At 55.0% G+C, this 57671-nt stretch carries 54 protein-coding genes and 1 tRNA gene (2 of these 55 only partly in view); 33 read left to right on the top strand and 22 right to left on the bottom strand.

The features are described 5' to 3' along the window. Positions 1-1600, bottom strand: the 5' portion of a protein-coding gene (locus TURPA_RS11490) for a hypothetical protein (RefSeq protein ID WP_014803472.1). The gene continues 437 nt to the left of window position 1, outside the view; only the first 1600 of its 2037 coding nucleotides appear in the window; it begins with the start codon at positions 1598-1600; its stop codon lies beyond the left edge, outside the window. 98 nt (positions 1601-1698) lie between these two features. On the opposite strand from TURPA_RS11490, the gene metF reads away from it, so the two are divergent. Both metF and TURPA_RS11480 read left to right on the top strand, forming a co-directional pair. After that, entirely contained in the window at positions 1699-2592 is an 894-nt protein-coding gene (gene metF / locus TURPA_RS11485; RefSeq protein WP_014803471.1) for a methylenetetrahydrofolate reductase [NAD(P)H], read from the top strand. 184 nt (positions 2593-2776) lie between these two features. Further along, a tRNA-Asn gene (locus tag TURPA_RS11480) sits at positions 2777-2849 on the top strand. Here the strand turns inward: TURPA_RS11480 and TURPA_RS24335 are convergent. Further along, positions 2811-3551, bottom strand: a complete 741-nt coding sequence (locus TURPA_RS24335; protein WP_425358589.1) for a transposase — start codon at positions 3549-3551, stop codon at positions 2811-2813. The genes TURPA_RS11480 and TURPA_RS24335 overlap by 39 nt on opposite strands. Before the next feature lie 505 nt (positions 3552-4056). Here TURPA_RS24335 and TURPA_RS11470 point away from each other — a divergent pair. The 5 genes from TURPA_RS11470 to TURPA_RS11450 all read left to right on the top strand — a co-directional run bounded on the left by TURPA_RS11470 (position 4057) and on the right by TURPA_RS11450 (position 8317). Continuing rightward, positions 4057-5490 (top strand): DNA phosphorothioation-associated putative methyltransferase, encoded by a 1434-nt coding sequence (locus tag TURPA_RS11470; protein WP_014803470.1) that lies wholly within the window; start codon positions 4057-4059, stop codon positions 5488-5490. Between the two features lie 54 nt (positions 5491-5544). Next, the gene (locus tag TURPA_RS11465; RefSeq protein WP_014803469.1) at positions 5545-5823 is read left to right on the top strand and encodes a DUF4258 domain-containing protein; all 279 of its coding nucleotides are present in this window, start codon (positions 5545-5547) and stop codon (positions 5821-5823) included. Then, positions 5820-6050 (top strand): type II toxin-antitoxin system MqsA family antitoxin, encoded by a 231-nt coding sequence (locus tag TURPA_RS11460; RefSeq protein WP_014803468.1) that lies wholly within the window; start codon positions 5820-5822, stop codon positions 6048-6050. Before TURPA_RS11465 ends, TURPA_RS11460 begins: the two co-directional genes overlap by 4 nt. 338 nt (positions 6051-6388) lie before the next feature. Continuing rightward, positions 6389-7015: an NYN domain-containing protein gene (locus tag TURPA_RS11455; RefSeq protein ID WP_014803467.1), complete on the top strand. Its 627-nt coding sequence runs from the start codon at positions 6389-6391 to the stop codon at positions 7013-7015. Positions 7016-7192: 177 nt separating this feature from the next. Further along, a complete protein-coding gene (locus tag TURPA_RS11450; protein WP_014803466.1) occupies positions 7193-8317 on the top strand; it encodes an HNH endonuclease domain-containing protein in 1125 nt (374 codons plus the stop codon). On the opposite strand, the gene TURPA_RS11445 is transcribed toward TURPA_RS11450, so the two are convergent. Together TURPA_RS11445 and TURPA_RS23430 are read right to left on the bottom strand one after the other, a co-directional pair. Further along, positions 8314-8679, bottom strand: coding sequence for an HIT family protein (locus TURPA_RS11445; protein ID WP_014803465.1), 366 nt, complete (start codon positions 8677-8679; stop codon positions 8314-8316). The genes TURPA_RS11450 and TURPA_RS11445 overlap by 4 nt on opposite strands. Further along, positions 8630-8911, bottom strand: a complete 282-nt coding sequence (locus tag TURPA_RS23430) for a helix-turn-helix transcriptional regulator (protein ID WP_041948477.1) — start codon at positions 8909-8911, stop codon at positions 8630-8632. The genes TURPA_RS11445 and TURPA_RS23430 overlap by 50 nt, the downstream gene beginning before the upstream one ends. An 85-nt stretch (positions 8912-8996) precedes the next feature. Between TURPA_RS23430 and TURPA_RS11435 the strand changes: the two genes are divergently transcribed. The 8 genes from TURPA_RS11435 to TURPA_RS11400 all read left to right on the top strand — a co-directional run bounded on the left by TURPA_RS11435 (position 8997) and on the right by TURPA_RS11400 (position 20634). Next, entirely contained in the window at positions 8997-10064 is a 1068-nt protein-coding gene (locus TURPA_RS11435; RefSeq protein WP_014803463.1) for a DUF4007 family protein, read from the top strand. Continuing rightward, on the top strand, positions 10051-13467 hold the full coding sequence (locus TURPA_RS11430) for a hypothetical protein (RefSeq protein ID WP_014803462.1): 3417 nt from the start codon (positions 10051-10053) through the stop codon (positions 13465-13467). The genes TURPA_RS11435 and TURPA_RS11430 overlap by 14 nt, the downstream gene beginning before the upstream one ends. Positions 13468-13519: 52 nt before the next feature. Beyond that, positions 13520-14305: a phosphoadenosine phosphosulfate reductase family protein gene (locus tag TURPA_RS11425; protein ID WP_217157554.1), complete on the top strand. Its 786-nt coding sequence runs from the start codon at positions 13520-13522 to the stop codon at positions 14303-14305. Further along, a complete protein-coding gene (locus TURPA_RS11420) occupies positions 14298-15476 on the top strand; it encodes a cysteine desulfurase family protein (protein WP_014803460.1) in 1179 nt (392 codons plus the stop codon). The genes TURPA_RS11425 and TURPA_RS11420 overlap by 8 nt, the downstream gene beginning before the upstream one ends. A gap of 33 nt (positions 15477-15509) precedes the next feature. Then, the gene (locus TURPA_RS11415) at positions 15510-17129 is read left to right on the top strand and encodes an ATP-binding protein (RefSeq protein WP_014803459.1); all 1620 of its coding nucleotides are present in this window, start codon (positions 15510-15512) and stop codon (positions 17127-17129) included. Between the two features lie 62 nt (positions 17130-17191). Beyond that, positions 17192-18175, top strand: a complete 984-nt coding sequence (locus TURPA_RS11410) for a phosphate/phosphite/phosphonate ABC transporter substrate-binding protein (protein ID WP_014803458.1) — start codon at positions 17192-17194, stop codon at positions 18173-18175. Then, entirely contained in the window at positions 18172-20211 is a 2040-nt protein-coding gene (locus TURPA_RS21835; RefSeq protein WP_014803457.1) for a SpoIIE family protein phosphatase, read from the top strand. Before TURPA_RS11410 ends, TURPA_RS21835 begins: the two co-directional genes overlap by 4 nt. Before the next feature lie 78 nt (positions 20212-20289). After that, complete coding sequence (locus TURPA_RS11400) at positions 20290-20634, top strand: PilZ domain-containing protein (RefSeq protein WP_014803456.1); 345 nt, start codon at positions 20290-20292, stop codon at positions 20632-20634. A 3-nt stretch (positions 20635-20637) separates the two neighbouring features. On the opposite strand, the gene TURPA_RS11395 is transcribed toward TURPA_RS11400, so the two are convergent. The 9 genes from TURPA_RS11395 to TURPA_RS11355 all read right to left on the bottom strand — a co-directional run bounded on the left by TURPA_RS11395 (position 20638) and on the right by TURPA_RS11355 (position 28008). After that, positions 20638-21159 (bottom strand): RNA polymerase sigma factor, encoded by a 522-nt coding sequence (locus tag TURPA_RS11395; RefSeq protein WP_014803455.1) that lies wholly within the window; start codon positions 21157-21159, stop codon positions 20638-20640. A gap of 2 nt (positions 21160-21161) precedes the next feature. Further along, positions 21162-22460, bottom strand: a complete 1299-nt coding sequence (locus TURPA_RS11390) for a multicopper oxidase family protein (protein WP_014803454.1) — start codon at positions 22458-22460, stop codon at positions 21162-21164. After that, positions 22457-23494, bottom strand: a complete 1038-nt coding sequence (locus TURPA_RS11385) for a TolC family protein (RefSeq protein WP_083847783.1) — start codon at positions 23492-23494, stop codon at positions 22457-22459. Before TURPA_RS11385 ends, TURPA_RS11390 begins: the two co-directional genes overlap by 4 nt. Next, the gene (locus tag TURPA_RS11380) at positions 23406-23915 is read right to left on the bottom strand and encodes a hypothetical protein (RefSeq protein WP_041948475.1); all 510 of its coding nucleotides are present in this window, start codon (positions 23913-23915) and stop codon (positions 23406-23408) included. Before TURPA_RS11380 ends, TURPA_RS11385 begins: the two co-directional genes overlap by 89 nt. Then, complete coding sequence (locus TURPA_RS11375; protein ID WP_169314385.1) at positions 23902-24225, bottom strand: heavy metal-binding domain-containing protein; 324 nt, start codon at positions 24223-24225, stop codon at positions 23902-23904. Before TURPA_RS11375 ends, TURPA_RS11380 begins: the two co-directional genes overlap by 14 nt. A gap of 123 nt (positions 24226-24348) precedes the next feature. After that, entirely contained in the window at positions 24349-24714 is a 366-nt protein-coding gene (locus tag TURPA_RS11370) for a hypothetical protein (protein ID WP_014803452.1), read from the bottom strand. 50 nt (positions 24715-24764) lie between these two features. Further along, a complete protein-coding gene (locus TURPA_RS11365) occupies positions 24765-25553 on the bottom strand; it encodes a DUF642 domain-containing protein (protein WP_014803451.1) in 789 nt (262 codons plus the stop codon). Positions 25554-25594: 41 nt separating this feature from the next. After that, positions 25595-26683, bottom strand: a complete 1089-nt coding sequence (waaF, locus tag TURPA_RS11360) for a lipopolysaccharide heptosyltransferase II (RefSeq protein WP_014803450.1) — start codon at positions 26681-26683, stop codon at positions 25595-25597. Positions 26684-26685: 2 nt separating this feature from the next. Then, the gene (locus TURPA_RS11355) at positions 26686-28008 is read right to left on the bottom strand and encodes a hypothetical protein (protein WP_014803449.1); all 1323 of its coding nucleotides are present in this window, start codon (positions 28006-28008) and stop codon (positions 26686-26688) included. Positions 28009-28096: 88 nt separating this feature from the next. On the opposite strand from TURPA_RS11355, the gene TURPA_RS11350 reads away from it, so the two are divergent. Further along, positions 28097-28447, top strand: coding sequence for a hypothetical protein (locus TURPA_RS11350; RefSeq protein ID WP_014803448.1), 351 nt, complete (start codon positions 28097-28099; stop codon positions 28445-28447). 106 nt (positions 28448-28553) lie between these two features. On the opposite strand, the gene TURPA_RS11345 is transcribed toward TURPA_RS11350, so the two are convergent. After that, on the bottom strand, positions 28554-29399 hold the full coding sequence (locus TURPA_RS11345; protein ID WP_014803447.1) for an ArsR/SmtB family transcription factor: 846 nt from the start codon (positions 29397-29399) through the stop codon (positions 28554-28556). A gap of 33 nt (positions 29400-29432) precedes the next feature. Then, entirely contained in the window at positions 29433-30131 is a 699-nt protein-coding gene (locus tag TURPA_RS11340) for a hypothetical protein (protein ID WP_014803446.1), read from the bottom strand. 125 nt (positions 30132-30256) lie between these two features. Between TURPA_RS11340 and TURPA_RS11335 the strand changes: the two genes are divergently transcribed. Both TURPA_RS11335 and dxs read left to right on the top strand, forming a co-directional pair. Continuing rightward, the gene (locus TURPA_RS11335) at positions 30257-30502 is read left to right on the top strand and encodes a Trm112 family protein (protein ID WP_014803445.1); all 246 of its coding nucleotides are present in this window, start codon (positions 30257-30259) and stop codon (positions 30500-30502) included. A gap of 22 nt (positions 30503-30524) precedes the next feature. Further along, the gene (gene dxs / locus TURPA_RS11330) at positions 30525-32453 is read left to right on the top strand and encodes a 1-deoxy-D-xylulose-5-phosphate synthase (RefSeq protein ID WP_014803444.1); all 1929 of its coding nucleotides are present in this window, start codon (positions 30525-30527) and stop codon (positions 32451-32453) included. Here the strand turns inward: dxs and TURPA_RS11325 are convergent. Both TURPA_RS11325 and ilvC read right to left on the bottom strand, forming a co-directional pair. Next, positions 32442-33878, bottom strand: coding sequence for an HD-GYP domain-containing protein (locus TURPA_RS11325; protein WP_014803443.1), 1437 nt, complete (start codon positions 33876-33878; stop codon positions 32442-32444). The two genes, dxs and TURPA_RS11325, sit on opposite strands and share 12 nt — an antisense overlap. Positions 33879-33976: 98 nt before the next feature. Continuing rightward, positions 33977-35041: a ketol-acid reductoisomerase gene (gene ilvC / locus TURPA_RS11320; protein WP_014803442.1), complete on the bottom strand. Its 1065-nt coding sequence runs from the start codon at positions 35039-35041 to the stop codon at positions 33977-33979. Positions 35042-35124: 83 nt separating this feature from the next. Here ilvC and TURPA_RS11315 point away from each other — a divergent pair, with 83 nt between their 5' ends. From TURPA_RS11315 to TURPA_RS11290, 5 genes are all read left to right on the top strand, one after another. Beyond that, positions 35125-35868, top strand: a complete 744-nt coding sequence (locus TURPA_RS11315) for a hypothetical protein (RefSeq protein ID WP_014803441.1) — start codon at positions 35125-35127, stop codon at positions 35866-35868. A gap of 8 nt (positions 35869-35876) precedes the next feature. Then, a complete protein-coding gene (locus TURPA_RS11305; protein WP_169314417.1) occupies positions 35877-38480 on the top strand; it encodes an N-acetylmuramoyl-L-alanine amidase in 2604 nt (867 codons plus the stop codon). A 37-nt stretch (positions 38481-38517) separates the two neighbouring features. Then, positions 38518-39132, top strand: a complete 615-nt coding sequence (locus TURPA_RS11300) for a hypothetical protein (protein ID WP_014803439.1) — start codon at positions 38518-38520, stop codon at positions 39130-39132. A 107-nt stretch (positions 39133-39239) separates the two neighbouring features. Continuing rightward, the gene (locus tag TURPA_RS11295; RefSeq protein WP_014803438.1) at positions 39240-40508 is read left to right on the top strand and encodes an exo-beta-N-acetylmuramidase NamZ family protein; all 1269 of its coding nucleotides are present in this window, start codon (positions 39240-39242) and stop codon (positions 40506-40508) included. Next, entirely contained in the window at positions 40505-41620 is a 1116-nt protein-coding gene (locus TURPA_RS11290) for a 5-(carboxyamino)imidazole ribonucleotide synthase (protein WP_014803437.1), read from the top strand. Before TURPA_RS11295 ends, TURPA_RS11290 begins: the two co-directional genes overlap by 4 nt. Positions 41621-41656: 36 nt before the next feature. Here the strand turns inward: TURPA_RS11290 and TURPA_RS11285 are convergent, their stop codons facing one another. After that, the gene (locus TURPA_RS11285; protein WP_014803436.1) at positions 41657-42025 is read right to left on the bottom strand and encodes a retroviral-like aspartic protease family protein; all 369 of its coding nucleotides are present in this window, start codon (positions 42023-42025) and stop codon (positions 41657-41659) included. Positions 42026-42108: 83 nt separating this feature from the next. On the opposite strand from TURPA_RS11285, the gene purE reads away from it, so the two are divergent. After that, positions 42109-42591 carry a 5-(carboxyamino)imidazole ribonucleotide mutase gene (purE, locus tag TURPA_RS11280; protein ID WP_014803435.1) on the top strand — a complete coding sequence of 161 codons (483 nt, stop codon included), beginning with the start codon at positions 42109-42111 and terminating at the stop codon, positions 42589-42591. Between the two features lie 71 nt (positions 42592-42662). Here purE and TURPA_RS21830 read toward each other — a convergent pair whose 3' ends face one another. Together TURPA_RS21830 and TURPA_RS11270 are read right to left on the bottom strand one after the other, a co-directional pair. Beyond that, a complete protein-coding gene (locus TURPA_RS21830) occupies positions 42663-43298 on the bottom strand; it encodes a lytic transglycosylase domain-containing protein (protein ID WP_014803434.1) in 636 nt (211 codons plus the stop codon). A gap of 152 nt (positions 43299-43450) precedes the next feature. Then, positions 43451-44245: a pirin family protein gene (locus TURPA_RS11270; protein WP_014803433.1), complete on the bottom strand. Its 795-nt coding sequence runs from the start codon at positions 44243-44245 to the stop codon at positions 43451-43453. 181 nt (positions 44246-44426) lie between these two features. On the opposite strand from TURPA_RS11270, the gene TURPA_RS11265 reads away from it, so the two are divergent. Genes TURPA_RS11265 through TURPA_RS11255 form a run of 3 tightly spaced genes read left to right on the top strand, consistent with a single transcriptional unit; the run spans position 44427 to position 46411 of the window. Next, on the top strand, positions 44427-44831 hold the full coding sequence (locus TURPA_RS11265) for a hypothetical protein (RefSeq protein ID WP_014803432.1): 405 nt from the start codon (positions 44427-44429) through the stop codon (positions 44829-44831). A gap of 9 nt (positions 44832-44840) precedes the next feature. Next, entirely contained in the window at positions 44841-45197 is a 357-nt protein-coding gene (locus tag TURPA_RS11260) for a YciI family protein (protein WP_014803431.1), read from the top strand. Then, entirely contained in the window at positions 45194-46411 is a 1218-nt protein-coding gene (locus TURPA_RS11255; protein ID WP_014803430.1) for an RNA polymerase sigma factor, read from the top strand. The genes TURPA_RS11260 and TURPA_RS11255 overlap by 4 nt, the downstream gene beginning before the upstream one ends. On the opposite strand, the gene TURPA_RS21825 is transcribed toward TURPA_RS11255, so the two are convergent. Further along, complete coding sequence (locus TURPA_RS21825; RefSeq protein WP_014803429.1) at positions 46398-47024, bottom strand: TetR/AcrR family transcriptional regulator; 627 nt, start codon at positions 47022-47024, stop codon at positions 46398-46400. The two genes, TURPA_RS11255 and TURPA_RS21825, sit on opposite strands and share 14 nt — an antisense overlap. Positions 47025-47132: 108 nt before the next feature. Here TURPA_RS21825 and TURPA_RS11245 point away from each other — a divergent pair, with 108 nt between their 5' ends. From TURPA_RS11245 to pheT, 6 genes are all read left to right on the top strand, one after another. Beyond that, positions 47133-48158, top strand: coding sequence for an MBL fold metallo-hydrolase (locus TURPA_RS11245; protein WP_014803428.1), 1026 nt, complete (start codon positions 47133-47135; stop codon positions 48156-48158). Continuing rightward, positions 48159-48980, top strand: coding sequence for an SDR family NAD(P)-dependent oxidoreductase (locus tag TURPA_RS11240; RefSeq protein ID WP_014803427.1), 822 nt, complete (start codon positions 48159-48161; stop codon positions 48978-48980). After that, complete coding sequence (locus TURPA_RS11235; RefSeq protein ID WP_014803426.1) at positions 48973-49542, top strand: SRPBCC domain-containing protein; 570 nt, start codon at positions 48973-48975, stop codon at positions 49540-49542. The genes TURPA_RS11240 and TURPA_RS11235 overlap by 8 nt, the downstream gene beginning before the upstream one ends. Then, positions 49539-53798 (top strand): efflux RND transporter permease subunit, encoded by a 4260-nt coding sequence (locus TURPA_RS11230; protein ID WP_014803425.1) that lies wholly within the window; start codon positions 49539-49541, stop codon positions 53796-53798. The genes TURPA_RS11235 and TURPA_RS11230 overlap by 4 nt, the downstream gene beginning before the upstream one ends. A gap of 69 nt (positions 53799-53867) precedes the next feature. Then, entirely contained in the window at positions 53868-54917 is a 1050-nt protein-coding gene (gene pheS, locus TURPA_RS11225) for a phenylalanine--tRNA ligase subunit alpha (RefSeq protein WP_014803424.1), read from the top strand. Between the two features lie 42 nt (positions 54918-54959). Further along, positions 54960-57392, top strand: a complete 2433-nt coding sequence (pheT, locus tag TURPA_RS11220) for a phenylalanine--tRNA ligase subunit beta (protein WP_014803423.1) — start codon at positions 54960-54962, stop codon at positions 57390-57392. Between the two features lie 104 nt (positions 57393-57496). Here pheT and rffA read toward each other — a convergent pair whose 3' ends face one another. Beyond that, on the bottom strand, positions 57497-57671 hold the 3' portion of the coding sequence (gene rffA / locus TURPA_RS11215) for a dTDP-4-amino-4,6-dideoxygalactose transaminase (protein WP_014803422.1). It continues 947 nt past the right edge of the window; the window shows 175 of its 1122 coding nt (coding positions 948-1122); its start codon lies beyond the right edge, outside the window; the stop codon is at positions 57497-57499.

Below are 57671 nucleotides of genomic sequence, written 5' to 3'. Positions count from 1 at the left end.
CATACGCCGCGCCACCCAGAATGGCAATGGTGATGACCACTGCCCAGTCGCCGCTGGTGCCACCCTTGCGATGCATACGCGCATAAAGTTCGGTGATGGCACCGAAGGCTGCGAGAAAGACAAACACAATCATGAGCATGATTCCGCTTGCCTTGAGAAAATTTGCCAGCGTACTCACGACCAGCGGCGGAGTGTTTTTTGCTTTGGATTTTTTTCCGAGCGCCACGGCGTAATCGCTGCGGCAATACGGACACTGTAGAAGGTCGCTGTGTTCAACCTTGAGAGTACCTCCGCAGTTGTTGCAAAATTGGTTTTGCTCGAGCGCCGCCAGCGCATCAGCCGAAAGGTACTGTCGGTTGTCATGATCGATCGCAACCGGGTGCGTGGGCAGAGCGGCAAAGATACGGTTGAGTCGCGTAACCGCAAGTCCTGAAGCCTGGCTCAGTTCATCGAAACTCATCTTGCCGACCGAGATAACCTTTTCGATCCACACGTGCGCATCGGCACCGAAGAAACGCGTGACCTGTTTGCCTGAATACATCAGCGGAAAAAGTGCTGCGAGCGGCAGCATCAGCAAGGCCTCGGGGTCCTGCCCCATGAAGAGCAGTAGCACCAAAAAGCTCACGAGGCCGCCGTAAGGCAGGTAATAATCGCTGATTTCGCCGCGCCAGATGCCGCGCACGACACGCAGTGCCAGCAAGAACAAGATGGCTGCTACAGCAATGTCGCCCGCCAGCTCGCCGTAGAAGTGTTCGATGTACTCTGCGCGCGGTTCAATTTCTTTGCGTGCGGCAAAGTAGCTTAGCCAACCCGGAATGCGCGAGAGCCAGAAGGTGAGTGGTATAAACATGTAGAGCGAAATAAAACCCAGAACGATGCGTGCCGGCATGAACCGGAGCAAGAGCATCAGAACAATAAGAAATCCTACAAATGGCAGTAACCTGCTCTGCTGCGCGAAATAGCGCATGTAACCGACGATGCCCTCATCGTAGCGCAGCGCGCTATTGCTGATGAGCAAAACCGGTGATGGCGTGGTGTCGTGATCTTTACCGTACGCCAGCGCCTGAATGCCATCGGCGCGTTTCTGCGCGAATTGCTCGCGGTTGTAGCGTTCGATCAGCGCGAACTCTGCGCCCCGCGGCAAGCCAGTAAGCTGAGCAGTGACTTCTTCGATATGCAGAGGGTAATCCCAGAAGCGCAGCTCTGGCAGAGTTGCCTCGGGAAATCCGCGGATGTCACGGATTGTATAGCTGACCTTGAGGCGGTAGTTGCCCGCCGCGAGAGCTGGCAGGCGCAGCATGACCTTGTCGTAGCCGTACCGGTAGAGATCAGTTTTCATTGGCTGGCCATCGACGCTCGCGCGAAAATCGGTGAGGTCCTGCGACCAGGGAAAGCGCCCCGCCAGGAAGCTGCGGTAGTAGGTGCGCGCAGGGTACTGCCAGGCCTCGGTGAGATCGAGTGCGTGCTCTTCGGTCATGCGCAGGTCACTGCCTTTCAGCTCGCCGGTGAAGTGAACCCTGGCCGCGCCGATCTTCTTCTCCGTGGCCCCAACAGAAGCAGCGCAAGCCATACTTGCAATCATCAGCCATAAATACCGCATGAAACCACCTGCAAAACGGCCGGGCGTCGCCAACGCATTTTTGCGCTGCAGATACCGATTCTCCTTTACGGCGCAGCAGAACCTGCATTGCAGGTGGGGTGCATATTGCGGATGTATTAAAGCAAAACCAGCCCGCGCTGAGTTTCGAGTTTTTTCCCCCGAAGACGCCAGAGGGTGCTGAGACCCTGTTTCAGACGATCAGCGACCTCACACCACTCGAGCCGGCTTATGTGAGTGTCACGTACGGTGCCGGTGGCTCAACCCGCCAGCTCACGCACGATCTTGTCGTGCGCCTCAGCCGTGAGCTCGGTCTCACGATCGTGTCTCACCTCACGTGCGTAGGTGCCAGTAAAGATGAAATCCGCCTGATTCTTGAACGCTATGCAGAGAGCGGCATTCATAACATCATGGCGCTGCGGGGCGACCCTTCAAAAGAAGCGCACGGCAGATGGCAGCAACACCCCGACGGCTTCGCGTACGCGGCCGAACTCGTCGCGTTCATCAAGAAGCATTTTCCCCAGATGGGTGTCGGCGTTGCCGGTTTTCCCGAAGGCCACCCCGAGACGCCCAATCGCCTCAAAGAAATCAGCTACCTGAAGGCGAAGATCGATTCTGGTGCGGATTATATCTGTACTCAACTTTTTTTCGACAACCATGACTTCTACGACTACCGCGAACGCTGCGCGCTGGCCGGCATTAACGTGCCGATTATCGCGGGCATTATGCCGATCACCTCGCGCAAGGGCATGCAGCGCATGGCCGAGCTGTCGCTCGGCTCGCGTTTTCCCGCGAAACTCTTGCGCGCGCTCGCCCGCGCCGAAGACGACGAATACGCCGAGAATGTCGGCATACACTGGGCAAGCGAACAGGTGCGCGACCTGATCGACCACGGCACCGCCGGCATTCACTTCTACACCCTGAACAAATCAAAGGCAACGCTCAAAATCTACCAATCGCTCGGCATCAAGAAATCGACCGCGCTGAAGACCTGAAAATAAAGCCCGATCCGTTACACCCTCCGCCGCGCCTTGATCGCCCCGGACACACTGCCATTTGGTTTTGAAAACAGTTGACGCATTGTCAAAAATGCCGATTTCTCCGACCGTTAACTATTCCCGAATAGCACTGGAAGCAGAGCTATTCGGGCCATCTGGCTGCCGAAGGGTGGCCTATCATTCCCGAATAGCTCAGTCGGTAGAGCAGGTGACTGTTAATCACCGTGTCGCAGGTTCGAATCCTGCTTCGGGAGCACTTTACTAACCCTTCCTCGCATTGCCCAGTTGTCATCCATCTGATAGACCGGGGCGGGATTCGGGTTACTCTCTTCCGGTAACAAATCCCCCAGGTCAAAATGCCTAAGGTTGGCATTGAAGGCATATTCCTGTAAGTACAGGTTAGAGTGCTTCGGGTTTATCCAGACATAGGAACTGAATGACCGCTTCAGGATTCCGTTCTTACCCTCCGCGACGTTGCAGTGAACCCCGTTCTTACTCCACCGATTCCTGGCCCACTTATACCTCTTGTCAGAACTCTTGCGGGAGTGATTCACCATCCGGTGATTCATGCTGGGGAAGCCGCGGTATCCCATGTCAGTAAACAAGGGACCGTGGTGGGGATTGTATTTACCCAGAATCGGATAGATGGTCTCCGCTTTCTGGTTGGGGATAGAGTCATAGAATACCGGACCTTGCTTTGTCCCGATTGTATGGACAAGAGTCCCGATCTGATCCCCGCCTAAAGATTCACTCCGGTAAATTGAAGCAGTCTGTCCGCTGCGGCGATAACGCTTTCGGCCTTTATTTGCAGTACCTTTGCAGGAGTACAACACTACTGTATCCGCCTGGGGTACTGGCTTATCAGCAATCAGGGGAGTCAGATCAGTCTCTCTGTCTTTAGGAAACCGGAAGCCCTGAAACCGGAGCTTCTGGGTTTCATAAAACTTACGCTGCATTCGGGGGAGAGTATCCGCAGCAAACAATTGCAATCTACGCTTTAACCGGATCGCGGCGGGGATACTTACTCCTACTCTTTTACTGATTTCCGTAGAGGTCAATACTTTCGGGTACTGTAACTGGTTCTCTTTCAACAGATAACCAAACATCCATCGCGGTAACTTCAAATGATGCAAAGGCGTACCGGCCAACCGGGATGCCTGCTTATGACAACGGGGGCACCGGAGCACGGTTTCCCTTTTACCGTCCACGGCAGTCAGTCTTTCATTACAGCAGAACTTAGGGTAGAAGTCATCCAGTAACTGATCAGTAAGCCTGGTATAGTATTCAGTATCTACCTGGACTGCCATCCCCGCCCGAAGGGCATGGGTACTGGTTTGCGAGGATTGGTGAAAAAAAATTTCGGGAGCACTTTACTAACCCTGATTTTCTCGCCAAATCACCCCCCGACAACGATCAGTCTTATTCGCTTGGCAGCAGCTGCGCCACCCAGAGCAGAGAACAATGCAGATCTTGCGGCACCGCACCGCCTTGTTGCGCCGCCGATTTTCCGGGCCGGTGCAGCTTTTGCTCGATGACGGGCTGCTGACGACACAGACGAGCTTCTTCGACTATGGCTGTGGTTACGGTGAAGACGTCAAATTTCTGAAAAAGATGCAGTTCGAGGCGGCCGGTTGGGACCCGCATTTTGCCCCTGAAAAACCAAAGAAGGGGGCACAAATTGTCAATCTCGGCTACATTCTGAATGTTATCGAGAATGCTGCGGAGCGCAAAGAAACGCTCAAGGCTGCTTTCGATCTATCGGAGAATCTGCTCGTCGTCGCGGTCATGATTCGTGCGGCAGGCCCGCTCGTCGCGACGGAGGTTGCATTCGGTGATGGCATTCTGACATCTTGGCATACTTTTCAGAAATATTTTTCACCGCGCGAATTTCGCGAATACCTCGAGTCAACGCTCGGCGTCGAAGCCCGCTTGGTGTCGCCTGGTATAGCCTATGTCTTCAAAAATGCTGAACTACAGCAGCAATTCTTACAGAACCGCTTTGCGAACTCAAAGGCCGGGATTGCAGAATCACTGCGGCAGCAGATTGTGCAAGAGACGATTTCGCGCTGGGTGTCTCTCTACCACGAGCTCGGCCGCGCGCCTGACAAGACCGAGTTTGCTGATTTAGGAACTATCAAACGCATCTTTGGTTCAGCCGAAGCCGCGGCTGAGGCGCTCAGAGCGGAGCTAAACCCCGAGACTGTCAAACAGGCCGCAGAACGGCATAAATCCGCCCTACTCATTGCTTTGAGTCGCGAGCTGATACGCACCGACACGCGCCTCAAGCCTTCAGACCTTAAGGATGAAACGGCGCAGCAGGTCAGGCTCTATTATGGCAAGTGGGATGCCGCGAAGACTGCAGCACTAGTGCGGCTCAAAGAGCTGGGCGACCTGGCACAGGTGAGCCGATACATCAATGAGTCGAGCGTCGGGAAAGTGCTGCCCGACGATATCTATATACACCGCGATTCGCTTGAGTACGCGCCCGAGATGCTGCAGCTATTGGTTGAGCTAGCGAAGACGATTCTGCCGCCTGATGTCGAATGGAACATCGCCAAAATCGCCCGAAACTCATACCACGTGACTTTCATGGAATACGCCAATTTCTATGAAGACGCGCATCCACGGCTGCTGGGTGCGATGAAAGTGCTATTGCACAAGAACAAGTTGGATTATCGGGACTACCGAACGCGTGAGAACCCGCCGATTCTGCACCGCAAGGAACTGTTCATTCACAGCGGGCACCCGCTGTTTGAGACTTTTAGCCAGCTATCGCGTGCGGAGGAAGAAGCGGGTTTGTTGGGGCGCAATGATATCGGGACGGTGGAGGGGTGGCTGAAGTTGTTAGCTGCCAGAGGCATGCGGGTGGATGGGCATTCGCTAATGCCCATCTAAGCGTGGCATACAAAATCCATTGTCACCCCAGCAGGGAGTTGAAACCGGATTTCGATGGCGGTCACTTTCGAATTTTCCGGTCACGCCTTACAACGTATGTTTGAGCGTGAAATTGCCATTGAGGCTGTCAAAGCCGCAGTTGCAAGTGGCGAAGTCATCGCCGAATACCCTGATGACAGGCCACTTGCGAGCAGGCTTATACTGTGGCGTTCTGGCCTGGAGGTCTTGCACGTCGTCGCGGCATTCGATAGCGCACTTCAATGCGAGATCATAATTTCTGTTTACAGGCCAGACCCGGCGCTATGGAATGATGACATGAGGACACGCCGATGAAGGGTTGCCAGATCTGCAAAACCGGTGTGCTGCACCCAAGCCATGCCAACGTGAACTTGAACCGGGGTGAGACTGTCGTCATTATCAAGCAGGTTCCTGCGAATGTGTGTGATAATTGTGGGGAGTACTACCTCGATGAACCAGCAACCAAACGCGTTTTGGAAATTGCAGAAGCAGCGGTGAAAAGCGGCGCTGAGGTTGAGATTAAGCGGTATCAGGCGGCATAGACGGCTCGACCTCACCCCCCGGCCCCCTCTCCCGCAGGGAGAGGGGGAGTTAGAGTAGTTCTTCAAAAACCCTTGCCCCTTCGACGCGCTGCGCTTGCTCAGGGCAGGCAATTTGCCGGTACATCTGTTGAGACACTCAAGAGCACTACGGCGTCTTACGAGTTCTATTGGTTTCTGGCGCTTCAGGCGCCGGGGAAACCAAACAAACCACAGGCGATGCAAAAATACTGGACAGCCGCCCTAAAAATGCCGATACTGTCTCTGTCAACGCTAGAAGGTTCGCCGACTAGCTCCCTCCTCGGTTACGGCCGGGAGGTTTTGGCATCATACTTCCCATCATGCGTGTTTCTTTTCTGGTAGATGGTTTCAACGTATACCATTCTCTTGCCGACGTAGAATCTGAATTTAAGCAAAAAGTCAAATGGCTGAATCTACGTCGACTCTGTGAGTCTTATTTACCATCTCTTGGCCGGGGTGCCACACCTGCAGAGTTCTATTATTTCTCTGCTCACGCCACGCATATGACGACCCGCGACGCGAATGTTGTGAACCGGCATCAAGTCTATATCCGTGCTCTTCAATCAACCGGTGTAAAAATTCAACTTGGTATGTTTAAGGCGAAGCGGGTAAAATGCCACCACTGCCATCGCGAATTTACGAAATACGAAGAGAAAGAGACGGATGTTTCCATTGCGGTTAAGATTTTTGAACTTTTCCAGCAGAATCTTTGTGACCAGATCGTTCTGCTGACCGGCGATACCGATTTGATACCTGCGGTTGTAACAGCTCGGCGGCTATACCAGAAACCAATATCCATAATTTTTCCGTACAAGCGAATTAACGCAGCTTTTAGTTCGGTCACAGACCAGCAGTTTAAAATCAAAAAAGATACTTATGAAAAATATCAATTTGATGACCCGTTAACCGTGCCTGCGGGTGAAATTCGCAAGCCTGGGACTTGGTAGGCTGCATTTACGGCAAGACAAGTCGCAGCCAGTCCCGATTGATTTTCAGCTCTCGCGAATGGTGGCGCTGGTGGGGCACCTCACCCCCCGGCCCCCTCTCCTGAAGGAGAGGGGGAGTTAGAGTGGTTCTTCAAAAACCCTTGCCGGCTAAAGCCAGCAAGACTTTTTGCTTTTGCCGTGTTGCTGGAACAAGATCTACCTGAAGCAGACAACTTGCCGGTGCAACATCTGGTTGCGACACTCAAGAGTACTACTGCCTCTTACAAGTTCTATTGGTTTCTGGCAATACTGGATGCCATTCGCCATGAGGTACCGTCGCCGATACCGTTCGATCATCTGCTCTCGCGCATGGTGGCGCTCGCCTGGTATCCGAGTAATTATTTTCGCCTGTCGTTTGGCAAGGCAGACCAGCTGGCCCATTGTGTTGCGGTTTTAAAGAAAGAATCGGGCTTGCCGACGAACGAAAAGATGGAGAAGATTGCGGCCACGGCATTACGTGTTTTGGCAGATGGCTCTGGCTCAGCTGCATACTATGATCTCAGGGCGCGGGCGAAGTATGTGCCCTATAGATTTTTAGGCCCGTGGTTTTCGCGCGAGACGAGCGGTCTTAACGATTCAGAATTCAATAAGAAAGTCGCGGCACTGGCAGCGCAGAATTTTCAGCGCCATGAAAGTCTGCCGCTTTATAGATTCTCGGCATCAGGTCGCGAAATCGAAATCCAGCCGAGGTGGCGGGGATACCTGCGGCGTCATCTTTCTATATTCCAGAGCTTCGTCGATTGGCATCTGGTGCAATATGTCCAGAAATTGAATCCCAATGTCCCCGGTATTCCCAACAAGCTATTCGCTCCCGAGAAGCGCAACCTATCCTTGGCTAAGTCTTTTTGGTCTGTCGTCGGGGCTACGCAGTGTATTTACACTGGGCAAGAAATACGAATCGAAGATGCCGACTTAGACCATTTTCTGCCATGGAGTTTCGTTGCGCACGATTTGCTGTGGAATATCATCCCAGTTGCTGCGACCGCCAACCGGGCAAAAAGCGACTCGTTGCCCGATCTGCAAAAGTACCTGTTACCATTTGCTGTCAGGCAATACGCAGCTATGCGCAAGGTTGCGAGGCTGAAGGGTGAGAAAACAACAAAGATGCTCGAAGACTACCAAATCCTTGTCACCGGTCAGGCAGGTGTTGATATTTTGGAAACTGATGAACAGACCTTCACAGGTATCTTAGAGCGGACGATAAAACCCCAATACGAGATCGCGGCCAATATGGGCTTTCAGCCGAGCTGGGTTTACCGCTAGTACGCCTGCTTTCCCGGTATCACTCCCCTCACCCCACCTCGCGGATTTGGCGTGTCGCCCGGATACCGGGGTATTAGGTGGATGTGCACATGGGCGATGGTTTGCCCCGCAGGTTCGCCGCAGTTGACCCCGATGTTGAAGTAGGTGGTTTTGAACGTTGCCCGCAAATATTCCCGCATGTCATCGACCAGCTTCCACATCGCTCGCTTTTCGGTTGCTTCTAAATCAAAGTAGTCGGCAACAATGCGGCGGGGTACGATCAGCGTATGTCCCGGTGACACGGGAAACGCATCGTAGATCGCATAGGCTAACTCATTTTCGAGCAGTTTTTGTTTTTCCGGAAATGGCGATTCTGTCAGCATGCGTAAACACCGGGTCGTCGAAGAATTCGTGCAGCTTGAGAGCAAAGCCGAGGCATATCTTTTCGAGCGTATCCAGACGCACGGAGGGGGCTGTTTTGCCCTCAAGCAACTGTATGTGCTTGTAGTCTACTCCCGAACGCTCTGCCAGCTCGGCCTGCGTCAATCCGTGTGTTCCCCGCAATGCCTTGATGCGCGCTCTGACCTTCTGGTTGATGGGTGAGTTTCTCGACACCGTACATATAAGGTCGACTCCGTATTGCAGCGAGAACACCGCACATATACGGTGATATTATTCTTGACGTTTTCTGTGGCAGTCGATGCACCGTATAATTACGGTGCTAGTCGCAGCAACCACAGCGATGCGGTCAGGCGGTGCATGGTCGAGCGGCGCGAATTCATACACCGCCACCTTCGCCCGCCATGAGACATTCCACCCCCGCTACGGCTGGCTGAAGAAGGGTGTAGACCTCGTCGACCACGACCCCGTCGCGTTTGCCAGTGACGATGTACACATGAACCTCGGCGTCGGTAAAAACATGGCGCACGCGATCAGGTATTGGTGCGAAGCATTTGGGTTGATCGTCCCCCTCCCATCCTCCCCCGCAAGCGGGGGAGGTGCCGAAGGCGGAGGGGGACACACAAAGCGGGCTCTGCACCAACTCACCCACGCCGCGCGCGATCTGATTGCCGGCGCGCAGGCGCTCGACCCTTACATCGAGAGCACCGCGACGCTGTGGTGGTTGCACTACCAGCTTTTGAAGACCGAGAAGGCAACAACCTGGAACTTCGCGATCGACCATTTTGGTCGCACCACGTTCACCGCCGACGAGCTCGAGCACGACCTCAGGGCCTACGTGCGCAGCCATTACAGCGACCATAAAATCGCCGACTCATCGCTCGCCAAAGACGTGCACCTTTTTTTGAGGATGTATGCGTTTGATGAATCTTCAACGTTTAGCGAAGACAGCATCGACTCACCTTTCATTGAACTCGGCCTGCTACAAAAACGTGGCAAAGAATACACGTTCGTGATCGGCGCAAAACCAACTTTGCCCGATGCCATTATCGCGGCGGCTTGCCTTGACTACGCCGGTGTCACGCTGAGCCCGTCGAAGCGCGACGCACACACCGGCTCTAAATCCATCTCATTCACCCAGCTCATGCAAGGTGACTTGTCGCCCGTGAAGGCATTTCGCCTCACTGAAAACAGCCTCTATGAAGCGCTTGAGCGAACCCTCACCCCCGGCCCCTCTCCCGCGGGGAGAGGGGAGAAAGACCTTTATCTTTCTGACACCGCTGGCGTGAAGCAGCTCGCGTTTAAGAGTGACCCGTTGAAGTTAGCGCACAAACTTTTGAAAGGGGTTTACCGCCATGCGCTATCTTGACGGCATCGCCACCCGGCGCCGGTATGCGCGGTCGATCAACCTCGAGCGCGACCTGGCCGACAGGGCCTCGCTCGATGGCTATGTACTGACCCCGCGCGGGCGTGAAACGCTTGCCCTGTTTCAAGAACGTTTTGCTGCACAAAATGGCGTCAGGGCATTTACCATTACCGCTGTTTATGGCGCCGGCAAATCGGCTTTCATGCACTTCTTGTTGTCCTTGCTATCACCGCAGAAGTCGGCTATGTACGCTGCGGCTGCACAGCTGCTCAAGAACCAGAAAGCTGACAATTCTTTACGCCGCTTTTTTGACGAGCTGTCTGCGCTCAAGAAACCATTCTTGCGCGCAGTCGCTGTTTCGCGCAGCGAAAGCATCGGCATGACGCTGGCACGGGCGATACAAGATGCCACATTAAAAGAGTTCGGTCAGGCCGAAAAATATGCGCATCTATGCGCGCTCGAGTTCATACGGCAGACGCAATCGGGTAAGGGTGGCAAGAACAGTCGGCTCATCGAGGCGATTACGGTGCTCGCCGCCGATCGACCAGTAATCATCGCAATCGACGAGCTCGGGAAAAATCTCGAGCAGGTAGCCGTCGGGGAAAACGACGTCTATCTGTTGCAGCTCATCGCCGAGCTGCCGCAGCAGAAATATCCCGTTTTCTTCTTTGGCCTGTTGCATTCGGCATTCACCGATTATGGCGGTCGCTTGGGCGCGCGCGAAAAAGCTGAGTGGCAGAAAATACAAGGTCGTTTTGAAGATATTCCATTTCTCGATTCGAGCGAAAGCACGCTCGCGCTGATCGCCGCTGCGATCGAACAGAAACCGGCTATTGAGAAGGTCGCAGTCCGAGTCGGTAAACTATGGCAGGCCGAGCTGCCGGTACCGAACGATTTGTGGCCGCAGCTCTTTCCATTGCATCCGCTCGCTGCGCGCGCTCTGCCACAGCTCTGCGCCCGTTTTGGCCAGAATGAACGCTCTCTCTTTAACTACCTGACGAGCCACGAACCGCACGCCTTTTCAGCATTTCTGAAAGAACACACTCTCGACGAAAAGCAGCCAAAGTTATTGCGGATAGCAGACCTGTACGATTATTTTATCGAAGCGGCTAGCCTCGCCTCGGGCGAGAGGCAGTCGCGCCTCATTGAGCTGCGAGACCGCATTCATGCGAATGCGCACCTCGACAGCCACCTGACCGATATTTTGAAGACAATAGCGGTGCTGAATGCGCTGTCGATGGGCAGCATCAAGGCCTCGCAAAAAGCCATCGTGCAGGCGATGGCCGATACGCCGGGTGCGAATAGCAAAGAGACCGAGCGCTTGCTGAATGAACTCATCACCCGCCGAATTATCACCTACCGCAGGCAGGCCGACGAATACCGTCTTTGGGCGGGCAGCGAAGCCGACGTCGAGGCTCTGATTCAGCTCGAACTCACAAAGGTTCCGAAGAACCTTGCCGAGACACTCAACATCGACTTTCGCCTGCGCACCGTCGTCGCCTCGCGCCACAGCTATGAAACTGGCACTCTGCGTTTTTTTCCCGCCTTGTTTATCGACAACGGCCGCATATTGAATACGCCCCTACCTAAGGGTGATGGCTACGTGTTCTATGACATATCCGAGGGTAAATCGGCGCTTAAAAAAACCGGTACAATCGCGGGCGAAGCGAGTCTGTTCGCCGAAGCCCCAGACTCGACCGCCTCTGTGCCGGCGAATCTACCCACAATAAAAATAAAATCTTGGAAAACGCATGCTCTGCGGCAATTGGCGCGCGAGGTGCTAGCCCTGCGCTCGCTCATGTCGGGCAAAAGTGCTCTCACACTCGATAACGTCGCCAAACGCGAGGTCAGCGAGCGCTATTATCTGATGGCAGAACGCCTGCGCGAAATGATCCAGCGTGAATTCACTGCCATGGGCAAAGGTACAGAAATCATCTGCAATCCTGCTGTCGCAGACACGGGGGGCACCCTCAACCAGATCGCGTCAAGACTCTGCGACCGTGTCTATAGATCAAAATTCATACTCAAGAATGAGCTCATCAACCGCCAGTCGATCTCGACGCAGATCGCCAAAGCACGAGGCGACATTGTTGCACGGCTATTAAAATACCGCGATGCCGCGGGCGAACATTTCATCGGCAACGGGCCAGAAGTTTCTATCTACCGCGTGCTGACTGAGAAACAATACCAAAAGGGTCTTGAGCCTGCGCGTAAAGTCATAGAGGCTTTCGCGCATAAGGCAAAACAAGCGCGGCCTCTTGCGCTGCTTTTCAGCGAGCTGACCGAACCACCCTACGGCATTCGGGCGGGTGTGATACCGCTCTTGCTCGTGCAATACCTGCTTGAACACGAAGAGTCGGTGAGCCTCTATCAAGAAGGCAGTTTCATACCCGAAATAACTCCTGAAATTCTCGATATTCTCGTGCGCCGCCCCGAGCGCTTCGCGCTAAAAAAGTTCGTGGTCTCAGGGCTTGAGGCCAAGTATTTTGAAGAGTTGGTCAAAGCTTATGGCGGCACTGGGCCAAAGCGCCACTCAGTTCTCGCTGTCATCAAACCACTCATTCGCTTCGCCAGGGGCCTGCCTCGCTACACCCAAAACACGCGCCACGTCAGCGAAAAAGCGCAGCGGCTGCGCTTCGCTTTGCTCAATGCGAAAGAACCCGATGCGTTAATATTTAAAGAAATCCCTCATGCGTTGGGCATCACTCTCGATGGCAAGAAGACCGAGGTTGATAAGGTTCGTTCCATCACCAAGGCGCTATCACACGCGCTGAACGAACTGCAAAATGCTTACTTGAAGCTGCTAGAAGAATGCCGTTCAGCCTTTATTGTGTCTTTGCGTATGCCCGATAAAACGCCGCCGCGCCAATACCTCTCAGCGATGGCAGGTCTGCTGTCAGGACAAGTACTTGATCCGGTGCTCAAACGCTTTATGAATGCCGTCGCCGAAAAAGACAAGAGCGACGATACCTGGCTTGAAGGCATTATCATGGTCGTAGCCGACAAACCCGCCGAAAGTTGGCGCGATGAAGATAGACATACCTTTGAAGCAAACCTCGCGACGCTGGCGCAAAAATTTCTCAACCTGCACCAGCTCGCAGCCAAGGTACAGGCAGCCGGCAATGGCAAGTTTGATGCGCGGCTCGTCAGCATAACTACCCCTGACGGCGGCGAAGCCCGTGAAGTTGTCTGGGTCGATGCAGGCGAGCAGAAGCTCACAGAAGCTTTTAAAACAGAACTTACCAGCTCTTCGCTTTGGGCAGAGGCCTCAATAAAAGTCAAACAAGCCGTGCTGGCAGACCTGCTGCGGTCGCTGATTCAGGGCAATGGCAGCAATCTGGATATTGCCGCTTCACCTCAAAATAAGCATATTAACATCGTGCGAAACAAGAACAAACATGGCTAGCAAAACCACCACTGTTCAAAAATCTATGTCAGGCATTGTGCCTGAGAGAAAAGTGCGACACATTCTGGGCATCTCTGGCGGCAAAGACTCAGCCGCCCTCGCCGTCTACATGCGTGACAGGGTACCTGATATCGAATATTTCTTCTGCGACACCGGCGAAGAGCTGACTGAAACGTATGATTTTATCGACCGCCTCGAGGCCCGGCTTGGTATTAAGGTGCAACGCCTCGCCGCAACTCAGGGTTTTAAACACTTTCTCGAAAAATACAACGATTTTCTGCCTTCGCCGCAATCGCGCTGGTGCACGGTGCAGATGAAAATTAAGCCACTCGAAGAATTCATCGGCGATGACGAGGCGATCAGTTACGTCGCCATACGCGCCGACGAAGACCGTAGCGGTTACGTTGCCACCAAAGACACGATTAAGGTTGTATTTCCCTTTAAAGACGCCGGTATCACCAAACCCGACGTCGAACGCATTCTCGAAGAGTCGGGCATCGGCATGCCCAAATATTACAGCTGGCGATCACGCTCGGGCTGCTATTTTTGTTTCTTTCAGCGCAAGATTGAATGGGTGAGGCTGGCAGAAAATCACCCGGGACTTTTCGAAAAGGCCAAGAGTTTCGAAAAAGTTTTACCCGATGGTCGTCGCTATACCTGGAGCCAGGATGAATCACTCGATGAACTTATTGCCCGCAAAGACCAGATCATTGCAGAGCACGAAAAGCGCGTGAAGCTGCAGAAGCAGCGCAAACCTAACAAAACTCTCGCCGAAGTACTCGAGGGCGTTCTCGACGGCGAAGATCAAGAAGAAGGCTGTGTAGTTTGCCATGTCTGACAGCGAAGCTGTCAGACATGGCATATATCTAGACTATTTCTCGACCACCCCGGTCGATCCACGCGTGCTCGACTACTATTGCCAGATACTTAAAGAAAACTACGGCAACCCTTCGAGCGTCGACCATGACTTCGGCAGCGCGGCCGCGAGGCTCGTGAAAGCGAGCCGAGAAAAGATCGCCGACCTGATTGCCTGCGACCCTGGCGAAATCACCTTCACCTCGGGAGCAACCGAGAGTATCAGCCTGTTTCTGCAGGGTTTTGCCGCCGCTCAATTGGTTCGTTTGGGGCGCAAACTTAAAGTAATCACCTCACCCATCGAGCACCCGGCAGTGCTCGAGAATCTTCACGCGCTTCAAGCTGCAGGCTCAATTGACCTCGCAACTCTGGATGTTGACCAGCATGGCCGCATCAATCTACACCAGCTAGAAAATCTCGCAAAATCGGGTGTGGATCTCTTCTGCAATATGGCGGTGAACAATGAAACCGGTAACATCTACCCGACCGATCGTATCGCGGCAATCGCAAGTGAACACCGCGCTCTCTACTTCTGCGATGCAACGCAGGCGATTGGCAAAATTCCATTTTCACTCGCCAGCTTGCCCGATACAGTGGTCGCTTTTTCAGGGCACAAGTTCTACGCACCAAAAGGTATTGGTGTGCTCGTCGCCGACAAATCGATTCCGGTAAAGCCGCTCTTCTTCGGCGGCGGCCAGCAGAGGTCACTCAGGCCGGGCACGATCAACGCTCCGCTCATTGCAGCCCTTGGGTTCGCGCTGCAGATTGCGTGCGAAGAGCAAGAAATTGAAGCACACCGCACTAGGTCGTTACGTGACCTGCTGCAAAACAAACTCGCCTCGCAATTGCCGCAGCTGGTAGTCAATGGCGATCTAGAAAATCGCGTAGCGGGTGCCCTGCATGTTTCGTTGCCGGGTTTGAACAATAAGCAGCTTATTGCCCGTATACGCGATGAAATCGCAATTTCAACGGGGGCCGCCTGTAGCTCGGGCTCTGAGCGGCCTTCGCAAGTGCTCAAAGCGATGCGGTTGCCGAAAGACCTGATAGAGGGTGCGCTCAGAATCAGCTTGGGCCGCTTTTCAAGCGAACACGAAATTGTTGTCGCAGCGCAGGTCATCGCCCGCGAAAACAGAACCCACCCCGCCCCGGTTTAATTTGCCGACATGTCGGCTTCTGTAGGCTGGCCCATGGCCTACAATCGACGCTACCTGATGCCGCTGGCGATCGCAGTGTTTGCGCTCTCGGCGATTGGCATTGGCGCTCTGCTGATTGTGAGCAACGCCCGACAGACACAAGAAGCGATCGGTGTCGAGCTGAGGGCGATTGCGTCGCACGCGGCAAGCCACATCGAGCCCTCTGGTTATTACCGGTTGTTTTTTCAGAACGATCGGCTGAAATCTGATTTCAAGGCGATTGAAAAGAGCAGTGAATTTCTCGCGTTCAAGTCGCAGCTGAAGAATACGACAGCATTTTATTCTGATCTGGCTTTGGGTGAAGAGAATATCTACACGTTTGTGCGCGACCTGAAGAGCGACGAGATCAAGTGGGGAGTTATGCTTCACCCTAAACCCTTTAGCGGTGAAGGGTACGCGGCCCCCGAAGCGCTGAATCTGGTTGTCGCGTATGGCAAACCCGGCTTCAGCGGCATTTACCTCAGCACCGCCTCAAAACGCGAATGGATTTCGGGTTATGCTCCGATTGTCTACCGAAGTCAGGTGATTGGCGTGGTCGAAGTCGCACGCGAGATCACCGAAGTGCAGCGGGCTGCACGCATGCGCCTGATGCCGGCACTCATTGCAAGCCTCGCCGTGATATTGCTGAGTGTAGCCGCGGTGTTGCTGCTTTTAAACGCCGCCCGCAAGACAACGAAAGCAAATGCCGAGCTCAAAGCGACTCTGCAAGAACTTGAAAAATCCACCTCGACCTATCGCACGCTGACCGAATCGAGCACCGACATTGTTTTCTTGCTCGACCCGCAGTTTCGCGTGGCCTCAATCAACACGGCAGTGCGCCGGCAGCTGGGCTTTAGCCCTGCCGAAGCGCAGGGCATGCACATCGTCGATGTACTCTGCCAAAAAGACAAAGCCGACGCACCCGACTATCTGTTCGACCCACAGCTTTTGCACGCTGCTCTTGCGGCGCTCAGAGATACGAACGAGAAAGTGAATCTCAGCGCCGCGCTGAAATCGGCTCTGACCGGCGACGCCAAGCAATACCGCATTCTCATCGAGAAGGTCGCTGCAGGCGGCGAAAATTCTGCCGCCGGTTACATCGGCCGCGCCGTGGCGACGAGTGAAATGGCAGTGGCATCGATCATCGAGCGCAGCCGCTTTAGCTTTCGGCTCACCAACTCGCTGCTGCTGACAGAAGAGCTTGCCACTTTTCTGGCTGCGATTGCGCGCAGCTACGTCGACGAATCACAGGCAACGACGCTACGCATTATGCTGCGCGAAATGTTGCTAAACGCGATCGAGCATGGTAATCTCGAGATCGATTTTGACACCAAGACCACGTCGCTGATGCACGAGTCGTACTTTCAACTTATCGACGAACGGCGCAGGCAGCCACCCTACCGCGATCGCTCAGTTCTTGTCGATGCGCTGATCAGCGCCGATAAGCTGGCGTTTCGTATCACCGACGAAGGCCAGGGTTTTAATCACCGCGAAATGCTTGAGAAACTGACGCGTGAAAAAAATGAAACAGCGCATGGGCGGGGCATTGTCATGACACTGCAAGAATTTGACATTGTTCGCTACAACCAGAAAGGCAATTCGGTAGTTTTGATCAAGAACCTGGCAGTTTCCTGACAAAGAAACCGCTAACCAGAAAAGTCTTGCAAAAGGCAGGCGCATTGCCGCATGGTCGAGATATGAATGCGCGGCGGGCGATTCAGATTTTTTTCGTCATCGCGGGCCTTGCACTGCTGACGGGCTGCAGTGAAAAGGTTTCGGTCGACGAGACCTCACTGGTTGCAGGCCAGCGCGACGAAGTTTACGGCAAACACGAGATCAGCGCCAAAGGTTCGCTCAGCGAAAGCCAGCCTGCCGAGGCAATCAACTTCGGCATTACTCCATGGGATGAACCCGAAAAATTGAAGCGCATGTACGCGCCATTTATCGCGCACCTCAGCGAACGCCTTAAGCTGCGCGTACGCTTTGTCGTGGCGCAAGAGTACAACGATCTGGTCGCCGACCTGAAACGCGGCATCATTCACATCGCCGCGTTTTCACCGGGCGCCTACAGCGACGCCCTCGACCAGGGTATTGAACGCGAAGCGGTTTACGTCGCTTCGACGCAAGATAGCGGCAACAGCCATTACCGGGGTCTCGTCATCAGCAGGCCTCAGTACAAATCACTCAAAGAACTGAAGGGAAAAACTTTTGCCTTCGTCGAGAAAGGCAGTTCGTCGGGCTACAAGTTTCCGTTGGCGCTGCTGTTACAGAAGGGTATAGATCCTTACCGATATTTTTCAAAAGTGTTTTATCTGGGTTCACATGCGCATGTGGTTGAAGCGGTCGCAAATGGCAAGGCGGATGCAGGCGCCACATGGGATGGCTACGCAGAAAAAACCCCGGCGTACCGTGACAAGAAAATTGCCACACTTTTCAAAACACAGCCGATACCCTATGATGCTATTCTCGTCTACCGCAAAAAAGGGCCGCAGTTTGCGCGCAAGGTGCAGCAACACCTGCTATCGATCGATACAAAAACGACGACCGCAAGTGGTGAAAAGGTTCTGAACAAAGAACTCGGTTTCCCGTACACGGGTTACGTGGTGCACAAGCCACAGGTCTATGACGTCGTGAGACAGACGAGCCGACTCGTGAAAAACTATAAGCCGCCAAAAGAATGAAACGATTTGCGCGCATTCAAGAATCGGTCTGGTCTGCAGTGCAGACGCTCGCTTCAAAGCAGCTCGTGCCTGCGGGCATCTACGAGCGCATCAAAAACTATACCCTGACGGGAAAAATCAATTTCATCGTGCTCGCCGCCGCGGTGCCGATGTTCTTGCTGCTGAGCCTGCTCTTCTTGTTTCTCTATATTCAGCTCAAAGGCCAGCTCGATGCGACGCTGATTCAGAAGAAGATTGCGACCAAAAATGCATTTAACTACTATGAACGCACGACACTCGTTTATGCAAAGATGCTGGCAGAAAACCCTTACGTGAAAAAAGAGCTGCTGGCTGAAACGATCAACGTCGGCCCGATTCTGCGCGTCTGCAATCAGGTTCAATCGAGCGTTTATCTGAACCGCATTACGGTTCACGATCGTAAAGGTTCGGTCGTGGTACACAGCCACAACACTTCTGATTTCGGCGCCAACGAAATCAGCAGACCCGAAATTGCAAATGCGCTCAAAAAGGGTGAAAACACTCCCCTATTGGCTTATGAAAACGGCCAGTTAATTCTGCAGAATACCGTGCCCGTTTATTTTGAAGGTGAGACGGTCGGCGCGATAACTGCAGGGTACGTGCTGAACGACAGCTTCGCAAGGTCGATTTCAGAGCTGACACAGGCCGGGGTGTTTTTCGTGCTGAATGGCAAGATTATCGCCTCGTCATTTGCCGACTACGCAAACGCCGGCAACCGACAAGATTACGATGAACTGAATAACACCTGGTCTGTCACCCGAACGGTCTACACCACAGAAAACAATAAGAAGCGCTCGCTGTCACTTGACCTGCGCTATTTACCGGTCGTGACCGAACGCGTTTCACCAGAAATACATCAGGCAGGTATCGCGGTGGCGATTCAGCCCCCGTTCTCGCGTGTGGCGCTCTACGCCCTCATCTGGGGCTCTTTCGCGTTTAGCCTGGCAGTTGTCCTTTTTGGTATTCTGCTCGCACTCAAGATTGGCCACAATATTGCCAACTACGCCGCTTCGATCTCGACAGCAATGACTGACTACGCAGAAGGCGATCTCAACCAACGCATGTCTCGCCTTGCGAACGATGAACTCGGGCGGGTTGCGGCCGGCTTCAACCATCTCGCCTCTGAGCTGCAAAAGAAGATTGCCGAGATTCAAGAAGCGAATGAGAATCTCGAACAGAAGGTCGTCGTGCGTACGAAAGATCTGAACCGTGCGCTTGCCGACATCACCTCGCTTAAAGAAATTCAAGAGGGCGACTATCTTTTGACAGACCTTCTGATCAGACCACTCTCGGGCCATGCCTACGGTGTTGGCCGGCTACAGGCTGAAATCTTCATCGAGCAGAAAAAGAAATACAACTTCAAGGGTAAAACCGGCGACATCGGCGGCGACTATTGTCTGCTTTCGTCGCTGCAATTTGAAGACAGCGACGGCGAATGGCTATTTTTCTTCAACGGCGACGCAATGGGCAAATCAACCCAAGGCGCATCGGGCGCGCTCATTTGCGGAGTTACCCTACACTCAATTTTTTCGCGCAATTCAAAGCGCAGCCGAATCCCCACAAAACCGGGGCAGTACCTGTCGATGGTATACCATGAGCTCAACCATATTTTCTCGCTGTTCGATTCTTCGATGCTGATGTCGGCCGCATGCGGCCTGATACATGCACAGACGGGCACCATGTATTATTTCAACTGCGAACATCCCTGGTCGGTTTTACTGAGAGACGGCAAGGCGACCTTTATCGAGAACGAGCTAACGATGCGCAAATTGGGCATGCCGATGCAGGCAGAGCGGCTGCTCGTGCGCCGCATGCAGTTAAACCCGGGCGACACTCTGGTGCTTGGGTCAGACGGGCGCGACGACATCGAAATTGCGGCGCAAATTGACTCTGATGAGACACGTTTTCTGGAGATTGTCGAACGAAGCGGCGGCAAATTAGCCGAAATTGTAAAGATAATCGACAGTTACGGTCGCCGCACCGACGATCTTTCGCTCATGCGCATTCAGGTAAATTAAAATCGTTTTTTTGACGCGGCTTGCGGGTAAATTTTTAGTCGCCTGCGCAAGATTCCGATATTGTATACACACCCGCCTATGGAAAACAAGAAGTCAGAACAGAAACGGCAGCAGGGCCGTCTGCGGGTAGCAATCGACGGCCAATACCGGTTCGCAGGCGAGCCTGAATGGCAGAACTGTACCATTTTTGATCTCAGCCCCAGCGGCATGGCGCTCGGTGGCAAACAGTCTTTCTATGCGGGTGACAAGATTGAGGTGCGCTTCGTGCTTGAAAAACGTACCGTTACGGCTGAACTTGAAGTCACAAACCTGATCGGCAAAAAAGCGGGCGGTAAGATTCTGAAAATGACCGATGACGACCGCGGCTACGTACAAGAAATTCTTAACCGTGAATTGCTGTCGGGCAATGCAAGGCTTACCTGACAGCTATTGACCGCACGTGCAATTGAGGCAACCGTGCTTCGCGCACATCTTGCACGTCGATTCGATGGCTTCGCGCAGTTTTTCGCGCGCCCGGTGCAGCTTGACGTTCAGGTTCAGCACTGATATGCCCATTTTGGCAGCCAGGTTTTCGCGCGGTGTCTCGTCGAGATCAAGCGCCTGAAGCACGTCACCATAATCTGAAGGCAGCGTCGCGATCAGAGGCTTAAAGCATTCACAGACGGCATCGTCATCATGCGGCTCTGGGGCGGCGACTTCGGCGAAATCTGCGGTCGCGATCTCCCGGCCCTGCCGCCGCGCCAGCCCGGCGATCGTATTTCTGAGAATTGCGTAAAGCCATGGCAGCAATTTCTCTTCGTCTTTGAGCTGGGCCGACGCCTTCACGGCCTTGGTGATAGCCTCTTGAACCGCGTCTGCCGCGAGCTCTTTGTCGGCGACACGACTCTGCGCATACGCAGTCAGGCGGTCGAGGTAAGTGACGATTTGATCAGAGCGCGTCGCGTGCATATTTATACCTTACTTGCAACCGAACCTTTCGGGTATTTATACCAACCCGGGTCATCATAGTTCTTTAACTTGTCACGCACCTTGAGCACGGTAAACATTCCCCCCATTTCAATCGGGCCGAAGGGGCCCGTGCCCGTCATCATCGGCAGCGTGTTGCGGGGTATTTTCATTTCCATCTCAGCCATTTCGCCCATGCCTTCGTTACCCATCTCCATATAGTTCGGCAACTGTTTGCGCACACGCTTTTCGTGTGCCTTGTCGCGTTTGACATCCATCATGTTCGGTATGTCGTGCGCCATTGCGTTCATCGTATGGTGCGACTTGTGGCAGTGAAACGCCCAGTCACCCGGGTTGTCGGCGATAAACTCGATGTCGCGCGTTGAACCCACCGGCACATTCACCGTCACCTCGGGAACCCACGCGGTTTTCTGTATCGGCCCGGCGTCGGTACCGGTGACATGAAAGTAGTGGCCGTGAAGGTGAATCGGGTGCGAATCCATACTCAGGTTTGCGAGCCGAATGCGAACCCGGTCGCCGGTTTTGACGACCAAATGGTCGGTGCCGGGAAAAGCACGGTGGTTGAATGTGAAGATGTTAAAATCCAACATGATCAGAGGGTTCGGTTTCGACGTGCCAGGTTCTATACGCCACTCTTGCAGCATGATCGCAAAGTCGCGGTCGATTTTACGCTCGGGCTTTTTCGGGTGAATGATAAAAAAGCCCATCATTCCCATCGCCATCTGCACCATCTCGTCAGAGTGCGGGTGATACATCAGCGTCGCGGCCTTTTGTTTTATCGCGAACTCATACTTGTATGTCTCGCCCGGCATAATGTGCGGCTGGTTGAGGCCCGCGACGCCATCCATGCCGCACGGCAACAGAACCCCATGCCAGTGCACCGAAGTTTTTTCGGGCAGCTTATTCGTCACGTAAATGCGCACCTTGTCACCCTCAGAGACTTCGATCGTCGGCCCCGGCGCCGAGCCGTTGTAGCCCCAGCAGTCGACGACCATGCCAGGCGCAAACTCGCGCTTCACCTTCTCGGCCGTGAGGCGAAAGGTCTTAAACCCGTTCTCCATCGTAAAACCGAGCGATGCGACATTGGGTGTAATCACGCGGTGGGATGTATTCAGGTTCTCATCGACCGATTCGTGTTCGCCGCCGGCTCCCGTATCGTTCTGTGGTTTGGGGCTCGCATGGCCTCCATGGCCTTCGGCCGCCATGAGCCGCCCGGCCGCCAGCGCGCCGACAAGCGCCGCGCCCGACTTCTGCAAGAAATTGAGTCGTGATAAATTTTTCATTTTGTCTCCTTCTTCTCCCCCTCTCCTTTCAGGAGAGGGGGTCGGGGGGTGAGGTTTGCTCCCGTCGCCCGTTCGAGTTCGGCCCGCGCGGTATAATAGTCGCGGTGCGCGTCGAGATACTCTTTTTCTGCCTTCAGTTCATTCTGCCGCGCTGCGATCAGGTGAAAGATACCGGCGAGCATCGCGTTGTACTGCACCTGCATCAGTTCCGTCGCCTTCGCGCGCTGCGGTAAAATCTGCTGGTGGTAGAAATGCACGCGCTGGCGCGCGGCGATCATCTTGTCGCGCGCGCTGCGCACGTCGGCACGCACATGCACGGCAAGATTCTCAAGTTGCCTCAGACGCATGCGGTAGAGGTTCACAAGTTTTTCAATGCGCGCCTCGCCCCTGTCGAATATCGGAATCTCGTACTGCAGGTGCGGGCCGATCTTGTAGGCATCTTCTTCAAAGGCCACGTCGACACCTGTTTCGAGCTGTGGCACCCAGCGCACGCTTTCGGCAGCCTTCAGCTGCTCGCGGTAGAAATCGAGCCCAGCCATCATTGCCTGAATGTCTGACCTGTTCTTGATCGCGGTGGCTTCGAGTTCTGTGAGCGGCCCGTCTACTTGGGGTATCGCAGGCACAACTGCGGCAATTTTCCATTGCGTGTCACTGCCCCACAAGCCCAGGAGCCGGTTAAGGTTCTCACGCAGCAGATGAGCTTCAATTTCGGCTTTCTGCAACGAGACTCGTATTTCAGAGAAGCTAGCCTCTTCGATGGCGAGTTCAAGATCGCTGATGTTGCCGGCTTCATGCAGGCGGCGGTGCATCACCACTGAATCTTCGGCAGTCTCAAAATTGAGTTTCTCGACCTGATACTTGTGCAATGCCGTCTGCAGAGCGAAGTACGCTGTACTCGTCTCGAATGCCAGGTTCTGAATCGCCTGCGCGGCTGCATGCTGCACCTCAAGCGCTTCGGCTTCTGCGATGCGCTTGCGCGCAGAGCGCAGAGCGCATAAAATAATCGAGCAGGTTGAGATCGATACCGCTCTCAATCGTCGGGTTTCCCGATTTTGTCGACAGGCGCGGCGAAAGCGCGAGCGTTGGGTTCTTCAGCAGACCCGCCTGCCAGACATCGGCGACGGCCGCACCCAACCTGTCAAATTCAGCCTGTAGGCCGGGATTATTCAGCAATGCAACCTTGACGGCATCGGCGACCGATAGCTCACGCGCGAGAAGAGTTCTGACTTTTTTGCGAATTTCACTGTCGGCCGTTTCATTCGTGCGCCAACGCACGCCGCTGCCAGTGCGCTCTTCAGCAAGCACATTCAGCCTTGTCATGTCGTCGCGCTTCGGTGCCGAGCTGCAGCTGGCCAGAAGCAGCACGACGAGAACGAGTACCAAAGAAATTCGCCATACGCGCGAGCAGGTGACTGCGTAGGCGAGTGTTAAGGCGTCTGCTCTAATGGTGCTCATGCGATGGCTCCTTGTTTTTTTTGGGTTCGCGCGGCACGAGTTTCATGCCGCACTTGGGGCATTTTCCCGGTTTGTCGCTTTGCACTTCAGGGTGCATCGGACAGACATAGGCGAACTCGCCATGCTCGTGTTCATTGGCGGCAGGTTCGCTGCTTTTCGCAGCAGGTGCATCAAGGTGCAAAATCTGCGAAGCGTATGGTGCCCCTTCGGCTACGGCGCTGCGCTGCAGCGCACCGACCGCGGTCACTGGCGGCAAATTCGTCGACGAGGCGCATGCCAGAGGCAAGAGCAGGTTGGCTGCGAGTAGCATACGCGAAATTTGATAATGGAATCTGGTTTTCATAGCTCTCCTTTCATGAAGATGCGCGGCAGGCGCATTTATTACAGCAATCCGCAAAAAATGCAGAGATTGCCGACGTCGGGTGAGCGGTGGCTAAATGAGCAGGCGATGCTGTCGCAGGTAGATACCGTCGCGGTCGGGCGGTGCCTGCAGAACGGATTGAGAAATTAAGGGTGTCGCAATTGTTGTATCGAAGACCGGCATTTGGGCCCGGTAGATTGGCTCGACGGCCGACACGTCGACGCGTGGGCTGATGTCTGCCGCAGCTTTTTCGAAATGCGCACAATCACAGGCCGCAGCGGGGGCAGCCACAATCTTCTTCGCGGCCTTCTTGCAATGGTCAGAGACGGTGGTCTTTTGTGGCGTTGGCGCACAGCCATGCAGCGGCCCGCATTTTTCAGCACTGACGGCCGAAGCCATAAACAGCGCGGCCAGAGCGAATGAGAGGTAGATTCTCATCGTAACCAAAATACTCAACGCTGCGTGCCGCGACGAGAATAATTCATGTTCTATTTGCGGCAGTCTTTGTGGCGGCGGCCGCCCTCGAAAGAGTGCCTGCGCTTGCCGCGCTTACCTTTTTTGCCCGTGGGTTTAGGCATCGCCTCAGTGTTGACGCTGATTTCACTTACGGCCACGGCATCGAGCAGCGTACCGTAAGTATCTCCTGCACCCGTATCGGTAAAAGAAAGCGTTGTCGTTGAAGCAGTCGCTTCAAAATTGATGGTGACCACCTGCCATGTGTCTGCCGTCGGCACATAATCGAAAGTCTGCGCGCCGCCGATAGTAACCTTAAGCCCCATTGCATGTTCGGCATCGCGAGCGCGCATCCAAAAGCTGAGGCGATAGATGTGGTTGGGCTGCGTGTAAAAAGTCTGCGTTAACTTGAGCCGCGCATCAGCCGTGCATGCATTCTCAGAATCGAGTTCGGCATATTGATTCAGATCGGGCGAGAGCGAATATAAATCTTTTGATTGCAGCTCAAGGCGCACCGCTGCTGTGCAGGTTTCGTCGACCCAGCTGCCATGCCAGCCAGGCACGTCTGCATTCGCGAGGTCTGACCAAAGCGTCTGCAAAACCGGCGTTTCAAAAGAACCGTTAATCAGCAGGTTTTCACCGACCTGCAGATATTCTGAGGGTAAACCCTGAGTTTGTGGCGCAGGCAGCGCCGCCGGTTGGTACAAGCTCAGCTTGTTGAGCTCTGCCGCAGCCGCATCGGCCATGTCATCGTCGTCTTGAACCTGTGCGCACGAAGCCACACCCGCAAAGATCGCGAGCATCGCGAATTGAGTACTTCTCATGCGTATAAGAGCGCGCGCGGCGAATAACCGGACGCTAAAATTTATCGCCGTTTCGCTTTCAGAAGCTGAACCCCCGCCGCAGCAACCCGCTCTGGCAAAATACCCGTGAGGCATTCGAGCGGCGCATCGCGGCGCGGGCAGACTTTCGCGAAACAGGGCGAACAAGGCAGATCAAGGTCAAACATTACCTTGCTCGCGGTCAGCGGCCCGGTCTCTTGCCGGCGGCCCATTCCATTGAATGTGATGAGCGGCGTTGCTGTCAGCGAAGTCAGGTGCGCCAGGCCCGAATCGTTCGCGATTACAAAGCGTGCCGAACTGATCAGGGCATGCGCTTCGGTCAGCGTCGTTTTACCGCAGAGCGAAAAAACCGCCGGCTTCTTGTCAGAAGCAAAATGCCGCAAGATAACATCGGCGTCGTTCTGGTCAATCGGTGCACCAAGCAGTACAATCTGAAGATGAGGATTTTTCTCCCTCATGAGTTCGAGCGCCCGCACATGATGCCCCGCCGGATATTTCTTCGAAGCGGCGGTGCTGCCTGGGCAAACGACGATGCGCTCTGCGGCTTTCGGCAACGCAAATTTTTTCTCCACTGCGGCAAGTGGCGTCGCCTCTAGCCTGACATCGCGAAAGCGCTCGAACAGATCTTCGGCGATTATGCCTGCGGGCAGCCAGATATTCAAGAGTCGCAGGTATGCGAGCGCGCGGTGCTCAAACCGGTTATATGGCTCGTGCCGCTGGCGGTTTTTCGAGCGCGTGAGCAGCCATGACCGCAAATCTGACGCAAAACCGTAGCGCTGTGTGATGCCCAGGCGTTTTAGAAGCCACGCCGAGCGAAAACTGGGTGAAAGCGTGAAGCCCGCGTCAAAGCGCAGAGCCCGTAAGGCTTTGAGATCCTCTTTGCGCAGCTCTTTACCTTCAAGGTTGATAATTTCATCAAACCAGGGCGGTGCCAGATCTGACACCCAGCGGCGGCCGACGAGCACGAGCTCTGCTTCAGGCAGAAGTTCTCTGAGTGCCGCATAAAAGGGAAACGCCATGGCATGGTCGCCTACCCAGTTCGGCGCATGCACAAGCACCCTTGCGGGTGCCATTGCGTCAGTGTCGCGGCGCAAGTTTGATTTTTGCGCCATGCTCACTTTTTCACTCTCTTGAAATAGTTACCACCGGCGAGGTTTTGGTAGCGCGCGAGATTTATCGGCTTGCCTTTTGCCACGCGCGCATCGCCGAGGCCGTAGAGCAGTGAATAGGCAGAAACCGCAATCGCCTCGGCGTAGATGTGGCGGTATCTGGCCATGCGCAGGTGGTCGCGTTTAGAGGTCGTGTGGGCAAGCTCGACGAAGGCAGAGATCGCATTCACATAGGTCGGCACCGCCCACGTCGAAAGGTACGGTGCCAGAATTTTGGGCGCGGTGTTTGCCGTGTCAAAGCCATTTACCATGAATGCGGCCCGCGTATAACGCAGAACTTCAGTGCCCGCGAAATGGTTGTCGCCGCCAAAACCCTCTTCGCCGCCTTCGCGCCGCCAGTCTTCGGGCTCGCCCTTCTCCCTTTCCCAGAAGGGGCCTAGGGGCTCGAACGCGGCGAGCGAAGTCGCATAACGCTCGCCGGCTTTGCCATAGAGTGATTCGACGATTGAATCAGAATCAGCGTAACGCCAGGTTATCAAATTATGCCGGTGCCCGCGAAACCGCGTGAAGTCAGTGTGCAGCCCGTCGGCCTTCGACCAGAAGCCGATGTAATAGATGAAGGCATCGGCCATAAAGCTCGGGAAAACCTTGTAGCGATCGTCTGAAATAAACCAGCGGTTCCACGCAGTTTTGCCGAACGTGGCGCGAATCGCCTGCCTGCCTTCTGCGTTGGCGCGCGCATAGCGGTGCGCGAGCGAATACGTGCGGTAACCGGGCGTGATTACGGCCGCCATGCCTCCCGAAGCAGGTGCTTCGGTATGCGTCAGGTGCAGCGTGATCACGAGTTCGGGCGCGAGTGCGTTGATGCGCGAGATCGTGCCGGGCTGAAGCGCCCCGGTCTTCTGGTCGGGATAATCATACAGACGGTAGGCTGCATTCAGGTCGTCGCGCCGCTCGAAGTAATTTTCGGTATAACCCGCCTCACGCGACATGAAGGCTTCAATCTGCTGCACCGACCCTGAAATTTTGCCATACCGCGCGAGAATCTTGCCGAACTTTTCACGACCTTCAGCGGTCTGCGTCAGATCGAGCAGCGCTTTTGCTTTAACACCAATGTCGTGCATGACTTCGAATTCCCAAACCCCGCGGTGGCGCGCGCCCTCGCGAAATTTGTCGAGGTAGATACCGAGGCGGCGGTCGAATTTGTCGCCATAGAGCGAATGCGGTACCTGGTCACGGCCACCATGCCCAGGGTCGAGCACCACGCGGTAGCCAAATGCGGATGCAGAAAGTAACAGAGCCAGCGTGACAGCTGCGCCAATTCTCATGAGAGACGCTCGGGTGAAGCGAGACGGCGCGACAAACCAGAAGTGAATTGCGGTTTACCCCCTGAAAAATTGCACATGCCTGGTGGCTATGCCATTCACAGAGCGGCAGGCGCTGAGAATATTTGCCTTACTTTTAATCGTCGCCTTTGTCGGCATGCTCTGGTACGCCGGCGTTTTGAGGCCGGCCAAAACGGGCGACGATGCTTCAGACTCTGAGAAGGGTGAAGAAGTTTATGCATCGCATGACTGCACCGATTGCCATCTGGCCGCACATGTTTTGCGGGCCAAAAGCGCTAAGGGCGAACCGGGGCTGATCAGGGTGCGCAAAGATGAAAAGACGCTCATCGATTTCTTGCAGAACGACAAGCGCCATGAAACCTTTTTGCTGATTTCAGAAAATGACCGGCGCAGCCTCGTCGAATATCTGAAAAGACAGTAACGAAGTTTTGAAAAAGCAGAAATCAACAGCGCAAATGTCTTCATTTTTGCGCATTCTCTCGCGCGGCCTTCGACGCGCATGACTTTTTCAGAACTTCCCTACCCTGCTAAATCTTCTGCAGGCGCAGCATAAAAAGCCGCGGCAACTGTCTTTCGACGTCGAGGCGAATACCGCGGTTTTCGGCGATCGCATTTTGCAGAATTTTTCTGAGGCTTTTGCCCTGAGGGTTATCAGAATCGATGACACTCAGGTAACCCCCTCTTTTGAGAATTCGCAGTGCTTCGGCAAGCGCGGTCGCCGGCTCGGGAATCTGCGACAGCGCCATACGCAGAATCACTGCATCGCAGCTCTCTGCTGCAAGCGGCATCGTCTGCGCATCGGCCTGTAAAACCTGAACGCGGTCGCTGCCCCGCCGGCCTGCTGCGCGCAGCACGTGCGCCGCGTCGATGTCGACTGCGATGACACGCTCAAACGACAGCGCGAGGTTCTCAAAAAAATCGCCTTCACCGCAGGCAATGTCGGCTACGACACCTCGCCTGCCACCCGCGAGATGCGCGAAGATATCTGAATACGGCAGGTCGGGCTGCTCCATGCGCCAACGCGTGAACGTGTCGGCCGACCTTTCGGCGAGTATCGTGCGCAGCCTAACTGCGTCACTGCGCACTTCAGAGATTTCAACGCTTGCCTCTTCAAGCAGGGCGAGCGCAGCGGCGATATTGGGCTCGCCGCATTGCGCCTGGTTCAGGGCGTAATAGGTATGCTGCCCGGTTTTTTCGGCAGTGAGCAAATCGAGTTCGCGCAGCGCCTTGACGTGGTGGCTCGTGTTCGACTGCGAGAGATCGAGCACGTGTGAAAGTTCAGACACTGTCAGCGGCGTTTTTTTCAGCAACAGATAGAGCCGAATGCGCACAGGCTCGCCCAGCGCCTTAATGAGTGGCAGCACTCCGGCCATGGAACCTATGCTGCCATGATGGGCATGTGCCTTTCAGAACCTGTAGGTAATCTGCAGGCCGGCGAAACGGTTATGCGCCATTACCTGAATGGAAAACGGAACGAGCATGATAGCACGAAACGTTCCCATCGCAATCAGCATCGAGGTGAGCCCGACTTCGAACGGATCAAAACCATTGGTGAACCAGATTTTTGAGCTGACCCAAAAGAGCGCGAGGTCGCCAAACAGGTACCCGAGAAATGGCAAGAACACTGATTTGTTCTTCACCATTGAGTTTGAATTTACATAAAGATAGCCGAATGCCGGCGATATTAGGGTTGCGCCGGTACTCAGAAGCAACGATTTCTCTCCATAGGTTTTTTCATATGCCGGCTGCCCTGTCTCGTTGGCAACGAGGTCGATAAAGGCATAACTCTGGCGGTTACGCGAGTCGGCGCGAATGATCGATTTTTCTGGAATCGTCGACACGAACACATCGAGACCAATAATCGAAAAGAATGACGTCTTGCAGCGCCAGTGCGCGCCGAGGGTGACCTCTTGGTCGATGCAGTTCACGTTGAGGCGCGCAAGCGACCGTTTGGCTACTTCGACCGCCTGCTCCGGTGTTTTGCCCGGCATATCGAATGACGCGCCGAGGCCCCAGATGCTGCCCAGACACGAAAAAACCACCGCGGTAAACGACAGTCGGCATATAGAAAAGATAGCGGCCCTGTGACCGGTAAACCTGAGCATTGCACTTAGATCGAAAGCCGCAACAGCGCGTCACGCGGGATTAGCCGAAGTTAACCAGAGGTACCAGGTTACCCGGGGAGTCGCGGTCGCGTTGACGGAGTGTTTCGGCCATAGTTATTGCCAGTGTGACTCCCGAGCTGCTCGAAATTCTCGTCTGTCCCCGGTCAAAAAAGAAACTGCAACTCGCAGACACGGCGACTCTCGATCGGGTCAACAGCCTCATCAAATCGGCAAAGTGCCGCGATATTGCCGGTACACCCGTAAACGAACCCGTCAGCGAAGGACTCTGGCAAAAAGAAACCGGTATCTTCTACTTCGTGCGAAACGATATACCAGTTCTCATCTACGAAAATGCGGTCGAGCTGAAATAGCGATCGCGCAGCCACTGCAGAAATGTCATCCGCAAGAACAGAGCGCGCCGATTTCGCAGCGATTGAAAGCCCCGAGGCGCTGCGCCGGCTACCCATCGCCGAGCTGCCCGCGTTCTGCAATTACCTGCGCGCATTTGTGCTGCAGAGTGTTTCTGCGAGCGGAGGTCACCTTTCTTCAAACCTCGGTTCGATAGAACTAACCGTCGCCCTGCACTATGTCTTCGATTCTCCACACGATCGTTTTATGTGGGATGTCGGCCACCAATGCTACGCGCACAAAATTCTGACCGGCCGCAAGCACCTCATGGACACGATTCGCAAGACCGGCGGCCTTTCTGGTTTTCCCAAACGTTCTGAATCAAAACACGACCTTTATAACACAGGCCATGCCGGCACGGCGATTTCACAGGCAATGGGTGAAGCTGTGGCTGCGCGGCTGCAGGCCAAACCTGGCGAAAAAATACCTACTGCCGTCGCGATCGTCGGCGACGCTTCGATCGTGACAGGCATGGCCTTTGAGGCGATGAACCATGTCGGCTACGAGCGCACCCCCATGCTCGTCGTGCTCAACGACAACGAGATGAGCATCTCAAAGAATGTCGGCGCTATCAGCTACCATCTCACGAAACTCATCAACACCCGACTCTACCGCAAAAGCAAACGCGGCTTTGTCAATCTGATGGCGAAAATTCCGCTGATCGGCAAGGTCATCAACCGCCTGGCAAAAAGATTTCGTATGTCGATGAAGTCGCTCGCAACCGACCACCAGTTCTTCGGCGAACTCGGCTTTCGTTATCTCGGGCCCATCGACGGCCACGACGTCGTGCGCACTGTTCATGTGCTGCAGAGCCTGCCGCCTATCGAAGAGCCGATCTTACTGCACGTCGTCACGAAAAAGGGCTATGGTTATCCGCTGGCAGAGAAAGACCCGATTCTGTACCACGGCGTTTCGGTTTTCGACCCAAATGCCGGTATTGAAAAAAAGCCAGCGACAAAATGGGGCCTCAGCAAATTCGTCGGTGAAACTCTCGCTCAGCTCGCCGCAGCTGAAAGAAAGCTGGTGGTTATCACTCCTGCTATGAAAGAAGGGTCGGGCCTCGGCCCGTTCGCCGAAGCTTTTCCCGAACGATTTTTCGATGCGGGCATTGCCGAGCAGCATGCGACAACGTTCGCGGGCGCACTCGCGAGCGCCGGACTAAAACCTTATCTGTGTATTTATTCAACATTTCTGCAACGGGGCTACGACCAGCTCGTGCAAGATATCGCGCTCATGAACCTGCCGGTACGCCTCATTATCGATCGTGCAGGTTGTGTGGGTCAAGACGGCGAAACGCACCAGGGGTTTTATGACATCGCTTTCATGGCCGCTTTGCCGCACATGCGCATTCTTTCTGCACGCGATGCGGGCGAACTCGTTCGAATGCTCGCGTACCTGACACACGACAGCAAGGGGCCGATTGCCGTTCGGTTTCCGAAGAAAGAATTTGCACCATTCGACCTGAAGGCGGCAATCAAGGCCGCCCGGGCGAAGAACTATAATCCGTTTAACGCTGAAAAACTTGCTGCGGGTTCACAGGTTCTGATCTTGAGTGAAGGTGTGTTTGCCGAAAAGGCGCTCGCTGCCCGCGAGATTCTGGCAAACGCGAAAATATCTGCCGAAGTTGTAGACGTGCGCTCGGTGCATCCGCTGCCGATGGCGCAGATTCTGCGATCGCTCAAGGGCAAGAAGCTTCTGGCTACGCTCGAAAATCACGGCGTCACCGGCGGCCTCGCCGACCTCGTTTCTAAGCAGCTGCGTGAGCACGGCGTGCAGATTCGCCACGAGGCCTTTGCTTTTCCCGATGAAGTTGTGCCGCACGGTACCATTGCGGATATCGAAAAGGCCTGCGGGCTTACGCCTGAGGCGATTGCGGCGCGCATTCGCCGCAGCCTCAAGGCATCACGCCGCTGAATTGATCTTCTTCGAAATCTTGTCGTAGAGCTCGGGGTCAATGATCGGGTCGAGCACGTAAATAATGCGGCGAAGAAAATCCTGAGCGAGGTTGATATGTATTTTTCGCGGGTCTGCCCTGAACGTCTCTGGCTGAAAGACTCCCTGCCTGACGCCGTCGGCGTTTAAAGACACCATATGCAAAACGCCCAGACGCTGCACCGTCGCCCTGCTCTGGTAGCGCCCGACATCGAGCACCTTGACGACTTCAAAGTACGTCTGCCCGCTCTGCATCGTCATCGCCAGAATCAGCAGGTCATCAGATTTGATAATCTTCTGGTTGTGGCTCAGCGACATTGAAATATGATCGAGAAAATCGCGTATGACTTTCGGGCCATACTGAAAAAAAGAAGAATTGAGTATGTGCTTGATCGCCATGATCGGGTCTTTCGCCTCACGCCATTCTGAATCGGTCGTGAGCGCGGCGAAATCAGTTGCGAGGCTCAGAATATTCACGTCTTCTTCATACACGACAAATTCTTTAAGACTCGCGAGCTGCCGCAGAATATCACCCGCTACTTCTTTCTTGCCGCGTTTATCATTCTCCTGAACGAGATTCTGCAGCGTCGCCGTCATCCAGCGAAATTCGGGATAATTATTCGAAGGTGTGTTTTCGGGCAGCGTGCGCTTTTGGTTGAGAATCAGGCGCTTCACCTCAAACGGCACCGTCGCTTCGTGCGCGACCATCAAATATGAAAGCAGTGGAAATTTGCGCACGTATGAACGCTGCTCTGGGGTGAGTTTTTCGCCCTCGGGCAGGTTCATCTTGGTCTTGCCGATCTGCGAGAGCATTCCCCCCATCATCAGGGGCTGCACGGCTTCTGAGCCGCGACCGCGGTCTTTCGAAATCATCGCCTTCATGCTGCGCGACTTCAGAGCCATCGCGACAACCGCGCGCTTCACCGCTTGTTTGGACAAATCTGAACCGGTTGTGCCCTTCACGGTATCGAGAATATTGATAACGCCGACCATCATGTCGGGCTGCTGCTCAAAGTCGGTGATAAACGAGTTCACCTGAGTGTGCATCTTTTGCGAGTGCACCGCGCCGAATGCCGCGAACTTAAGCTCATTAAAAAGGCTTTCGGTCGCCTGGCTAAGTTCGGCGACGCGCTTTTCGGTAAGAAGTTTGGTATCGCTGAGGCCTTCGAGGTCTGCCCGCGCGCCCGATTTGATGCCGAGCTTGTCTTCGTCGCCCTCACGGTAAAAAATGCCCGAACCAATATGCTGCAACAGCTTATTGATCATGTCGCCGCTCGCCTGTTCTTTACGGGGAATCAGAACCTGCCCGTTGGCGTTATAGAAGTTGACGGGAATCTGCTGCGTGTCGCGCATGCGCGCGATCACTTCGGGAGAAAAATTGAACGGCTTAAGAGTCGTTTCGGACATCGCAGAGGTTCTACATTCACTAACGTCCTAAGCGGTCAACGCAAGATTGTATTCAGTTGTACTCTGCCGTCGGACACGGCAGAGCTACATAGGATAAATTACTTAGAGAGCCAACGCATCATCGAACGCAGCTTCTTACCGACTTTTTCAATCGGATGGTTCTCTTCACGCTTGCGCATGTTTTCGAACTCTTTGCCGCCTGAGCGCAGGTCAGCCAAAAAGCCTTTCGCGAATTTTGCGCCGTTGGCCTTCTGTATGTCGGCGAGCACTTCTTTCATTTTCTGCTTCACATGGCCATCGATTACACGCGGACCGCTGACATAGTCGCCATATTCTGCAGTGTCAGAAACGTAGTAGCGCATCTTCTCGAGGCCACCTTCGTAAATCAGGTCGATAATCAGTTTCGTTTCGTGCAGGCATTCAAAGTAAGCAATCTCAGGGTCATAGCCTGCTTCGATCAGCGTTTCGAACCCGGCCTGAATCAGGTGGCTGATACCACCGCACAGAACAGCCTGTTCACCGAAGAGGTCTGTTTCGGTTTCTTCTTTGAAGGTCGTTTCGAGAATACCGGCGCGACCGCCACCCACTGCACTCGCGTGCGCGAGCGCGCGCTTGTGCGCATTGCCCGTAGCGTCTTGATGGATTGCGATCAGACAGGGCACACCGCCACCTTCTGTATACACACGGCGAACGAGATGGCCAGGGCCCTTTGGCGCGACCATGTAGACATCCACATCTTTCGGTGCGACAATTTCGTCGAAGTGAATATTAAAGCCGTGAGAAAAGACGATTGCCTTGCCCGCCTTGAGCTTCGGCTTAATGTGCGCGTCGTAGATCTCTTTCTGTGACTGGTCTGGAGTCAGAATCTGGATAATGTCGGCGCGGTCTGAGGCTGTCGCAACATCGACGACTTCAAAACCGTCTGCCTGCGCTTCGGCGGTCGACGTCGAACCGGCCTTGAGGCCGATAATAACTTTGAGGCCTGAATCGAGCATGTTCTGCGCCTGCGCGCGGCCCTGCGAGCCATAGCCGATCACGGCCACGGTTGAATTTTTGAGTACTGAAAGATCACAATCCTGATCGTAATAGAGTTTTGCCATTCGGTAAAGTTGCATCGAGAGACACCGCGTCAACGCTAGTATAAAGAGAAAACCTCTTGCCATTGTGTACCCCCCCGCACCATGTCGGTCTCTTGATGGTATCAATGAGGATATCCCCATCGACCATATCGGCGCGCAAAGCGTGCATGGCCACGAGGGTATACACACTATCTGCCCGGGCTGCCTGCATTATTTTGCTGCTCATCGCCCCACTACCGCTCATCGCCGAAACGGGCAATCTTCATGCCGGCGAAAAATACGACCTTGAACTCGAAAATGGTTCGGTACTCAAAGGCGCACTCTTTCGGGAGAATAAAGCCGGGGCAGATTATTTCGATGTGCCGGGCCTCGGCGAAAAACTCAAAATACAAAATTACCGTGTACTGCCCCCGGCGCGCCCGCGCGCGTGGCATGTTTCAACTTCATTCGCGGCGCTCGCCCCGTTAGACCAGCCGGCGCTCGGTTTCAACGCCGGCCTGCAATTCGGTGTGGTCGGCGCAATTTCGCTGTGGCCGGCCGCGCCGTCGCTATTTCCGCAGGTTGCAGCCCGCGCGGCATTCTTGCGGCTGTCGGGTGACAAAGCGATACTTTCGGGCCCTGAATTTTCTGCGGGGCCATTGTGGCATTTGCCTCTGGGCAGCAGCAAAAATCACAACCTGCGTGCCGCACTCTTCGCAGGTACGGGATTTTATGAACTTCTGAACCGCAATATCGAGCGCAAGTATTCGCAGACGACATTTATCGCGACTGCCGAACTGGGTTATGTTTACCGCAGCGGCCATTGGGGTTACGCAGCAAGTTACACGCACACGTATTTTTATGACACGAATTTTCCCGTTCATGCAGGCGGCATCGCGCTTGCAATCACTTACTTTAATGAGGATCTATGAACAATCTGATGCAACAACTCTTAGTCGCTTCGCTCGCCGCTTTCTTCTTTGTTGCCTGCGGCAAAAATATGGATAAGGCGTTGCTTGAAAAGGCGCCTGCCAGTTCAGGTACGGGTGGTGACGGCAGCGTACCGCTCGACAATGGTGACAGCGGCGGCGGTGGCGACACAACCCCGACTCCGCCGCCGGGTGATACCGGTGAAACCGGCGGCCCGGCAGTTGAAACGACGACACTCACCGACATCGTGCCCGACAGAATCGGCGCAGAGGGCGTGTATATTCCTTCGCAGGTTGCGGGCCTGCGCGGAAAAACAATTGCACTCGGCGCGGGCCATGGCTGGCGCGGGCGCACGAGCGCCGAATCGGCCGGTGCACGTCTGCAACGGCCGTGGGTTTGGTCCAGCGGGGGCTTTGCATATAGTTCTGCATCCACCTCACCGGTAAATGCATTCGCCATCGTTGAAGATTATCTGAACTCTGAGATCACACACTACGTGCTGCAGTATCTGCGCAACGCGGGCGCAGAGGTGACACTCGTGCGCGAACAGGCGCGCACGCGCCCGCAGGTCGTCGTGTGCCCCGGTGCTGCCGGTTATGCGCAGACGGGTGCGACATTTTACACCTCGGCGAACGACTCGGCGATGGCGGCGTCGCTCTGCGTTGCAGGTACAAAGTACCGTTACGTTTATGGCGACGGTACGGGCACAGGCAAGTTCACGTACACGGCGACTGTGCCTGTCAGCGGCATGTATCCGGTTTATTTTCACTACCGCGACGGCACCGACAGGGCATCTGCCATACCCGTGACGATCACGCATGCGGGCGGCACTGCGCGCACCTACATGAACCAGCTGTCGCGCGCTACAGCGGCCGATGCGTATGGTTCGCAGGGGCTGCGCTACCGTGTCGCTTATCTAGGCACATATTATTTCAAGACATCTGCCGCAGCTGTCGTTGAATTTCAGAATAACTTCGCCGCTGACAAAATCGCCGCAATCGATACGTTGAGACTCGGCGGCGGCATCGATACGCTGCCGATCGACGGCACGCCAACGAATGAAGAGCGGTACAAGAGCAGCGCGTGGCAGCACCAGAAATTTCTTGGGCGCCCCTCGACTGTCGCCAGGCTATCAAGCGGTTACAATGAAGATGTGACGACGCGGCCGCACGCAGCCAACTATGAGGCTGCCGATGCCTTTATCTCGGTGCACAACAACGCCACCGGTAGCGGCACTTACCCTTACTCTTCGTCGTCGGGAAAGGGTACAATGGTTATCTACCAATACGGAACGGCAGGTTCGACTTATAAGGCGCTCGACGAGATCAGCCGCAGCCTGGGTCTCAAGGTGAAATACCGCATGCTCGACCACATTCGCGCCAAATGGGATTCAAGCTGGACAAACATCACCTGGGGTGATGACGGCTTCGACGGCGACTACGGCGAAACGCGCGTTGCCTCTGTGCCAGCGGCGCTCATTGAAGTGGGCTTCTTTACGCACCCGACCGAACTCGTGAGCCTCTCAAATGAAAAGTTCTATCGTATCGCAGCGCGTGGCATCTACATGGGCATCGCTGAGTTTTTTAGCTCGGGCTATTCACCCGAAGAGATTACGGGCCTCAGAGTGCGCAATACCGCGAGCGGCGAATTCACGTTGAACTGGCAGGCCCCCGCCACCGGCACGGCCGCAACCTATTATCTGGTGCGCACGTCAAAAGACGGCGTGTCGTTCGATTCGGGCAGAATCGCCAGCACCACGAGCGCTACCTTTCAGAATGTCCCTGCGGGCACAGTGTACCATTTCACGGTACAGGCAGGCAATGAACATGGCTTGAGTCTGGCCTCAGAAGTTGCCAGCGTGCGCGTGCCCGTCAATGCCGCCGACAAGAAGCTGCTGATCGTCAACGGCTTTGACCGGCTCGACAACCGCATCAATTTCGTGACTAACTACGACAAGCGTGCCGTTGGCCCGCAGGTCGAACGCGGAAACAACTTCAACCACACGCCAGTGTATTCACAAGCAGTTGTCGACAGCAACCGCCCGTGGTCTATAGCCAGCTGTGCGAACGAAGCGGTCGTCTCGGGCGCTGTTTTACTTGCCGACTACGACGCGGTCATCTGGTATGTCGGCCGCGAAAGCTGGTCAGATGAGACGTTCAGTTATGCCGAGCAGCAGTTGGTCGCGCAGTACCTTGCCGCCGGCGGCAAACTTATCGCCACCGGCTCAGAAATCGGGTGGGATCTCGCCTCGCAGACAATCGGCAACACGCACAGCAACGATCTTTCGTTTCTCGAAAGCACATTGCGCACGCGCTTTGCAGGCGATGATGCCGGCACTTCAACGCTGCTCGCCGGCAGCGGTGCGCTAGCGGGTGTCGCTGCATTCAGTCTCGACAACGGCCTTGCGGGTGGTTACCAGAATCTCTTTCCCGACTATTACACAGCAGTCAATGGCTCGACCTGCGTGCAGGTCTATAACACGGCCTCGCGCTGCGCGATTCTGCACTATGCGGGCACTTACCGACTCTTCTCGCTCGGCTTTCCGCTTGAAATCGTCGTCGGGGCTGCCAACCGCGCATCGCTCATCGAAAAGATGCTGGTGAACTTTGAGTAGCCAGCAGAAGCGACTGCTTCTGCCAGCCACCTTGGCGGTGATCGCAGTAACAGTGGGGATCTATCTCACTCATGATAGCGAAGAAGCCGTGAAAAGGCCGACGCCGCGCAGTTTCGAGAGCTATCGGGCTGAATTTCGCAAAGCCGATGGTTCTTTGCCCAGCGATGCCGAACTCTTGAACCAACTGGTCGCCAAAGGCATTCCCTTCACGGGTGATGCGCAGTGCGAGGCAAAAGCTGGCGGCTGCGCCCAGACGCCACCCGCTCAAAGATCAGGCGCGCAGATTAGTTTTGGCCCTAGTCAATTCAGCGCCGAAGAGCAAAATGCCGTGAAGGAAAAATTCTCGGCTATCATGGCGAACAACGAGAAAACTGTGTTCGCTGCTTATCCCGGCCTTCATCTTGAGAGCGCAGAGGTCACCGCGGGCAGCAAGCTGAGATTACATTTCAACCGCGACTTCTTGTTTCTCGCCGCCGACGAGGGCGCGCTCACCGAATTTTCTGAGGGTTTCGCAGAATTGGCAAATTCTGGCATCAAGGGTACTGAAATATTTGTCGAGGGCAGGCGCCTCGGTGAGCACCTGCGCCAGCTCGATGCTGAGCGCGACAAAGCGGCACTCAAGGCCCAACCACCGAGCGGCAGCACACGCTGATTATTCTGAAAACTTGATCGTCGCAGTGTCACGGCTTCGGGTTTGCGTCAGCCTTGAAACGCCGGGCTCTTATTCTTTGCAGCCTTAGATGGCTGATGCTGTTACCAATGCTCGCGTTCGCAGGCGGGCCGACGGCTCTTGCCGCCGCAAAACAGAAGAAGACTAAATCCGCACCCAAATCAACTTCGCCTGCCGAGATATTTTTTACCGAAGGCGCAAAGCGCCTCAAGGGTCTCGACACCTGCTTCGTCACCAATGCCTCGGGCCTCGGCAGATTCTTTCTCTACGAAGCGATGGAAGATACAGACAAACACGTTCGCGCCCGCCTCGCGAAACACGAAATCAAGATCGCGCATCTGTTCACGCCCGAACACGGCCTCACTGCGCAAGAAGAAGACCATGGCAACACAAAAGGCCGGGTGCCGACAAAGATGACTTCGTGTCAGTCGGCCCCTGCGGGCACATCGTGTGCCCCCACTTCACCCGAAACAATCTACCTGACCACGGTCGAGAAGCTGCAAGACAAACTGAAAAATTGCGAAGCGATTGTATTCGACCTGCCCGACTCGGGCGTGCGCCCCTATACCTACCGCACAGTTCTAAACCGCATCATGCGCGCGATACACCAGGCCGAAAAAGGACAGCTGCTCTACCTCATCGACGTGCCGAACCCGGCTTCGCATCTTGGGCCACAGGGCCCGGTGGCACAGAAATCAGACTTCTCTTACGTCGGTGAAGAAGAAATTCCGTTCATGCCCGGCTTCACGCACGCAGAGCTTGCGCGCAAATACATTGCCGATCGCAAGTTAAAGATCAAGGTACACATTCAGAAAATGGCAAAGTATAATCCGAAAGAACCGCATTCAAAGCGCGCATCGGCTTTCTACCCGCCGTCGCCCAACTTACCGACATTACGCGCCAACCAATGCTATTGGGTCTCAGTCTACTTCGAAGCCACTTCGATTGAAGAGGGGCGCATCACGAAAGACCCGTTCTGCCAGATCGGGCACGCTGAATTTGAGAATCGCACTCTGCCGAAAATGGGCGGGGTAAAGTTTTATCCATACCCATTTTACGCGGCTTCGGGTAAACATAAGGGTAAACTCATTGCCGGTTATAAGCTCGAATTCGGCGAGACGACCGTCAACCCGACGCGCGCTGCGTATGAATTCTTCTTATGGCATGTGAAAAATGGCAAGAACGGTTTCATGAAAAAATGGCTCGCTGAAAAACAGGGGCTCGATGCGCAAACCGGCACGACCAGCTACCGCGCTGCGCTCGTCGCGGGCAAAAGTTACGAAGACTGGCAGGCACAAGAGAAAACTCGCATCGCAGATTTCACCAAAGCGATGCAAAAATACAGGCTGTACAAATGAAAATTCTGAATGACATTGCGATCTTGGGCGGCGGCCAGCTCGCCCGCATGACGATCGAGGCAGCGATGCGCCTGGGTGTGCGCTGCCACGTGCTCGACAAAAACGCCGAAGCCCCTGCCGCTGCGTTCACAAAATATTTCGTGCAGGGCGACCCAATGCACGCCGAAACCGTCTTGGGTTTTGCAGCGCACGCACACGCAGTCACCATCGACTCTGAACACGTCAGCGCCGCGGCTCTTGAGTCGCTAAAGGCGGCGGGCAAGTTCGTTGCACCTCAGGGCAAGGTTCTCGAAATCATCCAGAACAAGTGCCGCCAGAAAGAATTTCTTGCACAAGGCAAATTTCCCACTGCAAAGTTTCAGGTCGCTCAAAACAAAGCGGCGCTTAAAAGCCTGCAGCTGCAATTTCCCGTTGTGCAAAAAACGGCGACGTCTGGTTATGACGGTTATGGCGTGCGGCTCTTGTCTGGCGCCCATGATATTGAAATGGCGTTCGACGGCGAGTCACTCATTGAAGAAAAAATAGCGATCGCCAAAGAGATCGCAGTGATCGTCGCCTCTGACCGACACGGCAACCGCGTCGCGTACGACGCCGTCGAAATGGTATTCGACAAGCAGCGCAACATTCTGAAATACCAGCTATGCCCGGCCGAAATCAGCGCCGAAGTCGCGACGAGCGCCACCGAGCTCGCACTGTCGGCGGCGAAGGCCCTCGGTATCGTGGGGCTTGTCGCCGTTGAGATGTTTCTCACGGAACAGGGTGATATCCTCATCAATGAAATGGCACCGCGACCGCACAACAGCGGTCACCACACGATTGAAGCCGCAGCGACAAGCCAATACGAAAATTTGGTACGCATTCTGACCGACCTGCCATTGGGTTCACCCGAAACGACCGCGCCGTCGCTGATGCTGAATCTGCTCGGCCCTGAAGTAGGCAAAGAGGGCGTCTACAATGCAATGATTGAAAAGGCGCTAAAGATGCCGAACGCGCACGTGCACCTGTATGGCAAAAAAGACATGAGACCTTTTCGTAAACTTGGCCATATTACGCTTGTCGGCGACCGCAATACGCTGATCAGGCAATACGAGACTCTGACCTGGCAATCTTGATAAAAAATCTTAGGCATTTGTTATTTCAGCGACCAGCTAAGCCACGACAATCGGACCCGCAGCCGCGAGTTTCTTATCGCGACTATTCACTACCAGATTGAGGCCTTCGAGGGTTCGAGCACCTAAGAGCTGCAAATCTCCGGGTTGAGCAAAGACAACTTCATCGACCGTGAACGCCTGACCGACACGGATAAGTGCAAACCCCAATGAGCGGGTAATCTTCTGGCCGTTTGCCATGACAAAAGGGACATCTTTCTTTTCGACGGCAATCTTTACCCTTCGCAAGACCGCTTCGGGCAGCCAAGTGTATTCGCTCCCAGTGTCTACGAGCACATTCTTAACAATCGCCGAATGTGAGCGATCAGTAATATTTTCAACTTTGAGACCTATTTTGAAAGTGCCCATGTACCAAGGATAACAAGCTTCAGCGCTACGGTCAAACCAATTTGCACTATACGCCGCAGCGCGCTCCCCTGAGTGAATCTCGCATGGCTGTCAAAGTCGCGATCATCATGGGTTCTGAATCTGACTGGAAGGTCATGCAGGCCGCGCACGACGTACTTAGAGAACTCGGGGTCGAGGCACATGCCGAAGTCGTGTCGGCACACCGCACCCCCGAGAAAATGTTTGAGTTTGCCAAATCTGCGAAACAAGCAGGATTTCAAGTGATCATCGCAGGCGCCGGTGGCGCAGCGCATTTACCCGGCATGGTGGCTTCGCTCACGCCCCTGCCCGTCATCGGTGTGCCGGTGAAATCAGCGAACTCGCTCGACGGCTGGGACAGCGTGCTCTCGATTCTGCAGATGCCGGGGGGTGTCCCGGTGGCGACGGTCGCGCTCGATAATGCGAAGAACGCAGGCATTCTCGCGGCGCAGATTCTCGCGCTCAGTGACGCTGCGCTGGCAAAGAGGCTTGAGGGTTTTCGAACTGCACAATCTGAGAAAGTGCTGAGCAGCAAACTGTCGATTTGAGCGAACACACCTTTCGACAAGCTCAGGGTGACAAACGTTGTCACGGTGAGCCTGTCGAACCGTGGCTTTGCTTATTCCATCAACTGGGCTATAACCAGTTTCGGGCTACGGCCCTCTGCCCTGTAGGCCAGAAAGCGGTTGTGGTATTTTACAACGTGCGTGTAGTAGGCTTGAACTCCACCCCATTTGCGCACAGCACCCGGCCCGGCGTTATAGGCCAGCAGGGCTTTTTCAACGGTGCCCATTTCACGAATCATTTCGTTCAGGTAACGCACGCCCAGAGTAATGTTGGTTTCGGCATCGGTAATTTCTTCTTGTGAAAGCCTGCGGCCCTTCAAGAGCGCGGCAGTCGCCGGCATGAGTTGCATGAATCCCCTTGCGCCCACGGGTGATTTGGCCTTACGGTTAAACTCACTTTCGAGCTGAATCACGCCCATGAGCAATGCGGCGCGGTCATATTTGTGTGCGTCACTCGCGAGGTCGAGGCGCAGCTTCATCGATTCGCGGTAAATGATGCCCGCGAGTTTCTGTAGGTTTTCAACACCTTTACCGGGAAAATGCTCGGTCACGTAGGTATATACCCAGTTCTCGGTCTCTTGTTGTTGCCATTTCGGATAAGCAGAGAACAACGCGGCGCTCAGCGCAATCGCAGCAAAACCCGCGAAAAAGAAGGTCGGTCGCTTTACAAATTTCTTGTTTGTTGTCATTATCCCACCTTTGCACTGCACCCTCAGCCCTTTGGCAATGGTGCATTGCACTAAAACAGAAAGTAGGCAAAAATGGACAACTCGTCAAGCTTTTTATTGTGCGGCGTACAAAGTTGCTAAACAGGCTGTTTACGCCTTCAGCGCCCTTGTACTCAGAACGACGGCGAAAGCGCGCCCATGCCGCCTGTTGCAAACCGGCGCCTGGCATTTTCGAGTTCGTTCGTGTCGAACATGCAGAACGGCCCTGCGAAATGAGGTTTCTTCGGCATAGCGTCGCTGACGCCGAGCAAGATTTCAAGATTTTCGCCCGTAAATCTGTTGAGCCCCGGTGCGAGCGCGGCTGCGGCACCCGCTGCTGCGGCTTCACCATTGATTTCGCCACGGCCGCGCAGCACGAACGCAAAGGCATCGCGCTGCACGGGCAAATCGATTTCAGCCGCATGGTCGACACTGAGGTGCAGCATCGTCGTGTTCTCTTGCTCGGGTATCTCGCTTTTGACTCCCTTCCATTCGCCGACCAAAATGCGTATGCGCATCCCCGGCGCATTCACCTCGGGAAAACTCCCGTGGCTCACATGAAACGCCCGCGGTTTCGCGAGTTCATTACCATCCCTGAGTTTTACGAATATCTGCAGTCCCTCGCAATCGGTGCCCGGCTTTTCGGGAATCTCTTCGTGCATCATGCCCGAACCCGCGAGCGTCCAGTGCAGGTCACCCGGTGCTATGAGTGATGGATCGCCCAGACTGTCACGGTTGACGAACGCGCCTTTCGACCACGGCAGCATGTACGTCACCGCAGAAAAGCCGGCATGCGGGTGCGGGGGAAAAGTCGGCAATGCCATGGTAAAATGATCGACGTTCAGAATGTGCCCCATCGGCAGCATACCGCCGCGCAGACTTTTAGTCCTGAAACCTGCGGACATCTGGTGTTCTTGCAAATTCAGCATGATAAATGAACGCTAATGCTAAATCTGTGCTCTGGCCATAAAAACTTGTCCAAGGTTTATGGGCAAAAATCTGGTTAACGGCGAATTGATCGATTTTTTTTTGAAATTGTCCATTTGGCAGATTGCTGCGCGACCCTAGTCGAGGGGCGATAATTTTACACCCCATCAAAAGGAGATTACAATGAAAAAGACAATTATTCTGGCTTCAGTGGCAATCGTGCTGACTGGCGCCCTCGAAACCCTGATCAATCAGGTTCTGCTGAATGGTATTTACCAGAGTCTGACAACCGTCTGGCGCCCCTCGGCCGATCTGGCCGCGATGGCACCCATATTTCTGCCGATCTACCTCGTGTTTTCGGGCGCGTTCGCTATCTTGTTTCAACGCGCGTATAAAGGCACAGGGCTTATCGAAGGCGCGAGCATCGGCCTTGTCGTAGGGCTGATTGCAAAATTCTGGTACGGCTATACCAACTTTATCGTGTTGCCGATTCCGCATACTCTGGCCTTTCTGTGGTTCTTCTACGGAACGCTCGAGTGCATAGTCGTCGGCGCGGTTTCGGCGATAGTCGCCGACAAAATGAAGTAGGAGATTCAGATGCAATACATGCTCATGATGTACGAAACGAACAAAGAGCTACAACGGCGCAATACAGCCGAAGCCGGGCAATATTGGGGTGCCTGGTCGGCTTATGTCGAGGCACTCAACGCAGCGAAGATCATCGTCAACGGAGATGGTCTGCAACCACCCGAAACGGCGACGACGCTGCGCATCCAGAATGGCAAGCGCCATGTGCAAGACGGCCCGTTCGCCGACGCGAAAGAACAACTCGGGGGTTACTTCATCATTGAAGTCGAAAATCTCGACCAGGCACTCGAATGGGCGAGCCGGGCACCTTGCGCCGCTGCGGGCGGCGTTGAAGTGCGCCCTGTTTTGCCCCCGATGCCCGGGTGAATTCGCTCACCGAGAAAGTTGCCCAGATCGCGCGTGATTCACGCGCGAAACTGGTCGCAAACCTCGCCGCGCGGTCGGGCGATATCGCGGGTGCCGAAGATGCCGTCGCCGAAGCATTCCGCACCGCGCTCGAAGACTGGCCCGCGAATGGTATTCCACAGAATCCCGAAGGCTGGCTATTTACGGTTGCCGTCAGGCGCCATGCAGATCAATATCGCAGACGCGGCCGCGAAACCGAACTTACCGACAGCTACGCCGCAGTTTCACAAGACACTAGCACGCCCGAATTGTCGGACGAGCGTTTAGGGTTATTTTTCGTCTGCGCGCACCCCGGCATCGATGAAAATGTACGCGCTGCGCTGATGCTTCAGACTATTCTGGGTCTCGACGCAGACCGCATTGCTTCTGCCTACCTGGTCTCGCCTGCAGCGATGGCGAAACGCCTCGTGCGCGCGAAAAACAAGATACGCATCAGCAAAATACCGTTCGTTGTTCCCGAGATCGACGAACTTGCAGACCGCACAGCTGCAGTGCTCGAGGCAATCTACGGCGCTTATGGCCTCGGCCATGACCACGTCGATGGGGGCGCCGTAACGCGGGTCGGGCTCGCCGACGAAGCTATCTACCTCGCGCGCATGCTCAGCGAGGTACTGCCACAAAGCGCCGAGACACTGGGCCTGCTTTCGCTCATGCTCTTTTCAGCGGCGCGGACCGGTGCCAGACGCGACGCAGCAGGTGCTTATGTTCCACTGGAAAAACAAGACCCAAAACTCTGGCGGGTAGATTTCATCGTCGAAGCAGACGCAGCGCTCAAACGCGCGGCAGCGATGCAGGCTTTCGGCCCATTTCAACTTGAGGCGGCGATTCAGGCAGTTCACACCGCCCGGGGCGTCACCGGCCAAACCGATTGGCAGGCGATCTGCAGACTCTATGCGGGTCTGATCGATATGCAACCCACGGTCGGTGCCCGCGTCGGTTATGCTGCCGCGTTGATGCAGAATAAAAATCTGACCGACGCAGAAGACCAGCTTGCGATCATAACAGGCGAAGCGGTGAACTATCAGCCTTACTGGGCGGTTCAGGCTGAACTGATGCTTGTAAAGGGTGACAGACTTAGGGCCAGAGATTCTTTCAAGAGGGCGGCTGCGCTCGCGGGCGATGGGGCTATTCGCCAATTTCTCTATGACCGCATGCGGGCGACTAATGTTGCTTAAGCGCGGCGATAATTTTTTGCTCAATAAACTTCGTCAGCAACTCGCGTCTTTCAGGGTCAGCGACCAGGTGCTCAGTGACGCCGTTCAGCATCAAAGATGATGCGCCATGCATCGTCGAAAACACAAACATCGAAAGCGCCACCACATCGCCCTGCGCGATTGCCCCTGCGTGCACCATCGCCGCGATCTGTTCGGTCAGAATTTCGAACGAGCCGGTGCCCTTTTGCTGCAATTCGGGAAATTGGTGGTGGTCAAAGCGTGGCGGCCCAAAAATGTACTGATAATAGTCTGGGTTCTCGAATACGAAGCGAAAATAGTTGTGGCACATCTCGCGCAGCCGGTTTTCAAGCTGTTCGGTCTGGTAAAGCGGGGGTAAGTTTGCCTTGAGCGCGCCCGAAAATAATTCGAACCCCCGCTCCGTCAGGGCTGCAAATATATGCTGCTGCGTGGGAAAATGCCGGTAAGGCGCAGCATGCGAGAAGCCCAGGTTACGCGCGACGCGGCGAATCGACAGAGCCCCCACCCCTTCGCTGCGGATAATGCGCAGTGATTCTGCGAGCACAGCCGTTTTCAGATCATCAATTTCAGGCTCAGCTGGCTTCTTTTTGGCCATGGCTCTGGCAGCTAACGTTTTTTGAGTCGATGCGTCCATAAAAGCAGTGTTGCTGACAAAATACACAAAAAAGTAGACAGTGACTACTTAAATGATTACACTGACATCGTGCGCCCCCTGCCGCTCATTTTGGCGCTCGCAACGCTGCCCCACTGCGCTTCGGCGCCCAATCTGCCCGCGAGCGATCACTTCAACGGCTCGGTTTTCTATAACGACCCGCCTGCCGAACACATGGGCGCCCTCGCAATGGCGCGCCATGTCATGTTTGGCAGAAGCAGCAACTGGCCGGGCGAAATGCGGCCTGTGGGCCAGCAAGAAGCGCGGGCGCTGAAAGCTGACACGATAAGAATTACTTTCATCAACCACGCGACGCTGCTTATCGAATTCGGGCAGGTCGCAATACTGACTGACCCGGTTTGGTCGACGCGGGTCGGCCCCTATGCGTGGGCGGGGCCAAGGCGGGCTACCGAGCCAGGCATTGCGTTTGAACAGCTGCCCAGAATCACCGCGGTGGTGATCAGCCATAACCACTTCGATCATCTCGACCTGCCGACGCTGCGCCGGCTCAAGACGGCATTTGATCCTCAATTTATTGTACCACTCGCAGTTGCCGATCTCATTCACGGTGAAGTTTCACCCAGAGTCACCGAACTCGACTGGTGGCAGTCTTTTTCGGGCGCAGGCTACAAGGTAGTGATGACTCCCGCCCGGCACAATTCGCGCCGCGGCCTTTTTGATCAGGACAAAACTCTCTGGGCTTCTTACGCGATCTTTGCTGATAAAACGCACTTCGTCTATTTCGCAGGAGATACAGCGTACGGCGGCCATTTTCGCGAAATCAGACAGCGGCTCGGTTCACCCGTCGCAGCGCTCTTGCCGATTGGTGCGTATGAACCCAACGAGATCATGCGCCACGCGCATGTGAACCCGGCTGAGGCAGTCAGAGCGCACCGTGACCTGGCTTCACCGCTCTCGATCGCGATGCACTTCGGCACGTTTAACCTCACTGCTGAAGACATCGATTCGCCGGCCAAAGATCTGCTCAACGCAAGCGAAAATGCAAAACTCAAAAGCGGAGAGTTCGTGGTGCTGCGCGAAGGCGACTATCGTGATATTAGAACTAAGGAGAAGTAAATGCAATTAACGGAAAAAGAAAAATCAAGACTGCACAAAAAATATGGCCCCTGGGCGCTTGTGACCGGCGCATCGTCGGGTATCGGTAAAAGTGTCGCAGAAAATCTGGCCTCGGCAGGCTTTCACCTCGCATTGGTCGCAAGACGCAAAGCAGAGCTCGAGGTTCAGGCAGAATATTACCGCAACAAGTTTGGAGTCGAGTGTTTTGTTCACAAAGAAGACCTGAGCGACATCAATGCACCGGCGCGGTTGGCAAAAGCAACGGCGAACCTGCGCGTGGGCTTGGTCGTGTTATCGGCGGGCTTCGGTACATCGGGTGAGTTTCACCGCGGTGATCTGCAAACAGAAATCGAAATGCTGCGCGTCAATGTCGAAACGGTGATGCGCCTCTGCCATTATTTCGGCGGGCAGTTCGCATACCAGAAGCGGGGCGGAATTATTTTGCTGAGTTCGCTGGTGGCTTTTCAGGGCGTGCCTTACGCGGCGCATTACGCGGCGACCAAGGCGTACGTTCAGTCTTTGGGCGAAGCTCTCGCTGTTGAACTTAAGTCTCACGGCGTCGACGTGTTGGTGGCTGCGCCTGGCCCGGTCGCCAGCGGCTTTGGCCAACGTGCACAAATGCAGATGGGTAACCCACCAGATGCTGCGCGCATCGGCGCCCCCATCTTGCGTAAACTCGGCAGGGGTTACCTGGTTATGCCCGGTGCACTCAGCAAACTGCTGATCTTTTCGCTGAAGACCGTGCCACGCCGGTTCGGCGTCAGAATAATGCAAATAATTATGGGTTCAATGACAAAAGATAAGAGGAGTCAATATGCGTAAATGTATCTTGCTGCCCATTGCAGCTCTGACGATCTTTAGCGCCTGCCAGTCTACGGGGCCATCGATAGCCAAAAGCCGAAGCTACGAAGAGCAGATTAACTGGCCTGAAGAATTCAAGCCTGAAGAGGCAAGCTTCTACATACACAATTCGATAGAGATCAATGCGCCCGCCGAAGCCGTATGGCGCGAGCTCATCGACGCCACGCGCTGGCCTGAATGGTACGAGGGCGCAGAAAACGTGCAAATTCAGAACGGACAGAGCTTGCTGCAAGATGACAGCGTCTTCACCTGGTCGACGATGGGGCTAAATTTTGTGTCGACCGTCAAAGAGTATGTACCTAACTGCAGACTCTCGTGGCGCTCGCAAAAAGCCGTAATTCAGGGCTACCATGCCTGGCTGATAATTCCGCGCGGCAAGGGTGTGCTACTCATCACTGACGAGTCGCAACGCGGCTTTCTAACCTTTTTTCAGAAAGTGTTCGTGCCGAATAAGCTCTCGCGACTGCACGATATCTGGTTGGCGGGCATCAAAAAACGCGCTGAGGCGAAAGTCGGCATATGAAAGAGAAATCCCTCATCACCGAACGGGCGAGGTTCTTCTGGTTTCTGGGCCTCGCTTTGGCGCTCTATGGATTTTTTTCATGGTTCACCGTCGCGAAAGAAGAAGATCCGCGCATCAAGCCCCGGTTTGGCACGGTGAACGTCATCTACCCCGGGGAATCACCCTCTGAACTCAATAGCTTCGTGGTGCGCGAGATCGAAAAAGAACTCACGGCGGTACGCGGTATCGAAAACGTCGACATACGCATTCGGCCAGAATTTGCCTTCGTGCGCATTGAGCTCAAAGGCTCCGTTGCGACAGACGCAGCCATCACGCGCGAGTGGGATGAAGTCGAAAACGCGCTGCGCCGTGCCGAGTTGAAGTTTCCCAAAGGTGTTATACCACCTGCGCTCAACCGCAAGACCCTCGACCAGGAAGCGATACTCATCGCCCTCACCGGCCCGGCAGCCGATCGCCACCGGGCTCTCATCGTGCTTGAGAATCGGGTTCTGCGCATTAAGAATGTCGCCTCGGCAGTGCGAATCGGTGACGACGGAAGGCAAATTACCCTCGCACTCGACAAGTCACGCCTCGCCTCGTCGGGGCTTACCGCCCAGCAGATTCTTTCGCAGCTCTCGGCGGCAAACCAGAGACTTGGTGGCGGTAGTTTCGATGCTGGCGGCGAAAAAATCAATGTCAAACCGCACAATGGCTTCGAAAGCATCAGTGAAATCGAGAATTTTTCGCTGATCGCGAAAAATGGGGGAACGATCACTCTGAAGACACTTGCACGCGTGAGCGAAACTGAACGCAGACCCTTGGCCGATGAAATGCGCTTCAACAGTAAACCGGCTTCAGCGCTTGGCATTGTTGCGCGCAGCGGAATCGATTTGGTAGCCTTCGGCGATCAGGTCGCCGCGGCGGTTAAAGAGTTTCAACCGGGCCCGGGCGTTGAAATCGTGATTCTGAATTCACAGCCCGAATTTGTACGCGGCCGCCTCAGCGAACTTGCTTTCGCGCTGCTCGAAAGCATGGCGATTCTCGGGGCGATGATGCTCGTCACGATGGGGTTTCGCGTCGGGTTGCTCGTGACGCTGATGCTGCCGGTTGTTGGGCTGATCACGCTCGCTCTCAATGGCATCGCAGGTGGCGTATTACAGCAGATTTCGATCGCGGCGTTCGTCATGTCGTTGGGGCTGCTGATCGACAACATCATTGTTGTGGCCGAAAGCGTTCAGGAAAAACTCGATAGTGGTCTCGGCAAGGCCGAGGCAGCGGTGAGTACCGTGAAAACATTCACTGTCCCGCTGCTCTCGTCTACATTGACGACCGTTGCCTCGTTTCTGCCGATGCTTCTCGCCAGGGGAACAACGGCAGAATTCACCTTCGCAATACCCGCGATTGCCATTACCGCGCTTTCTGTCAGCTGGCTCGCTGCGGTGTATCTCACGCCTGCCTTTGCAGCCGCCTGGCTGAGACCCGGCACCTCGAGGCAGTGGCCGTTTCTCAGCAAAGTTGCCGACCTGATTGCAGAGACCGTGCTGCAGCGTACGCGGCGCATCGGCTATGGTCTTGTAGTTCTGCTCGTCGTGGCAATTCTTTCGGCCGTGACGGTGGGGCAGAAGTTTTTCCCTTCTGCTGACCGTAACCAGCTGGTGGTAGAGATAGTCTACCCTGAGGGCACGGCGCTCTCGCGCACACGCTCTGCCGTAGAGCAGGTCGAGCGCTTTCTGAGCCAGTCGCCCCATGTCTCTGGCTTTGCAGCCTTTGTCGGCCGTTCGACTCCGCGATTTTATTACAATCTGAACCAAGAACCCAATTCACCGCAGCTGGCGCAGGTGCTTGTTCTGACGCGGGGGCAGAAATACCACGCTGCTTTACGAAAAGAGCTGGCTTCATTGCCGATCGATAAATCGCCGCGCCTGATCGTGCGCAGTCTTGAACAGGGCCCGCCGATACCAGCACCGGTTGAAATCCGCCTTATGGGCGACGAAGCTCTGCCTTATGCCGAAAAAATGGTAACAGCACTCCAGAGCTTGCAGGGAATCGGTACTCTGCGCCACGACTCTGAAGGCACCATCAGAGAATTTGCGCTGCGGGGCCGTGACGGCCAGCTTGCAGAGAACGGACTGACGCGCGCCGATCTGGCACTCGCCACGCTCGCGACAACGCGCGGTATCGAGGCGGGCTTCTATAGAACGAGTGACGAAACCTTGCCGATAGTTGTCGGCTACCCTGAAGGGGAAAATGCGAGCAGTAAAAGTCTCGCTGCCGCGGTCGTTGGGCAAACGACTGATCGGGCGATATTGGTTGGTGCCAGCGCGGTGGCGTCGGAGCACCGGCACCCCGGTATTATCAATCGCCGCAACCGGGAGAATGTGGTGCGCATTCTGGCTGAGACCGATAACAAACTGAACAGTGCCCAAACACTTTCGGTCGCGAAGTCATACCTGACCGCAAATCCGCTGCCGGAGGGTGTGCGTTTTGAAATCGGGGGTGAATTCGGAGAGTCATTAAAAGCGAATGGGGCAATTCTGGCTGCCTTGCCGCTCGCCATGATTATTCTGATCGCGATTCTGATTTGGGAGTTTAACTCAATCAGGCTGACGGCAATCATCATGACGGCCGTGCCCACGGCTGCGCTGGGCATTATGCCCGGCCTTGCAATCGGCAGGCAGCCGATGGGGTTCATGGGTATGCTCGCGCTTTTTGCTCTGATCGGTATCGTCGTGAACAATGGAATATTGCTCATCGATCGTTTCAGGTCCGCAGAAGAAGAGGGTCTTGACCGAAACAGCGCCGTGCGCACCGGCATTCTCGAACGCCTGCGCCCCATTCTGCTGACGAGCGGCTCGACAATACTCGGCATGGTGCCGCTGACGTTCACGAACTCGACTTTGTGGCCGCCGTTCGCGTGGGCGATGATCTCAGGGCTTGCGGTTTCGACGCTTTTCACGCTATTCATCGTACCGTGGCTGTATGCGAAAATGGCGTGGCGAAAACCAGCCGCACGCCTGCTGAGCGCTGCAGCTCTGCTCTTGCTTTTCGTGCCGGGTATTTCTGCCGACGACACGAAGGTTCAGCCGATCTCCATTACCGAAGTCATCGAGGGTGCGGCGCGATCACCGGCGGCAAAAGCTGCATGGCACCGCGCTGCGGCGGCCAAAGCCGGCAAGAACACTGAAATTCTGGGCGTGTGGGGGCCGCGCGTCACAGCAGGAGCCGAATACATCGTTCGTGACCGCGAATTTTTTCTGCAGACGCCCTTTGGGCAGTTTCCTTATGGCAGGCAAAACTACGGTCAGGTGGGTGTTGAACTCTACCAGACTCTCTGGTCGTCAGAGGGAGCTTTGGCGAAAATACCCTCGAGCACTCTGCGCTCTGAGGCGGCCGACCTGATGGCGCGGTGGGAGACCATGAGTGCGCAGCACACGGCAATTGGGCGTTTCTACGACTGCGCAGAAATTTCTGCACGCAGCGACGTTCTCAAAGACCGCCTGAAAAATATCAATCAGTTGCGAATAGAATTGAAGCGCCTGATCAGAGGCGGTAAGGCCCGTGATATCGACGATGCGAAAGCGGCAATGCGGCTGGCTGAGGCACAGAATTCGCTGCAGTCGCTGGCCGACGCCGCGGCGGCATGCGAGGCCGACCTCGGCCGACTGACCAACTCTGAAGGCGCCCGCAGACCCGAAAGTCGCGCTTCGGCACTTCAGCCGAAAACTGAACAGATTGCGCTCGATAAACGAGCAGATCTGCAGGCACTTGCCTTGCTCGTCGAAGCCGCGCGAAAAGAGCGCGATGGCATTCTGCTCGAGTCAATGCCCGAAATCTATGCGCGCGGCAATTACACGCATTTCGGGGCGCGACAGTTCACCCCCGAAGACTGGTTTCAGGCTTCGGTCGGCGCACGCATACGCATACTCGACGGCGGTACACAGATTACCCGCCGCCAGGTAAAAGATGCCGCGTACGAAGAGAAGAACCAACAGTACATAGATGCTCTTAAAGCTGCGCGGGTTCAACTCGACGATATCGAGACGCGGTATAGAACCGCAGATGGTCAATTTCTGGCCATTCAATCTGAACTCAAAGCCGCCGAAGAGCGCCTGTCTGGTGAGAGGGCCAGGGTGAACCAGGGTCGCGTTGCCGCAACCGATTTGCTCGAGGCACTCGATATCTATTGGCGCCGCAGAGAGGCCCTGGCTCTGACAGAGCTGCAGGCCGAGCGTCTGAACTGGACACGGGCCTACCTAAAGGGAGAGCTTTTGAAATAACGGGCGTAACTGTTGCAGCAGCCTCATAGTCTTTGACGCCCTGTCTTAAATCCCCATTTTATCGGACAAATGGCTGACTTGATCTCTGAAATACAGGCCCTTGAAGCTGAGGCTGCTGCTGCAATCGCCGCTGCTGCCGACGCAGAAGCGCTCGCGCAGGTGACGCAGAATTTTACCGGCAAAAAGGGCGCTCTGACGGGCGTTATGAAGCAGCTGGGATCACTCACCCCCGAAGAGCGCACCGCCGTCGGTAAGGCGGCCAATACATTCAAGGCTAAGCTCGACGAGCTCTTGGCGGCAAAAGAAAAACAGCTGACGGAGTCAAAATTTGCTTCGCTGGCAGAAACCGAATTTCTCGATCTTTCCGTTACTCCACCAGAATTTTCCCAGGTGCGCGGCGGCGTTTCTTCAGGACACACACACCCGATCACGCAGACGCAGCGGCGACTCGAAGCAATATTTACCTCGATGGGTTTTTCGATCGTCGATGGCCCGCAGGTCGAAGACGACTACCACAACTTCGGCGCGCTAAATTTTACCGACGACCACCCCGCGCGCGACATGCAGGATACGTTCTACACCGTGACCGGTCATTTGTTGCGCACGCACACCTCGACTGTGCAGATACGCGCGCTCGAGAGCATGAAGCCGCCGCTGCGCATTATCGCCCCCGGCCGTGTGTTCCGTTATGAAGAAGTCGACGCTTCGCACGAGCACACCTTTTACCAGATGGAAGGCATGATTATCGACCGCAAGGTTTCAGTCGGCAATCTGTTGCACCTCATGCAGACGTTGCTGACCGAAGTTTTTGGTCGTGAGGTGGATGTCAGACTCAGACCCGGTTATTTTCCGTTTGTCGAGCCTGGCTTTGAGCTCGATATGAAGTGTTTGGTATGTAACGGAGCAGGTTGTTCCGTATGCAAACACTCCGGCTGGGTAGAAGTTTTGCCCTGCGGCCTCGTGCACCCGAACGTGTTGCGCTCCGCCGGTCTTGACCCTGCTGAGTGGCAGGGTGCCGCGTTTGGTTTGGGCCTCAACCGGCTTGTCATGATGCAGCACGGCATTGAAGACATTCGCCACTTCATGGCGGGCAAACTCGAATTTTTAAGGCAGTTTTGATGAGACGCCAGGGCGTCTCATCAAAACCAGCGAGGTAAGAATATGAAACTATCTTATAATTGGTTAAATGAATTTGTCGATCTCTCGGGCATAACTCCGGTCGAGCTCGCGAATCTTCTGACGATGAAGACCTGCGAGGTCGAAGGCTTCGAGCCGTTCATGGACCACATGGCGAAAATTCCCGTGGCGTTGATAGAAGAACTCACGAAGCACCCCGACGCGGACAAACTCAAAATCTGCAAAGTGAATACCGGCAAAGAAACCGTGCAGATTGTGACCGGTGCGGCGAACGTCGAACTCGGTAAGAAGTTTCCCGCGGCGCTCGTGGGTGTTAAGCTGCCCGATGGCCGCGAGATGACCAAGGCAAAGCTGCGCGGCGTCGAAAGTTTTGGCATGCTCTGCTCGGGCGGCGAACTGGGCATCACGCAGCTCGATTACGCCCCCGCAAAGATCGACGGCCTCATGCCCCTCCCCGACGACTGGAAAGTCGGTGCCCCGCTTTCTGACTACTTTGGTGCAGCTGATGTCATTCTCGATATCGATAACAAGTCGATCACGCATCGCCCTGACCTGTGGTGCCACTTCGGTTTTGCGCGCGAGATCGCAGCGCTTTTGGGCAAGCCGCTCAAGAAGAACCCAGAAGAGGCGACCTTCAAGACACAGCCCGCGAAACTCCCCAAAATTGAAATCGAAGGTCGCTCCGCTATTACCTACTGCGGGGCAGAGCTCGCCGGCTTCAAAGTGCAGTCTTCGCCGCTCGCGCGCCAGCTGCGGTTACTTTCAGTTGGCCAAAAGCCGATCAACAACATCGTCGATATTTCGAACTCCGTGCTGTTCGAGATTGGCCAACCCAACCACGCATTCGATCGCTCTAAGCTTGGTGAATTGGTGCGCGTCGATTACTCGAAAGCCAAAGAAAAGATAGCGCTCTTAGATGGCACAACGCATGAACTACCCGAAGGCCTTGTAGTGATTCGCGATGGCTCGACACCCGTCGCACTCGCGGGCGTCATGGGTGGTGCGGGTACAGAGACCACTGCGGCCACCGAGAAGCTGTTCCTCGAATCGGCAACGTTTCACCGCAGCGACATTCGCAAAGCGGTTTCGAAAACCGGCATACGCAGTGATTCGTCGCAGCGCTTTGAGAAGGCGCAGAACCCCGGCAAGGCAAAGGCAGCGATCTACCGCTTTGCTTCGCTGCTGGCAGAAGAACAAGGCGGAGTCACCCTTTCGGAAATTGCTGAAGTCTCAACCGAAGATTACACGAAAACCCAGCCGATCATCGTCACCAACGAGTTCATCGACCAGAAACTCGGGCACATCGGCAACCGCGCTGACAGCAATGCTGCGATACTGAAGCGCCTCGGTTTTGCCGTTGAAGAGAAGGGAGCCACGCTCGTCGTCACGCCACCCGCCTGGCGCAAGTGGTACGACATCACGATCGGTGAAGATCTGGTCGAAGAGATCGGGCGCTTTATCGGCTACAAAGAAATCGCCATTGAACCAGCGCTGGTTCCATGTGAAACCCCACGCTCGCGCAATGGCGTGCGCGAACTCGAACACGGACTGCGTGACCTCTCGGCGAATCACCTGCACCTCACCGAAGTGCTCAACTATGCATTTCACAGTGAAAATGATCTGAAGGCCGATGAATTCTTCTGCACGGCCAGTGAAGCCATGCGCATGCAGAATTCGCTGCACAGCGATATGGCATTTCTGCGCATTTCGCCGCTGGCAGGCCTCTTGCGCTCGATTCAGGCCAACTACCGCGAAGAAGGGAATACACGCCTTTTCGAAATCGAAAAGCTGATGCTACCACCAGAGAATGCGACGCTCGCCCGGCGCGAGGCGTATTTCTACGCGGGAGCACTCACGTCAGAAGCAGAGCCGGCGCTCGTCGCTCAAGAAGTCGGTGCGATAGTCTCGACTATTCTCGCAAGTTGTGGTCTCATGCGCCACGACCAGGTTTTCACCAACGAGGCGCATGGCATATTCAACCCTGGCCGTTCAGGCACCGCAGGCACGAAAGACAAAAAGATTTTCCGCTTCGGTGAAATACACCCAAAAATACTGGCTGAGTTTGGTATCAAAACCCGTGTCTGGTATTTTGATGCCCTGATAGAGAACCTGCTCGCGCTGAAAGTGGAAAATCCGACTTATCGGCCGCCCTTTGCACAACCGGCTGTAGATTTTGATCTCACGTTGGTCATGCCCAAACGCGGTGAATTTACTGCGCTCAAGGCTGCGGCCGGCGTTGTGCAGCCGCTCGTGCGCCGCGATCTCGACAAGACTGTACTGGTCAGCTTCGAGCATGTGAGCACGTTCACCGGTGGTAACCTGAAAGAGAATGAAAAGGCAGTTTCAGTACGCGCGGTCTGGCGCAACCCGACGCGCACGCTGGCGTCAGATGAGATCAAGAAGCTTCAAGACGGCTTGATTCTAAAAATGCAAAAAGCAGGATTTTCCCTTCGTTAGATTCTAGCTCGCAGGGTAGCAGCCTCACGCATTTGACCGAAAGCTTTGTCGAGTGCGACAATGCAGGCAATCATTCGGGCCTGCATATAGCCCTGAATAGTTATTCAGCGCGTGCGATAGAAATCGAGCACCGAGCCCGCGACGCGTTCAGCGCCGGTTGCCCCGAGTTCGGCGAACATTGGCAGCCGCACGAGGCAGTCGGTAAACCGGTCGGCGTTCGGCAAATCGCGGCCGTCGTGTTTGTCGGCAAAATACTGGCTCTTGTGCAGCGACAGGTAA

It is taken from the genome of Turneriella parva DSM 21527 (assembly GCF_000266885.1).
In the GTDB taxonomy this organism is placed as follows: Bacteria; Spirochaetota; Leptospiria; order Turneriellales; family Turneriellaceae; genus Turneriella; species Turneriella parva.
The sequence above is the reverse complement of the archived record's forward strand: the minus strand, read 5'-3'. Positions and strand labels throughout refer to the sequence as shown.

Coding starts and splice junctions, on each gene's coding strand:
- TURPA_RS11375 (WP_169314385.1), bottom strand. CDS start 24,225: ATGCTACTCGCAGCCAACCTGCTCTTGCCTCTGGCATGCGCCTCGTCG.
- TURPA_RS11290 (WP_014803437.1), top strand. CDS start 40,505: ATGAAAATTCTGAATGACATTGCGATCTTGGGCGGCGGCCAGCTCGCC.
- TURPA_RS11265 (WP_014803432.1), top strand. CDS start 44,427: ATGAAAAAGACAATTATTCTGGCTTCAGTGGCAATCGTGCTGACTGGC.
- TURPA_RS21835 (WP_014803457.1), top strand. CDS start 18,172: ATGAAACGATTTGCGCGCATTCAAGAATCGGTCTGGTCTGCAGTGCAG.
- purE (WP_014803435.1), top strand. CDS start 42,109: ATGGCTGTCAAAGTCGCGATCATCATGGGTTCTGAATCTGACTGGAAG.
- TURPA_RS24335 (WP_425358589.1), bottom strand. CDS start 3,551: ATGCAGCGTAAGTTTTATGAAACCCAGAAGCTCCGGTTTCAGGGCTTC.
- TURPA_RS11325 (WP_014803443.1), bottom strand. CDS start 33,878: ATGTCCGAAACGACTCTTAAGCCGTTCAATTTTTCTCCCGAAGTGATC.
- TURPA_RS11365 (WP_014803451.1), bottom strand. CDS start 25,553: ATGAGAAGTACTCAATTCGCGATGCTCGCGATCTTTGCGGGTGTGGCT.
- TURPA_RS11305 (WP_169314417.1), top strand. CDS start 35,877: ATGCAACAACTCTTAGTCGCTTCGCTCGCCGCTTTCTTCTTTGTTGCC.
- ilvC (WP_014803442.1), bottom strand. CDS start 35,041: ATGGCAAGAGGTTTTCTCTTTATACTAGCGTTGACGCGGTGTCTCTCG.
- TURPA_RS11260 (WP_014803431.1), top strand. CDS start 44,841: ATGCAATACATGCTCATGATGTACGAAACGAACAAAGAGCTACAACGG.
- TURPA_RS11355 (WP_014803449.1), bottom strand. CDS start 28,008: ATGAGAATTGGCGCAGCTGTCACGCTGGCTCTGTTACTTTCTGCATCC.
- TURPA_RS11410 (WP_014803458.1), top strand. CDS start 17,192: ATGAATGCGCGGCGGGCGATTCAGATTTTTTTCGTCATCGCGGGCCTT.
- TURPA_RS11390 (WP_014803454.1), bottom strand. CDS start 22,460: ATGAAAAATTTATCACGACTCAATTTCTTGCAGAAGTCGGGCGCGGCG.
- TURPA_RS11315 (WP_014803441.1), top strand. CDS start 35,125: ATGGCCACGAGGGTATACACACTATCTGCCCGGGCTGCCTGCATTATT.
- TURPA_RS11400 (WP_014803456.1), top strand. CDS start 20,290: ATGGAAAACAAGAAGTCAGAACAGAAACGGCAGCAGGGCCGTCTGCGG.
- TURPA_RS11240 (WP_014803427.1), top strand. CDS start 48,159: ATGCAATTAACGGAAAAAGAAAAATCAAGACTGCACAAAAAATATGGC.
- pheT (WP_014803423.1), top strand. CDS start 54,960: ATGAAACTATCTTATAATTGGTTAAATGAATTTGTCGATCTCTCGGGC.
- TURPA_RS11460 (WP_014803468.1), top strand. CDS start 5,820: ATGAAGGGTTGCCAGATCTGCAAAACCGGTGTGCTGCACCCAAGCCAT.
- TURPA_RS11295 (WP_014803438.1), top strand. CDS start 39,240: ATGCTCGCGTTCGCAGGCGGGCCGACGGCTCTTGCCGCCGCAAAACAG.
- TURPA_RS11430 (WP_014803462.1), top strand. CDS start 10,051: ATGCGCTATCTTGACGGCATCGCCACCCGGCGCCGGTATGCGCGGTCG.
- TURPA_RS11420 (WP_014803460.1), top strand. CDS start 14,298: ATGTCTGACAGCGAAGCTGTCAGACATGGCATATATCTAGACTATTTC.
- TURPA_RS11345 (WP_014803447.1), bottom strand. CDS start 29,399: ATGGCCGGAGTGCTGCCACTCATTAAGGCGCTGGGCGAGCCTGTGCGC.
- TURPA_RS21830 (WP_014803434.1), bottom strand. CDS start 43,298: ATGACAACAAACAAGAAATTTGTAAAGCGACCGACCTTCTTTTTCGCG.
- TURPA_RS11465 (WP_014803469.1), top strand. CDS start 5,545: ATGGCGGTCACTTTCGAATTTTCCGGTCACGCCTTACAACGTATGTTT.
- TURPA_RS11285 (WP_014803436.1), bottom strand. CDS start 42,025: ATGGGCACTTTCAAAATAGGTCTCAAAGTTGAAAATATTACTGATCGC.
- TURPA_RS11340 (WP_014803446.1), bottom strand. CDS start 30,131: ATGCTCAGGTTTACCGGTCACAGGGCCGCTATCTTTTCTATATGCCGA.
- TURPA_RS11470 (WP_014803470.1), top strand. CDS start 4,057: ATGCAGATCTTGCGGCACCGCACCGCCTTGTTGCGCCGCCGATTTTCC.
- TURPA_RS11370 (WP_014803452.1), bottom strand. CDS start 24,714: ATGAGAATCTACCTCTCATTCGCTCTGGCCGCGCTGTTTATGGCTTCG.
- TURPA_RS11415 (WP_014803459.1), top strand. CDS start 15,510: ATGGCCTACAATCGACGCTACCTGATGCCGCTGGCGATCGCAGTGTTT.
- TURPA_RS11455 (WP_014803467.1), top strand. CDS start 6,389: ATGCGTGTTTCTTTTCTGGTAGATGGTTTCAACGTATACCATTCTCTT.
- TURPA_RS11445 (WP_014803465.1), bottom strand. CDS start 8,679: ATGCTGACAGAATCGCCATTTCCGGAAAAACAAAAACTGCTCGAAAAT.
- TURPA_RS11395 (WP_014803455.1), bottom strand. CDS start 21,159: ATGCACGCGACGCGCTCTGATCAAATCGTCACTTACCTCGACCGCCTG.
- dxs (WP_014803444.1), top strand. CDS start 30,525: ATGTCATCCGCAAGAACAGAGCGCGCCGATTTCGCAGCGATTGAAAGC.
- pheS (WP_014803424.1), top strand. CDS start 53,868: ATGGCTGACTTGATCTCTGAAATACAGGCCCTTGAAGCTGAGGCTGCT.
- TURPA_RS11380 (WP_041948475.1), bottom strand. CDS start 23,915: ATGAGCACCATTAGAGCAGACGCCTTAACACTCGCCTACGCAGTCACC.
- TURPA_RS11435 (WP_014803463.1), top strand. CDS start 8,997: ATGCACCGTATAATTACGGTGCTAGTCGCAGCAACCACAGCGATGCGG.
- waaF (WP_014803450.1), bottom strand. CDS start 26,683: ATGGCGCAAAAATCAAACTTGCGCCGCGACACTGACGCAATGGCACCC.
- TURPA_RS21825 (WP_014803429.1), bottom strand. CDS start 47,024: ATGGCCAAAAAGAAGCCAGCTGAGCCTGAAATTGATGATCTGAAAACG.
- TURPA_RS11230 (WP_014803425.1), top strand. CDS start 49,539: ATGAAAGAGAAATCCCTCATCACCGAACGGGCGAGGTTCTTCTGGTTT.
- TURPA_RS11270 (WP_014803433.1), bottom strand. CDS start 44,245: ATGCTGAATTTGCAAGAACACCAGATGTCCGCAGGTTTCAGGACTAAA.
- TURPA_RS11235 (WP_014803426.1), top strand. CDS start 48,973: ATGCGTAAATGTATCTTGCTGCCCATTGCAGCTCTGACGATCTTTAGC.
- TURPA_RS11350 (WP_014803448.1), top strand. CDS start 28,097: ATGCCATTCACAGAGCGGCAGGCGCTGAGAATATTTGCCTTACTTTTA.